The organism is Mesorhizobium sp. AA23 (assembly GCF_001672435.1).
Lineage (GTDB): Bacteria > Pseudomonadota > Alphaproteobacteria > Rhizobiales > Rhizobiaceae > Mesorhizobium.
Genome location: NZ_LYTP01000005.1, coordinates 1 through 54,664 on the forward strand (window position 1 = coordinate 1; position 54,664 = coordinate 54,664).

At 62.8% G+C, this 54,664-nt stretch carries 61 protein-coding genes and 1 tRNA gene (1 of these 62 cut by a window edge); 24 read left to right on the forward strand and 38 right to left on the reverse strand.

All coding sequences use genetic code 11. The annotated features are described in order from the left end of the window. Positions 1–110 precede the first annotated feature (110 nt). The 5 genes from A9K66_RS06335 to A9K66_RS31435 all read left to right on the forward strand — a co-directional run bounded on the left by A9K66_RS06335 (position 111) and on the right by A9K66_RS31435 (position 4,564). Positions 111–545 carry an HK97 family phage prohead protease gene (locus A9K66_RS06335; RefSeq protein ID WP_067321256.1) on the forward strand — a complete coding sequence of 145 codons (435 nt, stop codon included), beginning with the start codon at positions 111–113 and terminating at the stop codon, positions 543–545. Continuing rightward, a complete protein-coding gene (locus A9K66_RS06340; RefSeq protein ID WP_156751023.1) occupies positions 545–2,296 on the forward strand; it encodes a hypothetical protein in 1,752 nt (583 codons plus the stop codon). The genes A9K66_RS06335 and A9K66_RS06340 overlap by 1 nt, the downstream gene beginning before the upstream one ends. Before the next feature lie 7 nt (positions 2,297–2,303). After that, positions 2,304–3,257, forward strand: coding sequence for a hypothetical protein (locus A9K66_RS06345; protein WP_067321262.1), 954 nt, complete (start codon positions 2,304–2,306; stop codon positions 3,255–3,257). A gap of 57 nt (positions 3,258–3,314) precedes the next feature. Continuing rightward, complete coding sequence (locus A9K66_RS06350; protein ID WP_067321265.1) at positions 3,315–3,746, forward strand: hypothetical protein; 432 nt, start codon at positions 3,315–3,317, stop codon at positions 3,744–3,746. A 683-nt stretch (positions 3,747–4,429) separates the two neighbouring features. Next, on the forward strand, positions 4,430–4,564 hold the full coding sequence (locus A9K66_RS31435) for a hypothetical protein (protein ID WP_280944316.1): 135 nt from the start codon (positions 4,430–4,432) through the stop codon (positions 4,562–4,564). A gap of 159 nt (positions 4,565–4,723) precedes the next feature. Here A9K66_RS31435 and A9K66_RS06360 read toward each other — a convergent pair whose 3' ends face one another. Then, positions 4,724–4,906 (reverse strand): hypothetical protein, encoded by a 183-nt coding sequence (locus tag A9K66_RS06360; protein ID WP_067321271.1) that lies wholly within the window; start codon positions 4,904–4,906, stop codon positions 4,724–4,726. After that, positions 4,903–5,208 carry a hypothetical protein gene (locus tag A9K66_RS06365; protein WP_067321273.1) on the reverse strand — a complete coding sequence of 102 codons (306 nt, stop codon included), beginning with the start codon at positions 5,206–5,208 and terminating at the stop codon, positions 4,903–4,905. The genes A9K66_RS06360 and A9K66_RS06365 overlap by 4 nt, the downstream gene beginning before the upstream one ends. A 968-nt stretch (positions 5,209–6,176) precedes the next feature. Between A9K66_RS06365 and A9K66_RS06380 the strand changes: the two genes are divergently transcribed. Then, positions 6,177–6,407 carry a hypothetical protein gene (locus A9K66_RS06380; RefSeq protein ID WP_067321283.1) on the forward strand — a complete coding sequence of 77 codons (231 nt, stop codon included), beginning with the start codon at positions 6,177–6,179 and terminating at the stop codon, positions 6,405–6,407. Positions 6,408–6,574: 167 nt separating this feature from the next. On the opposite strand, the gene A9K66_RS30090 is transcribed toward A9K66_RS06380, so the two are convergent. Genes A9K66_RS30090 through A9K66_RS06390 form a run of 3 tightly spaced genes read right to left on the reverse strand, consistent with a single transcriptional unit; the run spans position 6,575 to position 7,278 of the window. Continuing rightward, complete coding sequence (locus tag A9K66_RS30090) at positions 6,575–6,730, reverse strand: hypothetical protein (protein WP_156751024.1); 156 nt, start codon at positions 6,728–6,730, stop codon at positions 6,575–6,577. Beyond that, positions 6,720–6,953: a hypothetical protein gene (locus A9K66_RS06385; protein WP_156751025.1), complete on the reverse strand. Its 234-nt coding sequence runs from the start codon at positions 6,951–6,953 to the stop codon at positions 6,720–6,722. Before A9K66_RS06385 ends, A9K66_RS30090 begins: the two co-directional genes overlap by 11 nt. 22 nt (positions 6,954–6,975) lie before the next feature. Then, positions 6,976–7,278 (reverse strand): zinc ribbon domain-containing protein, encoded by a 303-nt coding sequence (locus A9K66_RS06390; RefSeq protein ID WP_067321289.1) that lies wholly within the window; start codon positions 7,276–7,278, stop codon positions 6,976–6,978. A 435-nt stretch (positions 7,279–7,713) separates the two neighbouring features. On the opposite strand from A9K66_RS06390, the gene A9K66_RS06395 reads away from it, so the two are divergent. The 3 genes from A9K66_RS06395 to A9K66_RS30095 are packed head-to-tail and all read left to right on the forward strand — an operon-like array spanning position 7,714 to position 8,640. Next, the gene (locus tag A9K66_RS06395; protein ID WP_067321292.1) at positions 7,714–8,109 is read left to right on the forward strand and encodes a hypothetical protein; all 396 of its coding nucleotides are present in this window, start codon (positions 7,714–7,716) and stop codon (positions 8,107–8,109) included. Further along, positions 8,106–8,480 carry a hypothetical protein gene (locus A9K66_RS06400; protein ID WP_067321296.1) on the forward strand — a complete coding sequence of 125 codons (375 nt, stop codon included), beginning with the start codon at positions 8,106–8,108 and terminating at the stop codon, positions 8,478–8,480. The genes A9K66_RS06395 and A9K66_RS06400 overlap by 4 nt, the downstream gene beginning before the upstream one ends. 1 nt (position 8,481) lies before the next feature. Next, positions 8,482–8,640 (forward strand): hypothetical protein, encoded by a 159-nt coding sequence (locus A9K66_RS30095; protein ID WP_156751026.1) that lies wholly within the window; start codon positions 8,482–8,484, stop codon positions 8,638–8,640. Between the two features lie 186 nt (positions 8,641–8,826). Here the strand turns inward: A9K66_RS30095 and A9K66_RS06405 are convergent. After that, positions 8,827–8,916 (reverse strand) — tRNA-Ser (locus tag A9K66_RS06405). 793 nt (positions 8,917–9,709) lie between these two features. Here A9K66_RS06405 and A9K66_RS06410 point away from each other — a divergent pair. The 9 genes from A9K66_RS06410 to A9K66_RS06450 all read left to right on the forward strand — a co-directional run bounded on the left by A9K66_RS06410 (position 9,710) and on the right by A9K66_RS06450 (position 18,996). Then, entirely contained in the window at positions 9,710–10,978 is a 1,269-nt protein-coding gene (locus A9K66_RS06410) for a septal ring lytic transglycosylase RlpA family protein (RefSeq protein WP_067321299.1), read from the forward strand. 83 nt (positions 10,979–11,061) lie between these two features. Beyond that, positions 11,062–12,240, forward strand: a complete 1,179-nt coding sequence (locus tag A9K66_RS06415; RefSeq protein WP_067321302.1) for a D-alanyl-D-alanine carboxypeptidase family protein — start codon at positions 11,062–11,064, stop codon at positions 12,238–12,240. A 72-nt stretch (positions 12,241–12,312) separates the two neighbouring features. Further along, positions 12,313–12,987, forward strand: a complete 675-nt coding sequence (gene tmk, locus A9K66_RS06420; protein WP_067321305.1) for a dTMP kinase — start codon at positions 12,313–12,315, stop codon at positions 12,985–12,987. Continuing rightward, the gene (locus A9K66_RS06425; RefSeq protein WP_067321308.1) at positions 12,984–14,039 is read left to right on the forward strand and encodes a DNA polymerase III subunit delta'; all 1,056 of its coding nucleotides are present in this window, start codon (positions 12,984–12,986) and stop codon (positions 14,037–14,039) included. Before tmk ends, A9K66_RS06425 begins: the two co-directional genes overlap by 4 nt. Positions 14,040–14,173: 134 nt before the next feature. Continuing rightward, a complete protein-coding gene (metG, locus tag A9K66_RS06430) occupies positions 14,174–15,721 on the forward strand; it encodes a methionine--tRNA ligase (protein WP_067321310.1) in 1,548 nt (515 codons plus the stop codon). Next, positions 15,721–16,515 carry a TatD family hydrolase gene (locus A9K66_RS06435; protein ID WP_067321313.1) on the forward strand — a complete coding sequence of 265 codons (795 nt, stop codon included), beginning with the start codon at positions 15,721–15,723 and terminating at the stop codon, positions 16,513–16,515. The genes metG and A9K66_RS06435 overlap by 1 nt, the downstream gene beginning before the upstream one ends. Before the next feature lies 1 nt (position 16,516). Continuing rightward, positions 16,517–17,338, forward strand: a complete 822-nt coding sequence (locus tag A9K66_RS06440) for an MBL fold metallo-hydrolase (protein ID WP_067321316.1) — start codon at positions 16,517–16,519, stop codon at positions 17,336–17,338. A gap of 66 nt (positions 17,339–17,404) precedes the next feature. Further along, positions 17,405–17,983, forward strand: coding sequence for a chloramphenicol phosphotransferase (locus tag A9K66_RS06445; protein WP_067321320.1), 579 nt, complete (start codon positions 17,405–17,407; stop codon positions 17,981–17,983). Positions 17,984–18,084: 101 nt separating this feature from the next. Continuing rightward, positions 18,085–18,996 (forward strand): agmatinase, encoded by a 912-nt coding sequence (locus tag A9K66_RS06450; protein WP_067321323.1) that lies wholly within the window; start codon positions 18,085–18,087, stop codon positions 18,994–18,996. A 127-nt stretch (positions 18,997–19,123) separates the two neighbouring features. Here A9K66_RS06450 and A9K66_RS06455 read toward each other — a convergent pair whose 3' ends face one another. Next, the gene (locus A9K66_RS06455) at positions 19,124–19,360 is read right to left on the reverse strand and encodes a hypothetical protein (protein WP_067321326.1); all 237 of its coding nucleotides are present in this window, start codon (positions 19,358–19,360) and stop codon (positions 19,124–19,126) included. A 202-nt stretch (positions 19,361–19,562) separates the two neighbouring features. Between A9K66_RS06455 and A9K66_RS06460 the strand changes: the two genes are divergently transcribed. After that, a complete protein-coding gene (locus A9K66_RS06460; RefSeq protein WP_245307411.1) occupies positions 19,563–21,080 on the forward strand; it encodes a winged helix-turn-helix domain-containing protein in 1,518 nt (505 codons plus the stop codon). Positions 21,081–21,103: 23 nt separating this feature from the next. Here A9K66_RS06460 and A9K66_RS06465 read toward each other — a convergent pair whose 3' ends face one another. From A9K66_RS06465 to A9K66_RS06490, 6 genes are all read right to left on the reverse strand, one after another. Next, on the reverse strand, positions 21,104–21,496 hold the full coding sequence (locus A9K66_RS06465) for a GFA family protein (RefSeq protein ID WP_067321329.1): 393 nt from the start codon (positions 21,494–21,496) through the stop codon (positions 21,104–21,106). A 136-nt stretch (positions 21,497–21,632) separates the two neighbouring features. Then, complete coding sequence (locus tag A9K66_RS06470; protein ID WP_245307413.1) at positions 21,633–21,962, reverse strand: hypothetical protein; 330 nt, start codon at positions 21,960–21,962, stop codon at positions 21,633–21,635. Between the two features lie 79 nt (positions 21,963–22,041). Further along, a complete protein-coding gene (locus tag A9K66_RS06475) occupies positions 22,042–22,917 on the reverse strand; it encodes an aldose 1-epimerase family protein (RefSeq protein WP_067321332.1) in 876 nt (291 codons plus the stop codon). Positions 22,918–23,123: 206 nt separating this feature from the next. Beyond that, a complete protein-coding gene (locus tag A9K66_RS06480; protein ID WP_067321335.1) occupies positions 23,124–23,840 on the reverse strand; it encodes a Bax inhibitor-1/YccA family protein in 717 nt (238 codons plus the stop codon). Between the two features lie 38 nt (positions 23,841–23,878). Continuing rightward, complete coding sequence (locus A9K66_RS06485) at positions 23,879–24,652, reverse strand: anti-sigma factor (protein ID WP_067321338.1); 774 nt, start codon at positions 24,650–24,652, stop codon at positions 23,879–23,881. Continuing rightward, positions 24,649–25,170, reverse strand: a complete 522-nt coding sequence (locus A9K66_RS06490) for a sigma-70 family RNA polymerase sigma factor (RefSeq protein ID WP_245307415.1) — start codon at positions 25,168–25,170, stop codon at positions 24,649–24,651. Before A9K66_RS06490 ends, A9K66_RS06485 begins: the two co-directional genes overlap by 4 nt. Before the next feature lie 187 nt (positions 25,171–25,357). On the opposite strand from A9K66_RS06490, the gene A9K66_RS06495 reads away from it, so the two are divergent. Together A9K66_RS06495 and mazG are read left to right on the forward strand one after the other, a co-directional pair. After that, entirely contained in the window at positions 25,358–26,542 is a 1,185-nt protein-coding gene (locus A9K66_RS06495; RefSeq protein WP_067321343.1) for an amino acid aminotransferase, read from the forward strand. An 82-nt stretch (positions 26,543–26,624) separates the two neighbouring features. After that, positions 26,625–27,449: a nucleoside triphosphate pyrophosphohydrolase gene (gene mazG, locus A9K66_RS06500; protein WP_067321346.1), complete on the forward strand. Its 825-nt coding sequence runs from the start codon at positions 26,625–26,627 to the stop codon at positions 27,447–27,449. An 8-nt stretch (positions 27,450–27,457) separates the two neighbouring features. On the opposite strand, the gene hflX is transcribed toward mazG, so the two are convergent. The 8 genes from hflX to dusB form a co-directional block, all read right to left on the reverse strand. Next, positions 27,458–28,846 (reverse strand): GTPase HflX, encoded by a 1,389-nt coding sequence (hflX, locus tag A9K66_RS06505; RefSeq protein WP_067321349.1) that lies wholly within the window; start codon positions 28,844–28,846, stop codon positions 27,458–27,460. Then, positions 28,847–29,092 (reverse strand): RNA chaperone Hfq, encoded by a 246-nt coding sequence (hfq, locus tag A9K66_RS06510; RefSeq protein ID WP_066989720.1) that lies wholly within the window; start codon positions 29,090–29,092, stop codon positions 28,847–28,849. It lies immediately after the preceding gene. A 143-nt stretch (positions 29,093–29,235) separates the two neighbouring features. After that, positions 29,236–30,099, reverse strand: a complete 864-nt coding sequence (locus tag A9K66_RS06515; RefSeq protein ID WP_067321352.1) for a D-amino-acid transaminase — start codon at positions 30,097–30,099, stop codon at positions 29,236–29,238. Positions 30,100–30,255: 156 nt separating this feature from the next. Next, positions 30,256–31,617, reverse strand: a complete 1,362-nt coding sequence (locus A9K66_RS06520; RefSeq protein WP_066989715.1) for a sigma-54 dependent transcriptional regulator — start codon at positions 31,615–31,617, stop codon at positions 30,256–30,258. Next, positions 31,607–33,898, reverse strand: coding sequence for a PAS domain-containing sensor histidine kinase (locus tag A9K66_RS06525; RefSeq protein ID WP_067321355.1), 2,292 nt, complete (start codon positions 33,896–33,898; stop codon positions 31,607–31,609). Before A9K66_RS06525 ends, A9K66_RS06520 begins: the two co-directional genes overlap by 11 nt. Positions 33,899–34,017: 119 nt before the next feature. Beyond that, a complete protein-coding gene (gene ntrC / locus A9K66_RS06530) occupies positions 34,018–35,478 on the reverse strand; it encodes a nitrogen regulation protein NR(I) (protein ID WP_066989709.1) in 1,461 nt (486 codons plus the stop codon). Then, a complete protein-coding gene (locus tag A9K66_RS06535) occupies positions 35,475–36,617 on the reverse strand; it encodes a nitrogen regulation protein NR(II) (protein ID WP_066989706.1) in 1,143 nt (380 codons plus the stop codon). The genes ntrC and A9K66_RS06535 overlap by 4 nt, the downstream gene beginning before the upstream one ends. Continuing rightward, the gene (gene dusB, locus A9K66_RS06540) at positions 36,614–37,642 is read right to left on the reverse strand and encodes a tRNA dihydrouridine synthase DusB (RefSeq protein WP_067321358.1); all 1,029 of its coding nucleotides are present in this window, start codon (positions 37,640–37,642) and stop codon (positions 36,614–36,616) included. Before dusB ends, A9K66_RS06535 begins: the two co-directional genes overlap by 4 nt. 139 nt (positions 37,643–37,781) lie before the next feature. Between dusB and A9K66_RS06545 the strand changes: the two genes are divergently transcribed. Together A9K66_RS06545 and A9K66_RS06550 are read left to right on the forward strand one after the other, a co-directional pair. Beyond that, entirely contained in the window at positions 37,782–38,999 is a 1,218-nt protein-coding gene (locus tag A9K66_RS06545) for a bifunctional 2-C-methyl-D-erythritol 4-phosphate cytidylyltransferase/2-C-methyl-D-erythritol 2,4-cyclodiphosphate synthase (RefSeq protein ID WP_067321361.1), read from the forward strand. After that, a complete protein-coding gene (locus A9K66_RS06550; protein WP_067321364.1) occupies positions 38,996–39,478 on the forward strand; it encodes a CinA family protein in 483 nt (160 codons plus the stop codon). The genes A9K66_RS06545 and A9K66_RS06550 overlap by 4 nt, the downstream gene beginning before the upstream one ends. Here the strand turns inward: A9K66_RS06550 and A9K66_RS06555 are convergent. The 16 genes from A9K66_RS06555 to A9K66_RS31440 all read right to left on the reverse strand — a co-directional run bounded on the left by A9K66_RS06555 (position 39,475) and on the right by A9K66_RS31440 (position 52,880). Continuing rightward, positions 39,475–39,951: a type II toxin-antitoxin system RatA family toxin gene (locus tag A9K66_RS06555; protein ID WP_066989693.1), complete on the reverse strand. Its 477-nt coding sequence runs from the start codon at positions 39,949–39,951 to the stop codon at positions 39,475–39,477. The genes A9K66_RS06550 and A9K66_RS06555 overlap by 4 nt on opposite strands. Positions 39,952–39,958: 7 nt before the next feature. Further along, positions 39,959–40,924 carry a lipoyl synthase gene (gene lipA / locus A9K66_RS06560; protein WP_066989925.1) on the reverse strand — a complete coding sequence of 322 codons (966 nt, stop codon included), beginning with the start codon at positions 40,922–40,924 and terminating at the stop codon, positions 39,959–39,961. A gap of 130 nt (positions 40,925–41,054) precedes the next feature. Next, complete coding sequence (locus tag A9K66_RS06565) at positions 41,055–41,312, reverse strand: GlsB/YeaQ/YmgE family stress response membrane protein (RefSeq protein WP_067321367.1); 258 nt, start codon at positions 41,310–41,312, stop codon at positions 41,055–41,057. A gap of 102 nt (positions 41,313–41,414) precedes the next feature. Further along, a complete protein-coding gene (lpdA, locus tag A9K66_RS06570; protein ID WP_067321370.1) occupies positions 41,415–42,863 on the reverse strand; it encodes a dihydrolipoyl dehydrogenase in 1,449 nt (482 codons plus the stop codon). Positions 42,864–42,881: 18 nt separating this feature from the next. Next, on the reverse strand, positions 42,882–43,520 hold the full coding sequence (locus tag A9K66_RS06575) for an SGNH/GDSL hydrolase family protein (protein WP_067321373.1): 639 nt from the start codon (positions 43,518–43,520) through the stop codon (positions 42,882–42,884). Then, a complete protein-coding gene (locus tag A9K66_RS06580) occupies positions 43,517–43,933 on the reverse strand; it encodes a hypothetical protein (RefSeq protein ID WP_067321377.1) in 417 nt (138 codons plus the stop codon). Before A9K66_RS06580 ends, A9K66_RS06575 begins: the two co-directional genes overlap by 4 nt. A gap of 16 nt (positions 43,934–43,949) precedes the next feature. After that, complete coding sequence (locus A9K66_RS06585; RefSeq protein WP_067321380.1) at positions 43,950–45,314, reverse strand: pyruvate dehydrogenase complex dihydrolipoamide acetyltransferase; 1,365 nt, start codon at positions 45,312–45,314, stop codon at positions 43,950–43,952. A gap of 18 nt (positions 45,315–45,332) precedes the next feature. Beyond that, on the reverse strand, positions 45,333–46,724 hold the full coding sequence (locus tag A9K66_RS06590) for a pyruvate dehydrogenase complex E1 component subunit beta (RefSeq protein WP_067321383.1): 1,392 nt from the start codon (positions 46,722–46,724) through the stop codon (positions 45,333–45,335). Positions 46,725–46,737: 13 nt separating this feature from the next. Further along, a complete protein-coding gene (pdhA, locus tag A9K66_RS06595; RefSeq protein ID WP_067321386.1) occupies positions 46,738–47,784 on the reverse strand; it encodes a pyruvate dehydrogenase (acetyl-transferring) E1 component subunit alpha in 1,047 nt (348 codons plus the stop codon). 178 nt (positions 47,785–47,962) lie between these two features. Continuing rightward, on the reverse strand, positions 47,963–48,286 hold the full coding sequence (locus A9K66_RS06600) for a septum formation initiator family protein (protein WP_067321389.1): 324 nt from the start codon (positions 48,284–48,286) through the stop codon (positions 47,963–47,965). 167 nt (positions 48,287–48,453) lie between these two features. Continuing rightward, entirely contained in the window at positions 48,454–49,728 is a 1,275-nt protein-coding gene (eno, locus tag A9K66_RS06605; RefSeq protein WP_066989668.1) for a phosphopyruvate hydratase, read from the reverse strand. Positions 49,729–50,119: 391 nt separating this feature from the next. Continuing rightward, positions 50,120–50,485 (reverse strand): PRC-barrel domain-containing protein, encoded by a 366-nt coding sequence (locus A9K66_RS06610; RefSeq protein WP_066989666.1) that lies wholly within the window; start codon positions 50,483–50,485, stop codon positions 50,120–50,122. Between the two features lie 79 nt (positions 50,486–50,564). Further along, complete coding sequence (kdsA, locus tag A9K66_RS06615) at positions 50,565–51,407, reverse strand: 3-deoxy-8-phosphooctulonate synthase (RefSeq protein ID WP_067321392.1); 843 nt, start codon at positions 51,405–51,407, stop codon at positions 50,565–50,567. Continuing rightward, complete coding sequence (locus A9K66_RS06620; RefSeq protein WP_067321395.1) at positions 51,404–52,279, reverse strand: VOC family protein; 876 nt, start codon at positions 52,277–52,279, stop codon at positions 51,404–51,406. The genes kdsA and A9K66_RS06620 overlap by 4 nt, the downstream gene beginning before the upstream one ends. A gap of 70 nt (positions 52,280–52,349) precedes the next feature. Beyond that, positions 52,350–52,640 (reverse strand): Dabb family protein, encoded by a 291-nt coding sequence (locus A9K66_RS06625; RefSeq protein WP_066989660.1) that lies wholly within the window; start codon positions 52,638–52,640, stop codon positions 52,350–52,352. Positions 52,641–52,745: 105 nt separating this feature from the next. Further along, positions 52,746–52,880 carry a hypothetical protein gene (locus tag A9K66_RS31440; RefSeq protein WP_259979787.1) on the reverse strand — a complete coding sequence of 45 codons (135 nt, stop codon included), beginning with the start codon at positions 52,878–52,880 and terminating at the stop codon, positions 52,746–52,748. A gap of 259 nt (positions 52,881–53,139) precedes the next feature. Between A9K66_RS31440 and A9K66_RS06630 the strand changes: the two genes are divergently transcribed. Then, a complete protein-coding gene (locus A9K66_RS06630; protein ID WP_067321399.1) occupies positions 53,140–53,436 on the forward strand; it encodes a hypothetical protein in 297 nt (98 codons plus the stop codon). Positions 53,437–53,465: 29 nt separating this feature from the next. Here A9K66_RS06630 and A9K66_RS06635 read toward each other — a convergent pair whose 3' ends face one another. Beyond that, positions 53,466–54,664: the 3' portion of a bifunctional 2',3'-cyclic-nucleotide 2'-phosphodiesterase/3'-nucleotidase gene (locus A9K66_RS06635; RefSeq protein ID WP_067321402.1), read on the reverse strand. 775 nt of this gene lie beyond the right edge of the window; 1,199 of the gene's 1,974 nt are visible here — the last part of the coding sequence; its start codon lies off the right edge, out of view; it ends in the stop codon at positions 53,466–53,468.

Sequence of the window (54,664 nt, forward strand, 5' to 3'; positions counted from 1 at the left end):
TCGGACATCACGCTGAACTATTACGCCGCCCCCGGCGAAAGCACAGAAACCGCCAAGCAGCGGGCGCGCGAAATGTTCAATGAACTAACCCTTCAGGCGTCGAGGGCATAATGCTGGCACCCCTGATCGCAGGCCACGCAATCGCCTGGAACATCGCAGCCCATGACGGCGAAGATGATGTCATAGGGGCCGGTTCCTTTGCCGACCTGATCGCTGCAGGCGCCTTCGCTCCCAAGATGCTTTTCGAGCACGAGGGCGAGGTGATCGGGCGCTGGCTCCATTTCAGCGAGGACGACATTGGGTTGTTGGCCGTGGGCCGGCTGGATCTCGGTTCTGTGTGTGGCCGTCGCGCCTTTGAGATGGTCGAGGCCGGGGAGATCACCGGACTGTCGCGAGGCGCCAACATGGTGTGTCTCGCAAGGCCTATTCCGGGAACGAAAAGCCGCTTCTGCAAGCGAGTGTTTCATCTGGGCGAGATCAGCCTTGCGCGGCATCCGGCGAACCCGCTTGCAAAGCTCCTCCACTTCACTGCGGGGACTGCCTGATGGCCGGCTTTCACGATCTCAGGACTGGTGTTGGCGTCTGGAAAGGATGGGGTTCAACGACTCCTTCTCCTGTTGTAGCCGAGCCGTCGCCTGTCCAAACCACATTGCCGACATCGGCTTTCGGTCAAACCATTCCGGTGATTTGGGGGAAGGCTCGCTCGCCTGGAGCATACATCTGGGTCGCGCCGATCGTCACCGTGACAGAGACCCATATGGAATGGTGGGATCAGGTAACCACCACGACGACCACGATGTCCTGTCGGCTGCGCTTCGCGCGTCCGCTGGTGCCTGATTCAACCTGGGCCGTAAAACGGATCTGGGCTCAGGGGAAACTGGTCTACGACAACACGACGGGATACCGGGCCAGGGGCCTCAAGTTCCGTTTCTATGACGGGAGAAGCACGCAAGACCGCGACCCGACCATGGTCAAGCAAGAGGGCACCAGCAACGTATCCGCCCATCGCGGCTATATCGATATCGTTCTGACCGACTTCCCGATTCAGGACTTTGGCGCGCCGCCGACCGTCGAGGCGGAATTCATCCAAAGCACAGGATCATCGGTCCAGGCATCGAGCTTCCAGGCGTTCTATTCGGACGAGATCACCACCTGGGCATCGATCGACCCCGACAGTGACACCTTCTACGGCTATTCCGATGCAATCGGCACGATCCGGCGCTTCTCGATCTCAGCACTGCGGGAGATCTACGCCATCCAGATCAGCGGGCTCGGCCAGGCCTATTCCAGCGTTGGCTTCGGCTTATTCCGGTATTTCCATTACCTCGATCGCATCCTGACGGTCGGCTTCGTGCCTGGCTCAGGCGGCGGCACATATCCGCTAATCCTGAACCCGATCACGGGTGTCTCTGTGGCAGAGGCCGTTGACCCGATTGGCGATGCCGGCCAGACGGTTTGCTGCGCGGGTGCATGCGTGCTTCCAACCGGCACTGGCCTGGCGCTGATCGCTTCTTTCCATCTCGGGTATGTGTCGCTCTACCGTTTCACAGACTCCGCCATCAGCCGCCTATCGATCAGCGGTGTCTCGTGGGATGGCCGGGGCGTTCCCCAGTGCATCCTGGCCGGTGAAGTACGGGACAACGACTGTGACTTCTGGGTGTGTGCCGGCAGCTCTCTCTGGAAGCTGACGATCAACGCGGCTGGCCTCGTCACTACCACGGTCGAGTTTTCGACGTTCGCCGACGACCTGAATTACGCGGTCCTCTATGACAACGACATCGTGGTCTGGACCGACAACGGCACCGCCACGAGGATTGACGGCGCTACTGGCTCAACGGTCTGGACGGCATCGGTCCCCTATCAGATCCCGGTAGCCACCTCGCAGAATCTGGCACCGCCTGACATGCAGGTGCTCGATGATGAGCTTTATTACCAGGACCTCACGGCTTACCGCTTCACCAACCTCCAGACTGGCGTCACCACGTCCATTTCCAAGGGCAGTGCGGCAACCAATCTGTACAATTATTACGGCCCCTCAAACACGCTGATCACGACCAAAAACGTGGCGGCGGCGATCAGGACCCGGTTCAATGTTGCGACGGGAACCGACCTGTATTTCCTAGCCGATCTCCTTTCCGATTTGATGGTGCACGGCGGCGGCTTCGATCCCTCCGAGATTCAGACCGTCAACATCGACGATCAGATCCAGGGCGCCGTGTTCGACATCACCGCAGGTGTCAGGGATATCGCCCGCTCAATCTGCGAACCTTATTCCATCGCCATCTTCGAAAGGTAAAAGCAGGATGCTACTGGGCTACGGCAATTGGTACGGCACTGTCGGCGGCGGAGGCGGAGGTTCGCCCGTCCCCTCCTACTGGAACCCAGGCGGCATTGGCGACCGTACCTCCTCGATAACCGTCACGACCACGGCCACGCTAGGCGGCGGCTCCATCGATAACCTCGTTGATGGCGGCTATGGGGCCAACTCGACCGATGGATGCTGGTTCAACACCGGCCAAAGTACCCGCGAAGTCAAATTCGACTTCGGCTCGGGCGTTCAGAAGATCATCAATGGCTTCCGCTGGTCTCAGGGGACGACTGGCCATCATGGCACTTGGGTATTGGAAGGTTCGAATGACGATAGCACCTATACCGGCATCGGTAGCTCGTTCCTCCTAGGTTCGGCCGGGTCGCTGGCGACGTTCTACGAATTCACCAACACAACCGCCTATCGCTATTATAAGCTTCGCCAGATCTCCGGGGTCACCAACTCGGGGCCGTGGCTGCGAGAGATCGAGTTCAGGATTGCCGCGACAGGTGACCCGACATCGCGAGATGCGGCAGAGACCGGGAATCGAACGGCCTCGATCACCGTCAGCACGACTGCGACATTGGGTGGCGGAACGATCGATAATCTTATCGACGGCGTAATCGACCTCAACACGACTGACGCCTGCTTCTTCAGCAGCGGTCAATCATCGAAGGAGGTAAAATTTGACCTCGGGTCGGGCAAGATCATCACTGCATTTACCTGGCTGCAGGACACCGACAACTCGCATGGAACGTGGGTTCTCGAAGGCTCCAACGACGACTCCAGCTATACCGGTGTCGGCAGCAGCTTCACGCTCGGAGGCGTATGTGTCGAGACGGTAACCTTCAGCAATTCAACGAGCTATAGGTACTACAAGCTGCGCCAGACATCGGGAACGACGAGTTCTACGCCGTGGCTGTTGGAGATAGAGTTCAAGATCGGCTGAAACCGTTCTAACGGCTGCATTTGACAGAGGAACCTGGCTAATGAACTGTAGCGGCGCATGCAGCAGAGAGAGGCAGATACGGTCGACGGATGGGTGCAGCTTGCCGAGCAGGCGCGCGCAGTCGCCGAGATGGCTATGCAGAACGCTTTCACAAGGAATTTTGCATGGGCGCACGCCGGCTTTGCCTGCGAGTGCTTGATCAAGGCGGCAATTATGAAAAAGGAAAGGCTCAATAGCTGGCCCACTCGAAGTTCGAGGCGAGAGCTTTATAGCCACGACCTGAAGGAACTGGCATCTATCTTGGGCTTAAATATCAGCCCGGCGGATCTGGTGGCGCCTGCTTGGTCTGTTGTTCTGCAATGGCGTCGTGAACACATGTATATTTCCGATGAGATGCCGCTGCGGGTGGTAGCGGACCTTATGGACGCTGTCTTTTCCGATGAAGGAGTCGCGAAATGGATTTCCCAGAACTACCTCAGCATCACTTAGATGCTGGCCGGGAATATCTCGTGCAGTTGCACGGGCTGGGCCTTCGTCCAGAGGGATTGCTATGGCTACACGACGAGCAGGACAAATGTTTCGTGCTGTGGCTTCTATGGTCAGGAGTTGATCAGTTTGGTCCGTTTGCCCTGACGAAGCTCCTATTTCAGGCATATCGAGCGTCGGCCCTCACAACGGAGATCGATCCCTTCCTAGTACACGCTAGGAGCACCAGCGAAGCTCTTGCAGGGCAGATGCTCAACGTTTTCTCGAAGTCAGCGAAATCCCGAGGTTTGCACCAATATCTGCGGCTCGTCGCAGATAAGGGCACCGAACGAGAGAGGATTGTCTACCGATGGAAGAGAGATTGGGTCTATGAGATCCACGCTAGGCCATATCCTCTCACAAGGGTGCAGCGGGATTGGGAAAGGTTCTCGGCCAACGTTGGTGCGCTCGCAGCCTAAGCGGCAGGATCATGCGGCGTGGGGGCCAGTCAGGCGCGCCGTCCGTACCACGGGGTTGGCTGCTCTTTGGTGAAGGCGTTGGCTTTCGCCCGATAATCGTGGATGATCGCTACGCCTAGCGCGCCGACGATGGCGCCAACCAGAAGCATGAACAGTATTTCCCGGGTGTGGCTCATCGGCTGATGATGCCCGGGAACGGTAAAGTTTCTCCAAAGTCCGGGGAGCTAGATGTGCCAAGACACCCTGAAAAGCGCACGGCAGCCGATGAAAATTGTTGTTTTGGGGTCAGCCGGCGACAGCGTGGACGATCGCGAAGCCGATGCCGATAGCAATGCCGGTGAAGAACTTGCCGGCAGTATCTAGGGCGATAGCGCGGGCCCTGGCCCAAACATCGCTGTGGGGCTTCCTGAGGACGCTTGAGATGTCATCGAAGACCGTATCCATAAGCAGATTCTAGATCGGAACTTGTCGGATGTGAATCCCCCTTCGCATAGCGTGTTCGCGCCAGTCACGGGCACCCTTTTAAGAGTCTATCTCAAGCGGCTTGTGGCCCGGCTGTTCATGCCAGATCACTTGCCGTAGATCGCGCCAATCGACCGCTTGTCCGCAGACCGGGCACCTGTGGAAATGGTCGCGTTCGTTGACGTATTCCTTGCTGTGGCGCCGACCGATGATCGGCGGCCCGAGGTCGGACAGCTTGGTCATGTCGGCTTGTCGACAAGCGGCCTCTTCCTCGTCGGCGGCTTGTAGGGTGTGACCAGCCTGACGGTATCCGCATTCACCGTGACGGGCACGCCCAAGTTGATGGTCACCTTGCCTTCATCGACGCGCGTGACATCGCCTCGAAGCTCGATCTCCTGGCCCTGCTTCACCTTCGAGATCCGATCGACAATCGAATGAGGCTGGCCATAGGAGGGGATGGACACGCTTACCCGATCCTCGGTGACGCGCCTGCGCACCTTGGCGGTAATTGCGACCTCGTCGCCAATGTTGATGCCCCTTGCCATGCCGATACAACTCAAACGTGGCCAATAGGTTCTTCAAGCAGATGCTAATGTCCGGTCAAGACGATGCCCGTCACCCCAGGCAACGGGATGGCGGGCATCTATTCACTCTCTGCACTGCCGTCGAACGAAAGGGAGTTAAGCTCGCCGGCTCTATCAAATGATGCAGCGAGGCGAAGGTTTCGGCACAGGGACCAAAGCGTCAGACCATCCGACTTCGGTCGCATCGCGGAACATTCCTACCAGTGTCCCGGTTGAGTGTCGCGGCGTGTGTCCTCCGGCAAGGTTCACCGCGCCGCGTGGGGCATGTCCCCCGGAGCCCGTTCGACCCCCCTCAGGCGAGCGGGCTCTTGCCTTGAAAGCTCTTGCCTTGAAATTCTCGGCTGCCGGCCTCTTCAACACCGTTAGGCGGAACGCCTATATCCTTAGCAGGAGCCATATTGCGTTGAGACGCTGGAGAATGCCCGAAAGAGACGTGCTCGAATTGTTGCAACAGTCAAGGGCAGCCGTTCGGCGGTCCCGCGAGTTGCTGGAAAGAACCGCAAACCACAAGGGTGGCATGCGTGGCGAGGAAACTGACGACGCGGGGGATGAACGTAAGGACACCGCCGCCAAAGACGTTGGTTTGAATGGCTTAGATTCGGATTGATATCGCCGAGCATGGAGACCGGCTGGACCCTGCAACAACTGATCGACGCCGGCATGTCTGTCACGGGCGGCTGCCTCGATTGCCATCGACATCAAAAGCTCGATCTGCCAGCGCTCCGCAATCGGTTCGGGCCTAACGCTCCCGCTATGGAATGGGACCTTCGGCCGAGGATGAAATGCGGCGTGTGCGGCGGCAAGCGGATCACACTGACCTATTCTCCGGACACGCGCCCGAAAGACCTTCACCGCAAGAGGACGTAGCCGGGCTTGCCCTGACCCTCAAATTTAAATGCAGGCCGATCCGTCGGAATTACAATGCTGAAATGCCGCGTTATCTGTTCGAAGTCGTTTGGGATGGGCAAAGCCTCGGGGACGCCTGGGTGGAACTGGCCACCATCGGCGCCGCGCGGAAGGAAGCGCTAAGAGCGCTACACGACATCGCGGGTGAGGAAACGGCGGTCGTCGCGCAGGATCGCACACTGGTCGTGTCGGTGCAGGACGAAGCTGGCTTGGGTGTCTATTCCGCAACTCTGACGCTGTCGCAGTCGCCCTAATTGTCTGCCGAGTATCGGATGACGGCAATGGAAACGGAAAAAACACATCGCTTACTGAGCGAACTCCGCCAGCTGGACATGCGTAACCGAGATCTGATCGACCAGACTCGGGCAACAATTGCCGAGAGCGCCAGACTGGCCGAGCAATCTAGGGAGCTCCTGTCACGTCACCGCAGCGGCGCATACAACACCGAGCCAGCAATTCTCAGGCTTGCCGCCATGCCGACCATATCGCGCTGCCGGTAGCGCCGGACCGCGCTGGCGACCATCGCAAGGCCGATTGCGGCGATGTAGAGCGGGACCAGCGGCAACTCAGTCGGCAAGATGGTCTGTGTCGATCTTGGCGATCACACCTTCCAAGACCGCCGCAGCCTGCTTCGCCATCTCAATGTGTCCCGCAGTCGCGTCGACGCGTCCTTTGCCGGGATGCTCATGCCATATTCCCGTTCGGCCCGACTCGGCGTTCTCAATAAACCTTCGTTCCAGATCGAGCTGTCTGCGAAGTTCTGCTCGAAATGCTTTCCAGTCGTCTTTTGAAGCTGCCATGTCGTTCCCTTCTGTCAAACTTTCAAAACTCGTGCCGGCAGAACCGGCAAATGCGCGCGTCCGCCTTCACCATCTCCGCGCAGTCGGGACACTTCTTTTCGAGGATCGGGCCGAAGGTCTTCGAGCGCGGTTCGACTTCAACGACTTGCACAGCTTCGTATCTGCCAGATGGCTTGTTCTCTCCTAGAGCAAGCATGAAAAGACCTGCCAGCAAGGGCGAAAATATCAGCGAGAGAAAGAACCACCCGGCTCCGCTGCGATTTCTTTTACTCGCGGCCACGCCGACAATGAGCGAAAAGCCCAGCCAGAATATCAGGAATGTCATCCTGCATCCCCCCAATATTCAGCATCGCGCAAGTGTTGCGCGTAAGCAAGACCGGTCTCCCCCAAGGGGAGTGCTTGACGATTTCAGCAAATCAGCGCAGCGTGTCCGTGGGCTTGAGAACCCGGACCGTGATATCTCCGAACGGTCCCTTGGCGGGGACACAACTTTCCTTGGCGGGAAAGTCTCTCGGATGAACCAAGTCGCAAGCTTTTTGCGGCTTGAAATGGACGCGCTTGGCGGCGCGGCTCCAGACCCGACCGTTATGGCCGGGGGGCGCCGTGCTGTCCAGAGGGAAACCTTAAAAGCGTCGCGCCAGTCTCACGGCTGGTTCTCAACCCCCGGCTTCGGTGCCGTCCACCGAGAACAGGCACAATTCCCATTTGTGGGATTCTGCCGCCGGCCTTGAGAAGCCGGTCTTACCGTGGGGACTTCGCAATGAAATCTCAGGCAATGACACGTCGCGCCGCTCTCGGCGCTCTAGCATCGCTGCCGGCCATGGCAGGCGCCACGGCGCTTCCTGTGGCTCTGGCAGCTACAGCAACCATATCTGACCCGCTCGCCGAAACGATCAGGGCATACCGAGTGGGCGTGGCCGTGTTCCGCGTTATCCCAAGCGAGTTCATCACCACGGAAAACGAGGAGGACATCGTCCAGTCGACCTACGGGCCGGCGTCCGATCGTCTATGGAATGACACACCGCAACCGACAACGTTGCGGGGCGTGGCGGAAGCCATGCGCTATGCGATCGAAGAGGACGCATTCATAGACCACGGAGCCGAAAAAGTCATCAAGGCGGCGCTGGCCTTCCTCGATCGGGAGGCGGGGCTATGAACGCCATTGTCAGACTGACGCCATTCGGGTGCCCGGCTGGCGTCGATCCTCGCACATGGCGCCAAGCGATCGAGGCACAGCTTAACGACCTGCTCGACCGTGCCATGTCGCTGATCACCGCGCTCGACCTCATGGAAGCCGACCGCGAAGACCTGGAGGACGGTGCGGACGACGAGCCCTATCTCGGCGGCTGGTCCGGCTACAACGATGATAGGGAGGCCGACACCAGCGACCACGAGGACGACGGCACGGCAGAGCCCAGCCTTGGCGCTCTCAACCGTGTCTGTCAGGTTCCTTGGGCTGCCGGCTCTCGTAGCGACCGCGAGGAGGATGCTGGCGATACGGGGGAGGTATTGGCCTATGGCGACTGATATGTTCAAAAAGACCATCGCCGAGGCAAAGGCGAAAGGTGAGGAAATCGAAGTGCTGGCCCGCATCCTTGCCGAGAAGATGGAAGCCATCCACGGCGAGCCCTATCGCGTCATGATCGACCACGCCGTCGGATACTTGATGTTCATGAAAACAGGCTGACAGGGCAACCCCACGTTTGTGGCGCTCAACCGGATCCCAGGATACAGTTGAAATACGTCACACCTGAGCTTTCTTGGGGCTCTCTTGGCCCGGGCGGCTTCGGCTCCCGGGCCTTTTTCTTGGGTGGGTCAACGGTTATGGCAAGCCTACGAACCGGAACCTAACTTGTTGATTTTCCTTTGATTGTGGCGGAGGGAGTGGGATTCGAACCCACGGTGAGCTTGCGCCCACGCCGGTTTTCAAGACCGGTGCCTTAAACCGCTCGGCCATCCCTCCATCATGGTCTTTCAACCACCTACGATCGTCGCTATTGGTCAATTTTCAATGGTCGGCGCCAAATTGGCGCCGAGGCATTTCCAACCTTCGCGCTTCATTGCTGTAGTGCGGCGGTCAGGGCTGCGTCAACCACCGCGACGTACCTTCCTGCGGTCGGGACAGACGATGCATTGCCCAGCTGCCCGGTTGGCCGGGCACTTTTATGTCTGTGGCGAAAATGTCACGCAACCAGAATATGCGGCGGCTCAACCTTAGCGCGCTTATTCTCCAGCCAAACGAGGCGTACCGTCCTTAGCGGGCAAGGGGACGACCCAGACCGCAAGCGTCTCTCACTTCCTCCCGAACTAGCGCCCGCTACGGAAAACGTGGTGGGCGTCTTCTTGTCCAGTCCGACGGCAACGCCTCCGGCTAGGCGCGAAAGCGTCTCCCAACTGATCCGTGAAACCACTGCTCATATGGATGAACCGAGTTCATCCGTTCGATCTAGGCAGGCCTTGCGGACGCCCATGTTAAACTCCTGGTTGGCGCGGGCAATTCCAGCGCTGTGAGCGCCGGTTGGAAATGGAAGTCCCCCTCCAAAAAGCTGCCCCTCCATCCGGCGCTCATCCACGCAAGGCTCATCCTCGCCGGCAGTTTTTTCCCCGCCATAATCTCGCCCGGTTCCGGCCATAATCGATTAACATCGTAATAAACATTTCCTGTGCACAAAGAGATTGGGGATCAAGGTGTTGCTGCATTCGGGGGCGCTTGGCTCCGATTGATGGCGGCGAGACTGTAGGGGACAATCGAAAACATGCAGACTTCGGCGCGCCCGCGTCTTCGTCGCGCTCCTGCCTTCGTGCTGTGCGCCCTCTCGGCGGTGCTGCTTGCCGGCTGTACGTCGACGCCGCAACCGAAAGGCATGGTCGACAAGCGGCCGCGCTCCAAGGAGTATTTCGCCGAGTCCGAATATGGCGTGAAGGCGAGCCCGCGCGTTGCCTTCATGCGGCGCGGCGGCGGCCGCGACCAGCTCGGCAAGCCGTACCAGGTGCGCGGCAAGTGGTACTATCCCAAGGAAGATAAGAAGTACGCCAAGGTGGGCCTGGCTTCCTGGTATGGCGATGCCTTCCACGGCCGGCTGACCGCCAACGGCGAAGTCTATGACACGATGCAACTGACGGCGGCGCACCCGACAATGCCGCTGCCGAGCTATGCCCGCGTCACCAATCTCGAGACCGGCAGTTCGATCATCGTGCGCGTCAACGACCGCGGCCCATACCATGAGGGCCGCATCATCGACGTCTCGGAACGTGCCGCGCAAATGCTTGACTATGGCAAGGTCGGCACGGCAAGGGTGAAGGTCGAATATGTCGGTCGGGCGCCTCTCGACGGCAATGATGACCAGTATCTGATGGCTTCCTACCGTCCCGGCAGCAGCCGGCCCGATCCGTCCGACGGCTTGCCGACGGGCGTGATGGTGGCCATGAACGGCCCGTCGCCCAGCCTGTCGATGAGCGATGCACCTCCAGCGGCCGTGCCGTTCCCCGGCCAGCTGACCAGTTCTGGGCAGGCTTTTGGCACGCAGCCCGGTCTGTCGGAGCAGCCCGCCGCGCAACCGGCGATGTCGGGGCAAGCGCAGGGCGCCAGCGATGTCGTGCTGCCGGATTTCGGGCCGATCGTGCCGGAGCGGCCGCAGTTCAGGCTGCCGCCGAACTCGCCTTTTGCCATGGCGTCGCTGTCCTACGCGGATGAGCGCGTCAATCACGCCGACGTCTTTGCCGCCCTCGACGGCAGCGGTATGTCGCCGGCCGACATCCTCCAGTCGTGGAAGAAGTCGAACGGCCAGGAACAGGCGCCGGCCTCCGATTATGTGGCCGCCGGCTCTTTTGACAATGCGGCGCAGGCAAGCCGCGTGGCGGCGGCGCTCGAGCCGTTTGGCAGGACTGAAATCCAGCGCACCGAGCTCGACGGCAACGACTGGTACGCGGTCAACGTCTATCCGGATGGCCATGGCAGCATCGACGACCTGCTGCAGGCGGCCTGGTCGCACGGCGCGCCGGACGCATTGGTTGTGCGAAACTGATCAATTTCGCCCCCGCCGTTGATCCAGCGGAAAGAACCCTGATAGCTTGTCGACGCCAGCACGGCTAAGTGGGTCGATATTTCATGCAGTTCCGCATCTTTCAGCCTTTCGCCGGATTACTAGGCCTGGCGCTGATACTGCATTGGGCATCCCCGGCCGGCGCGCAGCTTTTCGAGACCAAGGCGGCCCAGGCCTTCATGATCGACGCCGATACCGGCACGGTGCTTTTCGCCAAGGATGCCGACAAGCCGATCCCGCCGGCTTCGATGGCCAAGCTGATGACTATGGAGGTGGTCTTCAACGCCATCAAATCGAAGCGGATCACGCTCGACGATACTTTCGTGGTCAGCGAAAACGCCTGGCGCACCGGCGGCGCGCCGTCGGGCACCTCGACGATGTTTGCCAAGCTCAAATCGGCGGTCCGTGTCGAGGATCTGATCCAGGGCGTGACCGTGCAGGCCGCCAATGACGGCTGCATTGTGCTTGCCGAAGGCATGGCGGGCTCGGAGGCGAATTTCGCCGCGCAGATGACGGAGCGTGCCCGCGAGCTTGGTCTCTCGAAATCGACCTTCGTCAATTCGACCGGGTTGCCGGCAGATGGCCAGCAGACGACAGTACGGGAACTCACGATGCTGGCGCTGCACATCTGGCGCGACTATCCCGAGTTCTTCCACTATTACGGCCAGCCCGACTTCACCTGGAACAAGATCTCCCAGCGGAACCGCAATCCGCTTTTGGCCATGGGGATCGATGCCGACGGCTTCGTGGCCGGGGCGAGCGAGTCCGCCGGCTTCGGCATTGTCGGCACGGTCAGCCACAACGGCATTCGGGTGATCGCGGCGCTGAGCGGTCTGGCGAGCGACCGGGAACGCTCCGAGGAGGCGCGCAAGCTGCTAGACTGGGGGTCGCGCTCCTTCCAGAAGACGGAGATCTTCGCCAAGGATGAGGTCGTCGGCGAAGCCGAAGTCTTCGGCGGCGCCAAATCCGGCGTGGCCTTGAAAGCCAAGGGCCCGGTGGACATCCTTCTGCCGATAACCAACCGCGACAAGCTGACCGCCAGAATTGTCTATGACGGTCCGGTGGCGGCGCCGGTGGAGGAGGGGCAACCGGTCGGGGAGCTGCGCGTTTGGATAGGCGACACGCTCAGCCAGCGAACGCCGCTTTTCGCCGCCGAGGCGGTGAAGGTCGGGACGTTGCCGCAGCGTGCGCTTGACGCCGCCAAGGAACTGGCTGTCGGCTGGCTGCGTCAGAAACATTTGTGATCGGGCAGGCTCGTGGACCTTTTGCCGGACGGGAGCTATGACAGCGGCCAGCACGGGCGAAGGCATTCACGATTGGCGAGCGGATTTTTCATCACCTTCGAAGGCGGCGAAGGAGCCGGCAAGTCGACGCAGATCGAGCGGCTGGCACGGCGCATGCGCGCCAAGAAATACGAGGTTCTGGTGACACGCGAGCCAGGCGGCTCGCCGGGCGCCGAGGCGGTGAGACATGTGCTTCTGTCCGGGGCCGCCGAGCCCTTCGGCCCGAAGATGGAGGCGATCCTCTTCGCCGCCGCACGCTCCGACCATGTCGAGCAGGTGATCCGGCCGGCGGTCGAGCGCGGCACGATCGTGCTTTGCGACCGTTTCATCGATTCCTCGCGCGTCTATCAGGGGGTTACCGGCGGGCTCGATCCGGATTTCATGGAAGCGCTGGAGGCGGTCGCCATCAACGGCATGGTCCCCGACATGACGCTGATCTTCGACATTGATCCGGCCGAAGGTCTGAAGCGCGCGGCGGCACGCCGTCGCGCCGGCGACAGCGCCGATCGCTTCGAGAAGGAGACTGTGGCCATCCACCAGCGCCGGCGGGAGGCTTTCCTGGCGATCGCCGAGGCGGAGCCGGATCGCTGCATAGTGATCGATGCGTCGGCCGATCCCGAAACGGTGGAAAACGTCGTCACCGCGGCCGTGTTCGCGGTGCTGGAAAAGCGGATGCCGGTGCAAAGGAAGCAGACGGCGCCTGCATGATCTTCGAACGCATCGCCCCCGAACAGCACGACACGTTGGACGGCGTTCCCGAGCCATCGGAAACTTCGCGGCTGATCGGCCACGCGCAGACGGCGGGCATGCTTGCCACCGCTTACCGCGCCGGCAAGCTGCCGCATGCGCTGATCCTCGCCGGGCCGCACGGCATCGGCAAGGCCACGCTTGCCTTCCACCTGGCGCATCACCTTCTCAGACATCCCGATTTTGCGGCCGCGCCCGAAGCGCTTGCCGTTCCAGATCCGGCCTCGTCGCTGTTTCGCCAGATCGCTACCGGCGCGCATCCTTCGGTGCTGCATCTCACCCGTCCGGCCAACGACAAGACCAAAAGCTTCAAGACTGTGCTAACCGTCGACGAGATACGCAAGGTCAGCCGCTTCCTGTCTATGACCTCGCATGACGGCAGCTACCGCGTCGTCATCGTCGATCCGGCCGACGACATGAACCCTAATGCCGCCAATGCCTTGCTCAAGAATCTTGAGGAGCCTCCGGCGCGCACCCTGTTCATCCTCATCGTCCATGCGCCGGGCAGCCTGTTGCCGACGATCCGGTCGCGGTGTCAAATGGTGCGGCTGACGCCGCTTGCGCCGGACGAATTGATGGGTGTGCTGGAAGGCATCGAGCCGCCGCCGCCGGTCGATCCGGCGGCGCGCGCGGCTTTGGCCGAGCGGGCAGGGGGCAGCGCGCGCAACGCGATCCTGCTTACCCAGTATGGCGGGCTGGAAATCGCCGGCGCGCTCGACGCGCTGGTGGCGGCGCAAAAGCCGGACATTGCCGCTGCCCATCGGCTTGCCGAAGCCGTTGCCGGCCGCGACCAGGCGATCCAATTCGATATCTTCAACCGCCGCGCGCTCGATCTGCTGTCGGCCGCCGCCAGCGAAGCGGCCTTAGCCGGCGACCTCGCCAGGGCCAAAACGCTGTCCGACGCTTGGCACGAGGCCTTGAACACGATATCTGAGGCAGAGACCTACAATCTCGACAAGAAGCAGCACGCCCTGACCATGATCGACCGCCTGAATTCTGTGATGCGAATGTGACGGTTTTCTTAGTGCATGCCGCTGCCCCAAAACCGGGCACCACTTTTGGGCGGCATGCATCGGGATAGCAATCGCCATGCCGATAGTTTATCCACCGCCACAACTCACATTCAGACCTTCATGACGGTTCATTCATGTCACGCGAAAAATCCTACCTGACCACGCCGATTTTCTATCCGAATGGCAAGCCACATATCGGCCACGCCTATACGGTCATCGCCAGCGACGCGCTGGCCCGCTTCCAGCGTCTCGACGGCAAGGAAGTGTTCTTCCTCACGGGCACCGACGAGCATGGCCTCAAGATGCAGCAGACAGCCGAGAAGGAAGGCATCGCGCCGATAACGCTCGCCGACCGCAATTCGGCAATCTTCCGCTCGATGACCGAGACAGTCGGGGGCTCAAACGACGAATTCATCCGCACGACCGAACAACGTCACTACGCATCCTGCCAAGCGATCTGGAAGGCGATGGCCGCCAATGGCGACATCTATCTTGATCGCTACAGCGGCTGGTATTCGGTCCGACAGGAAGCCTATTTCGACGAAAGCGAAACCACGCTCGGCGACGACGGCGTGCGCCGCGAGCCGCTTGGCTCGCCGGTTGAATGGAACGAGGAGGAAAGCTACTTCTTCCGGCTTTCCGCCTATCAGGACAAATTGCTGGCACTTTATGAGAGCCGGCCCGACTTCATCGGTCCAGCGGAGCGCCGCAACGAAGTGATCAGCTTCGTCAAGTCCGGCTTGAAGGACCTGTCGATCTCGCGCACCACGTTTAAATGGGGCGTGCCTGTACCCGGCAACGACAAGCATGTGATGTATGTCTGGGTCGACGCGCTGACCAACTACATCACGGCCGCTGGCTATCCCGACACCAAATCCGAGCGATGGCACTACTGGCCGGCGACGCATATCATCGGCAAGGACATCGTGCGCTTCCACGCGGTCTACTGGCCGGCTTTCCTGATGTCGGCCGGCATAGAATTGCCGAAGCGCGTGTTCGCCCACGGCTTCCTGTTCAACCGCGGCGAGAAGATGTCCAAATCGGTCGGCAATGTCGTCGATCCGTTCGCCATGATCGAGCATTACGGGCTCGACCAGGTACGCTATTTCTTCCTGCGCGAGGTGCCGTTCGGGCAGGACGGCAGCTACAGTCACGAAGCGATCGTCAACCGCACCAATGCGGATCTCGCCAACGGCCTCGGCAATCTGGCGCAGCGTTCGCTGTCGATGATCGCAAAGAACTGCGGCGGGGCGGTGCCGAAGCGCGGCGAGCTCACCGAAGCCGACGCGGCGATCCTCGACCAGGCGGTGGAGGCGCTTGCGGTGGCACGCAGAGCGATGGCGGAGCAGGGCATCCATCTGGCGCTGGCGGCGATCTTCGGCGTGGTGGCCGACGCCGACCGCTACTTCGCGTCGCAGGAGCCCTGGGCGCTGCGCAAAACCGATCCGGAGCGCATGGAGACGGTGCTGTGGACGACGGCCGAGCTTGTCCGGCGCGTGACGGTGCTTTGCCAGCCCTTCATTCCCGGATCGGCGGCGAGGCTGCTCGACCTGCTGGCTGTGCCGGCGGACAAGCGCAATTTCGCGCATGTCCACGCAGACCATGCGCTGGTGCCCGGCACGGCGCTGCCGGTGCCTGAGGGCGTGTTTCCCCGCTACGTCGAGCAGGACACGAAAGCCTGATGCTTGTCGACAGTCACTGCCATCTCGATTTTCCGGATTTTGCCGAGGAGCGGGCGGCTATCGTCGCCCGCGCTCTCGCAGCCGGGATCGGCCGCATGGTGACCATCTCAACGCGCGTGAAGCGTTTTCAGCAAATTATTGAAATTGCTGAAGATTTTAGTGATGTCTATTGCTCAGTTGGTACTCATCCGCACAATGCGGCGGAAGAGCTCGATGTGACCGCAGAGGAGCTGGTGCGGCTTTCCGACCATCCCAAGGTGGTGGCGATCGGCGAAGCCGGCCTGGACTATTTCTATGACCGCGCGCCGCGCGAGGCACAGGCGCAAGGCTTCCGCACTCACATCGCCGCCGCGCGCCGGACCGGCCTGCCGCTGGTCATCCATTCGCGCGACGCCGACGGCGACATGGCGGCGATTCTCGAGGAGGAGACAGGGAAGGGCGCTTTCCCCTTCATCCTGCATTGTTTTTCGTCCGGGCGTCGGCTGGCGGAAGTCGGCGTGGCGCTGGGCGGCTATGTCTCCTTCTCAGGCATCCTGACCTTCAAGAACTCGACCGAGTTGCGCGCGATTGCCGCAGATGTGCCGCGCGAACGGCTGCTGGTCGAGACCGACGCGCCTTATCTTGCGCCAATCCCGCATCGGGGAAAACGCAATGAGCCCGCCTATGTCGCGAATACGGCGAAGGTGCTGGCCGAGACCATCGGCGTCAGCGAGGCGGAGATCGCCGACATCACCACCGACAATGTCTTCCGGCTGTTTACCAAGATGCCGCGACCGGACGTGACGGCGGCCTGACATGGGCGACCAGCTGCGCCTCACCATTCTCGGCTGCGGCTCGTCGCCCGGTACGCCGCGCATCACCGGCGACTGGGGCAATTGCGATCCGGCCAATCCGAAGAACCGCCGCATGCGCACGGCTGCTCTTGTCGAGCGGATCGCAGGGAATGGCGGCCGCACCACCGTCGTCATCGACACCGGACCGGATTTCCGTGCCCAGATGCTGCTCGCCTCGGTCAAGCACATCAACGCGGTGGTTTATACCCATCCGCATGCCGACCACATTCACGGCATCGATGATCTGCGCGGCTTCGTGCTCGAGCAACGCCGTCGTATCGATATCCATGCCGACCAGCCGACCATGCTGCGGCTGCGCCAGGCGTTCGGCTACTGCTTCGAGACGCCCCCGGGCAGTTCCTATCCACCGATCGTAAGGCCGCATCTCATAGACCATGCCAGGCCGGTGGTGATCGAAGGCGAGGGGGGTCCCCTCACCCTTGAGCCGCTGCCGCAGATCCATGGCGACATCATTTCGCTCGGTTTCCGCATTGGCGGGATCGCCTATTGCCCCGATATCAGCGACTTTCCAGCTGCCACCGCGGGACGCCTTGAAGACCTTGACGTGCTGGTTATCGACGCGCTGCAGTACAACAGCCATCCGAGCCATCTGTCGCTTGCCGAGGCACTGGGCTGGATCGAGAAGCTCTCGCCGAAAAACGCGGTGCTGACGCATATGCATGTGCCGCTGGACTATGCCGCCGTGATGGCCGAGACGCCGGACCACGTGGTGCCGGCCTATGACGGCATGACGATCGAAATTCCTTGTGAATCAGAGCGATAAAGACGCCTGTTCACTTTGGCGCTTAGTCGTCAATCCGATTCTCTTTGGTGCTTCGGAAACTGATCGATGGTTCAGAATGTGTTTGTTCTGCTGCTCGGTTTCCCTGGCGTCGGCAAGCTGACGATCGCACGGGAACTCGTAACGGCACTTTCCGGCCAGGTCATCGACAATCACTGGATCAACAATCCTATATTGGCACTGCTTGCCGATGACGGTCGCCGCACATTGCCTGATGCCGTCTGGGAGCAGACCGCCAAGGTCCGTCAGGCTGTGTTGGACACCGTGGCAACACTTTGTCCTCCCGCCGCCAACTTCATCTTCACGAACTCCGGCATCCAAGGAGACGCGAGAAGCCTGGCGTCCTACCAGCAGATGAAAGATGCGTCGGATCGACGAGGCGCTCACTTCGTGCCTGTGCGCTTGCTTTGCGAAGAGGCCGAACTGGTACGTCGCGTGATGTCGCCAACGCGACGTGACCGTCTCAAGTCGATCGATCCGGAAGTCGCGCGGCACCGCAGCCGAACAGTCGCTGTCCTTGACCCGAAGCACCCGAACAGCCTGACGATCGACGTAACAGCGATCAGCGCGGCGGAGGCGGCTACAAGGATTCACGAACACATCAAGGACCTCGTTGACGTTCCATAATCTATCTTATGCGACTTTCTGATATGGATCACGTAGAGGCGATAAAGCGATCCTATCGACGTGCCCCTCGCCGCGAGCGCTCACATTCGGACTATTGAACAATGACCTCTTCATCTTCCTTTCTTGGCTTTCCCGACTGCCTCGCCGGAGGCTGCGCGCCTCGCATGGTGATCTACGGTGCCGGTCATGGCAGCACCTATCCGGGAAAGGACAGCAGCGGCTATGTTCTGGCCGCCGACGCCATCCGCGCTGCGAGCCAGGACGATGCGCCGCTGGTCGAGCATTGGGATTTCGATCTCGGCGGTCCATTGTTCGACGGCAAGGCGGTCTGCTGCGTCGATGCCGGCAACATCTCGACGGTCATGCATGACAATGAGGGAAACCGGGCGCGGATCGAGGCGAAGACGCGCGAGGTCCTGGCCGCGTCGGCCGTGCCGATCCTGCTCGGCGGTGACGATTCCGTGGTAATTCCCTTTCTCGCCGGCTTTGCCGGTCTCGGGCCGGTCTGGATCCTGCAGATCGACGCGCATATCGACTGGCGCGACGAGGTCGATGGCGAACGCTACGGCTATTCGAGCCCGATGCGCCGGGCGAGCGAGATGCCGCATATCGCCGGCCTCGTGCAAGTCGGCCTGCGCAGCGTCGGCAGCGCACGCCTGGCTGAAATCGAAGCGGCGCGACGCTATGGCAGCCGCTTTGTGACTGCCCGCGAGCTTCATGCCCAGGGCGTCGACGCAGCTCTCAGGCACATTCCGGACGGCGCGCGCGTCGTCGTGAGCTTCGACTGCGACGGCCTCGATCCCAGCATCATGCCGGGCGTGGCGGCGCGCACGCCAGGCGGCCTCACCTACACCCAGGCGATCGACCTGATCGCCGGCCTCGGCAAGCGGGCCAGGATCGCAGGATTTGATCTGGTCGAATTCTATCCGCCTGCCGATATTGACGGCCTGTCGGCGCTGACCGCAGCCCGGCTTCTCGTCAATGTCATCGGCACTGTCGTCCGGCAGGTTTAACTCAGATGGCCTGATGCCCCGACGAGATTCCCCGTTATGACCGACCGATGTCGCTTCGAGCTCATGCCGGACCACCCTACCCGGTGGGACTGCGCTGCCGGCATCAGCGTTGACGCCACATCCGCGTTTATCTTTGCCAGAAGGGCAGCTTGGCGATCTCTTCCTCGGCCTGCTCTTTCGTCAGTCCGATATCGTCGATCAGATGCGGGTTGGCCTCTGATATCCGCTTCAGATCCCAGCGAAACCGTATCTGCTCGCGCCGGGCTGCGATCATGCCTCGCAGGGTCTGCAGGCTGTAGCGCCGGCGCGATGCCTGCCCGACCAGCGTTGCCAGCTGCGGGATCGATGCAAACGTGTCGTTCATGGCAACCTCCTATGGTTTGCGGCCCCATGCTTTTCGAGTTGGGGCCTTCCACCTGAATGAGGTTGGATTCTGCAGGATGCGGGCTGCGCCGTAATTAAGCGCATCCAAATAGTTCTCAAAACTTCCAAATCGGCCTGAGCGGTTCATCGGACATGACGAACTGCTCTACCCGTCTCACACTTTTCCTGGAATTGCTCTATAGATGCGCCGCATGCAGGGATCGCGCTTTGCCTTCGGCCCGTACGTGCTTGATTCAGCTGCGGGAACGTTGCTTCGGAACGATGTCCCCGTGGCCGCCGGCTATCGGGGGCTGAAGCTGCTTGCCGCGCTCGTGGAACGTCCCGGCGAAATCCTGGCCAAGGCCGAGCTGATGGACGCGGCATGGCCGGGCACGGCCGTCGAGGAAGGCAACCTTACCGTCCAGATCGCGCAGCTCAGAAAGCTGCTCGGCCCCGCCGCCGACGGCGGTGAATGGATCGCTACGGTGCCGCGCGTCGGCTATCGCTTCACGGGGGTCATCGAACAGCTTGGCGAGACGACACGAAAACCTTTACCACTGCCCGGCAAGCCTTCGATAGCCGTGCTGCCCTTCGTCAATTTCGGCAATGATCCCGAGCAGGAATCCTTCGCGGACGGGTTGACCGAAGACCTGATCACTGACCTGTCCAGGAACGCGGGACTGTTCGTCATCGCGCGCAACTCGGTCTTCGTCTACAAGGGAAAGCCGATGGATGTGCGCGCGATCGCCGAGGACCTTGGCGTGCGCTACCTGCTTGAGGGGAGCGCAAGGCGCGCCGCGGGGCGTGTACGTATCAACGCGCAGCTTGTCGACGCGGTGAGCGGTGAGCATCTGTGGGCGGAACGCTTCGATCGCAGTCTGGAAGATATTTTTGCGGTCCAGGACGAGGTAACGGCCAAGATCGTGGAGGCGCTGCTCGGCCGGCTGCGCACGCAGCCGCCGCGCAATCGGCCCAAGAATCTCGAGGCCTACGATTTGTGCGTGCGGGCGCGAAAACTGATCGACGACTCGCCTCAGACGGCGCGGGAGGCGCATCTGATGCTGACGCGCGCGGTCTCGCTCGATCCGGAATATGCCGAGGCCTATCGCTGGCTCGCCATGAACCATTGGATGGGATGGGTGCATTGGGGCGAGCCCGTCGACCCCAACCGGAGCATTGCCTTGGAGCTGGCCCGCAAAGCCGTGACGATCGACCCCAACGACGCCGGCTGCCGCTGGGTGCTTGCCAACCTGCTTGCCTATGAGCATCGCTTCGGCGAGGCGGATGCCGAATTCGCCAGAGCGTTCGAGCTCGATCCGAACGAGGCCGACGCCTGGGCGACATTGTCCGATATCGAGGTCCTAGCCGGGCGGATCGAGGAAGGCCTTGAGCACATTCGCAAGGCGTTCCGGCTGAACCCGTTTCCGCCGAGTTGGTACTATCTCACGCTCGGCGCCGCGCAATATGCGGCCCGCGACTATGAAGCCGCCATCGAGACGCTGCGCCGGGACGAGACCTATCGGACCAGCTCACGCCGTTTCCTGGCGGCAAGCCTTGCGCAGCTCGGCCGGTTCGAAGAGGCGCGCGCGGAGGTCGAGATGTTCCTTATCGCCAACCCGCATTTCACGACCAGCCACTGGGTCTGGACCGAGCCGTTCCGCGACGACGCGATGCTCGAGCATTTCGTTGACGGGTTCCGCAAGGCCGGGCTTCCGGACTGACGGCCAGAAAGGAATGGCGCGACCTATTCTTCGAAGCGGCTCGTCGCCTCGCGATCGCGCTCGTATCGCTTGCTGACTGGAAACGGCGGCAGCCACGACTCGCGACGGATGATCCAGCTTTCGTAGGTCGGGGCTAGCTGGTCTGGGGCGTCCAGGGTCCCGAGATGCACTTCGATCTCGTCCGCGGTGCGTGCGAAAACGGACGAACCGCAGCGCGGACAGAAAAACCGCCCGGCATACTCGCGCGTCTCACCGTCGATCGTAACCGCGTCCTGAGGGAATACCGCCGAGGCATAGAAAAGCGCGCCATGATGTTTGCGGCAATCGAGACAATGGCAGATGCAGACCCTGTATGGGCGGCCCGACGCCACAAGCCGGACATTGCGACACAGGCAGCCGCCGGTGAATTGGTCCATGTTGCGTCTCCTTCAAAGCCGTGCGGTGGAACGTTAGCAGCGAACTCGCCCAGGCGTCCAAGGCTGAGACGTCTCGCTTGCGTGGCTCTCAAAAGCCGGATTCCATAGAGATCGATTTGATCCGTGGCTTGCCGTCTTAGAAAAACCCATCGAGAAAAGCCGCCGTCCCATGCGAGAGGCTGACGATCTTGTTCGTCGCCTGGCGATTGAATTTGAAGTTGAGCTCGGTCTCGGGCCTGCCATCGCTCCAGTCCTTGAACCGCTTGAGCTCGTCCCGACCCAATCGCCGCGTTGCCAATGCGGTGCGGCGGATGGCAACACTGACGCGCGGCGTCTGCCGTTCGCGGTCGGATCTTTTGGGAATGGCCTCGGATGACGTGACAACGCCCCGTGCGACCAGCCCCTGTCCGGCTTTGTTTTCGCTGGCGAACACAAAGATCGTGTCGCCTTCGGCGATAGCCGCCATACATGGTTTTCTGCGCCGCGAATGAGAATGTCTCGGCCAGCGGATCCTTGACCTCGGCCTTGATCGCGAACGCCATGCCTTACGCATCCCGGCTGATGGTGATCCGGTAGGTCAGCCTGCGCTTGGCGCCTGGCGGGATCAGCATCACGCCCGGCTTGTCGGCGAATTCGCCGTCGAAATCGACCGGGCTTGCAACGCCATGCCAGGGCTCGATGCAGAGGAACGGCGCGCCGCCGGGCTTGGACCAGATGCCCAATTCGTTGAATCCCTGCCACGACATTTCGATCGCCGGCCCCCGCCCGGCCGCATAGCGCACGCTGGTGCTGGCGGGCCGGTCCAGAATGACGGCGTCGTCATCGAACAGCCGCTCGGAGAGGGCAAGCGTCTTGCCCTCGACGGGCGTTGGCTGCGGCGTCGGCAGCATCAGCCCGTCCTTCAGGCGTCGTATCGGCGCAGGTTCATCGTCGGCAAAGGTCAGCCGGTAGGCTTCCTTGGGCAATTCCGGCAGCAAAGGCCAGTTGAAGGCCGGATGGGCGCCGATCGAGGCCGGCAGCACCTCGTCGCCTGTGTTGGCGACCTCGAAGGTCACGCCAAGCTGGCGGGGGCCGAGGCTGTAGCTTATGGCCAGCCGAAAGGCGAATGGGTAGCGGGTGCGGGTCTCGGTGTCATCGGTCAGGACCAGCGTGCAATAGGAAGGCCCCTGCTCCGCCCAGGCAAAGCGCCTGTCGCGGGCGAAGCCATGCTGCGTCATTGGATAGGCTTTGCCGCGATGGCGCAACTGGTCGCCTTTCAGCCGGCCGACTATCGGAAACAGCACCGGCGAATGACGCCGCCATTCAGGCCCCGCCTGCCACAGAAGTTGCGTGCCTTCGGCATCGCGCAAGGAGACCACCTCGGCCCCCTGCCCGACGATGGTCGCCGAGATGCCGTCACCGTCAAGCGTCAGCTGTTCCATGCGTCCTCGCGACTGGCTGGTCGGGCCGGCAGGCTAGCAAAAGGCCTCGCCTGATCTCAAGGGCAGCAGGCAGTGCGGCACCCCCTCAAGCAGCCGCCGCAAACGACCGACAGCGTTGCCACGCCGACACGATGCCAAAAGACAAACCGTGGCCAGCGGTTTACCCGTCGGCCACGGTTCGAAGCTGTTGCCTGCTACGGTCCGGACTATTCGCGTTCGCCGGTGAAATTCAGCAACAGCTGGAAGATGTTGATGAAGTTCAGATACAGCGAGAAGGCGCCGAAGACGGCGAGCTTCTGTTGCGATTCCGCGTCGAAATTCTCGGCATACTGCTCCTTGATCGTCTGCGTGTCCCAGGCGGTCAGGCCGATGAAGACCGCAATGCCGATCACGGAGATGGCGAACTGCAGCGCGGTCGAGCCGAGGAACAGGTTGACGAGGCTCGCGATCACCACGCCGATCAGGCCCATGATCAGGAAGGACGAGAACTGCGTCAGGTCGCGCTTGGTCGTGTAGCCGTAGAGGCTGGTGGCGCCGAACATGGTGGCGGCTATGAAGAAGGTGCGCGCGATGCTGGTGCCGGTGAACACCAGGAACACGGAAGCCAGCGACAGGCCCATGACCGCGCAAAAGGCCCAGAACATCGCCTGAGCGCTCGCCGCCGACATCGTCTGCATCTTGAAGGAGAAGAACATGACGAAGGCGAGCGGCGCCAGCATCACCACCCATTTCAGCGGCGTGGAGAAGATCGGGACGTAGAGCGCCGGCGTCGAGGCCACAACAAGGGCGACGAGGCCGGTCACGACGAGCCCGAGGCCCATATAGTTGTAGACGCGCAGCATGTGCCGGCGCAGGCCCTCGTCATAGACGGCACCGGCCCGAACGCCGGTGCCCATTCGGTATCCAAGATTAGGGCTGTTCATTTCGTTTCTCCTTGGTTTGGTCGGTTCGATTGGCTGTTTCAATAGAGAGTGCGGGCGAGCTTTTCGGCGGCCCGGTCGAGATCGCCGGCATCGCCTTGTCCGACGACGGCGTAAGCGACCTCGCCGATCTGGAAATAGGCGGACGAAATATCGCCCAAGGGCGCGACGGTGGGCTTCACGACGTCGAACGTGCCTGGCCTGATCGCAAACAGCGACACCAGCCCGAGGTCCTTCGTTTCGAGTGCCATCTCGACGCTCGGCCCGAACCGCGACGGATAGATCTGAACATCGCGGATCCGCCAGTCGTCGGGCAATGACGGCATGACGATCGCGGTCGCGGCGCGGATCTCGTCGGCATTGTAATTCGGCGCCTCGGCCTGGGACGGCATCGTCTCACGCACCAGCGTCGTCCGGTGGGCGCTCACCGCTTCCTCGACATAGGCGGGCGGCTGCGTCGAGGCGACCACCTTGCTGACGGCGATCGGCCCGAAGACGCCGTTCGCAAGCCACCCTGCCGCCACCAGCACGGCGGCGGCCGCGGCGCGCTGCAGCACGGAAAAGGCTCGGTCCCTGGCAAGCACCCTTTCCAGCCGACGCGCCGCGTCGGTCGTCGCCGGGCGCGCCATTGCGCCTGGCCCGGCCAGCGCCACGCGCAACTCGTCGCGCGTTCTGAGATCCGACATCACACGCGCGGCCACTTCGGGACGAGCGGACAGGAACGCCTCGACCTCGATGCGGCGGGCGACGTCGAGCTGATCATCGACATAGGCGTCGAGATCGGCATCGGTCACCGGATCGACGATAGCGGTCATGATTCACCTCCCACGATCCTCAGGTGATTTTTGCCGCGCGCCGGAGCGCCCTCCTCCATCTCGCGCAGCGCCGCACGAGCGCGGCCGATGCGCGACATCAGGGTTCCGAGCGGGACGCCACTGACCTCGGCGGCCTCTGCGTAGCTCAACCCTTCGATGGCGACGAGATGCAGCGCGGCGCGCTGCTCTTCCGGCAGCGACAGGAAGGCTTCGCGCACCTGCGAAAGGCGCACCGAATGGTCCTGGGACGCCGGCATGTTTTGCTCGGCGAGACGGCCTGCCTGCTCGATGCGCGCTGTCTCGGACCGCCGCGAGCGCATGCGGTCGATGAAGATGTTGTGCAGGATCGCCAGCAGCCAGGCGCGCGGGTTGCCGCCCGAGCGAAAGGTGCCGCGCCGCTCATAGGCGCGCACCAGCGCGTCATGGACCAGATCCTCGGCATCGGCGCTGTCGCGCGTCAGCGAGCGCGCGTAGCGCCGCAGCGATCCCAACTGCCCGACGATATCGAAGCGTGCCATCGACCGTTTCATGCCCTGTTTACGGAGCATGTGGGGATTTTAATCCCTGGCTGCCGTTTCTTTTTGCGATTCCCGCGAGGAGTTGCGCCGGCCTCGGGTGAGCGAGCGCCCGAGCGGCATATGGAGGAAACCGCTGGCGAAGCGCGGCCGATTTGCGTATCACTCCGCCGCCACTGGAGCCCTATCGATGTTCGAGACCCTGCAGCCCGCGCCCGCCGACAAGATCCTTGCGTTGATCGGCCTTTACCACGCCGACACGCGCCCCGGCAAAGTCGACCTGGGCGTCGGCGTCTACAAGGATCGTAACGGCAGGACGCCGGTGATGCGGGCCGTGCGCGAGGCTGAGAAGCGGCTGCTCGCGGGCCAGGAGACCAAGACCTATCTCGGCCTCGCCGGCGACATCGGCTTCAACGCCGCCATGATCAGGCTTGCCTTCGGCGATAACGCCGATCATTCGCGCATCCGCGCAGCGCAGGCGCCGGGCGGATCGGGCGCCCTCAGGCTGGTGGCCGAGCTTCTGCAGCGCACGCGGCCGGGCGCGACGGTGTGGCTCTCCGATCCGACCTGGCCGAACCACCTGCCGGTGATGCGCGCCGCCGGCCTACAGGTGCGCGACTATCCTTATTTCGACGCTGTTTCCGGCGCTGTCCGTTTCGACGACATGCTGGCGGCGCTCAAGACCGCCACTAGCGGGGATGTCGTGCTGCTGCATGGCTGCTGCCATAACCCGACCGGCGCCAATCTGGATGCTGCGCAATGGGCGAAGGTTGCCGACGTTCTGCTTGAGCGCGGCCTGCTGCCTTTCGTCGACATCGCCTATCAGGGCTTTGGCGAAGGGCTCGACGCCGATGCCGCCGGCCTGCGGCTGCTCGCCGGCAAGGTGCCCGAGATGGTCGTCGCCTCGAGCTGCTCGAAAAATTTCGCCGTCTATCGCGACCGCGTCGGTTCCGCCATGATCATGGCCAAGGACGGCGCACAGGCCGACGTGGCTATGAGCCAGATGCTGGCAGCGGCGCGAGCGCTCTATTCGATGCCGCCGGACCATGGCGCTGCGGCCGTACGCATGGTGCTGGAAGACGCCGATCTGAAGAAGGTCTGGGAGACGGAACTCGAGGAGATGCGGCTGCGCATGCTCAGGCTGCGTGTCGCCTTCGCCGAGGCGTTGCGCCGGCAATCCAACTCCGATCGCTTCGATTTCGTCGCCAGCCATCGCGGCATGTTCTCCCGCCTGGGGCTCACCGAAGCGCAGGTTGAGCGTCTGCGCACCGAGCGCGCCGTCTATATGGTAGGTGACAGCCGCATCAATGTGGCAGGTCTGCCTGAGGACGGCATGGACGAGCTCGCCAAGGCGATCGTTTCGGTGCTCGACTAAGTGCCGGCGCAACTGTGGACAATCGGCTTTTGCCAGCCGGCGGGATTGGTCGCCCGCCGCGGCGCGCGCTAGGGTTTGTTGCATGAAACCCTCCAAAGACATCTCCCGTCTGATCGAGACCATGGCGGCACTCAGAGCGCCGAAGACCGGCTGCCCCTGGGACATCGAGCAGAACTTTTCCACCATCGCCCCCTACACGATCGAGGAAGCCTATGAAGTGGCGGATGCGATCGCGCGCGGCGACTTCGACGATCTGCGAGAGGAACTGGGCGACCTTCTGCTGCAGGTCGTCTACCACGCGCAGATGGCGCAGGAGATTGGCGAGTTCGCGTTCGGCGACGTTGTCGAGGCGATCACCACCAAGATGATCCGCCGTCACCCGCATGTCTTCGGCGACGAGAAGGCGCGCAGCGCCGGCATGGCCAAGGGCATGTGGGAGAAGATCAAGGCGGTGGAGAAGGCCGACAAGCGCAACGCCCGCATCGCGCGCGGCCTCGACCCGGAAGATCACGGCAAGGGCTATCTCGATAGCGTGCCGGTTGCGCTCCCTGCGCTGACCCGCGCGTTGAAGCTGCAGGAGAAGGCTGCGCGCGTCGGCTTCGACTGGAGCGAGGCAGCACCCATCCTCGACAAGATAGAGGAAGAGATCGGCGAGCTGCGCGAGGCGCTGGTCACGGGCGACGCGGCACCCATCAAGGATGAGTTCGGCGACATGCTGTTTGCCGTCGTCAATCTCGGCCGCCATTTGAGACTTGATGCCGAAGCCGCGCTGAGCGGCACCAACGAGAAGTTCCGCTCGCGCTTCCATTATGTCGAGCGGGAGTTGGAGGCTTCCGGGAGGTCGTTGGAACAGGCGACTTTGGACGAGATGGAAACCCTCTGGCAGCAGGCCAAAAACGCAAGATAAGCAGCGGCCTAGCCGTGGTTCCTGCGGTTCAGCCGGGTCTCGATCTCCTGGCGGGCGCTGTGCGTGGCCGTCAGTGAGATGGTGACGCTGCCGTCCTCATTGTCGCTCCGCGAGACGACATCGCCATTGCGATAGAGCCAGTCGACCTGGCCGAGCTCAGCGGGGCTCAACGTCACCGTCATCGTTTCCAACTCGCCCGACACTCTGGCCTCGATGAGCGCCTTGAGCGCATCGATCCCCTCGCCGGTCGCTGCCGATATCGCGATCGGCGGCGCCTTGCCACCGGCGCTCTCGGCAAGCAGGCGCTCGCGATTGCCTTCGTCGAGCAGGTCGATCTTGTTCCACACCTCGATCACGCGGCTGGTGTCCGCGGCATCGACGCCGAGATCGCCAAGGATGCGCTCGACATCCTCGGCCTGCGCTGCAGTGTCCGGATCAGAGATATCGCGCAGATGCAGCACGAGATCGGCCTCGACGACCTCTTCCAGCGTCGCCCGGAAGGCCGCGACCAGATGAGTCGGCAAGTCCGAGATGAAGCCGACCGTGTCCGACAGGATGATCGGCGTGCCGTGCGGCAGGCGCACGCGGCGCAGCGTCGGATCGAGCGTGGCGAACAGCATGTCCTCCGCCAGCACCCCTGCCCCGGTCAGCCGGTTGAACAGCGTCGACTTTCCGGCATTGGTGTAGCCGACGATCGCAACTACCGGAAATGGCACCTTCTTGCGTTTTGCGCGGTGCAGGTCGCGGGTGCGGCGAACCGTTTCCAGCTCATGTTTGAGCTTGGTGATCTTGTCCTGCAGGATCCGCCGGTCGGATTCGATCTGCGTTTCGCCGGGACCGCCCAGGAAACCCGCGCCGCCGCGCTGCCGTTCGAGGTGGGTCCAACTGCGCACCAGCCGACCCTTCTGATAGTTGAGATGCGCCAGCTCGACCTGCAGGGTGCCTTCCTTGGTCCTGGCGCGCTCGCCGAAGATCTCAAGGATAAGCCCGGTGCGGTCGAGCACCTTGGCGTTCAGTTCCTTCTCGAGATTGCGCTGCTGTACCGGCGTGAGCGGATGGTCGACGATGACCAATTCCGCCTTGCGTTCCTTCACGATGTCGGCGAATTCCGCCACCTTGCCGCTGCCGAGCAGCGTTGCCGGGCGGGGATCGGTGACCGTCACCACCGCGGTGTGGACCGGGTCCAGGTCGATGGCGCTGGCAAGCCCGACCGCCTCGTCGTGGCGGGCATCCGCCGAGCGGCTCAGGCGCGGGCGGCTCGAATCGTCATCGCCCCGCGGCTGGCGCGCAAGCACCGGCACAATGACAACGGCCCGGGTCGGATCCTTGGCTTCCGGCCCAAGTTGATGTCCTTGTTTCCCGCGAACTCTGCGGTCCGCGTCCTGCTCACGTGCCAATCAGGCGCCCTGGCCTTCCTCGCCATCAAACATCTGAACCGGCTGGCTCGGCATGATCGTGGAAATGGCGTGCTTGTAGACGAGCTGGGAATGCCCGTCGCGCCGCAACAACACACAGAAATTGTCGAACGAAGTGACCACGCCGGTCAGCTTCACACCGTTGATGAGAAAGATGGTAAGTGGATTTTTGCTCTTGCGAACTGAATTCAGGAACAGGTCCTGAAGGTTTTGCGATCGTTCCGCCATTGTTTTTGTCTTTCGCCGATCCCCTTCGGTCTGCAGGCCAATGCGCCAAATTACGCGGCGCCTGTCAAGCGCGCAAACCCCCTCTTGCCGCCTAAACGACAAGCAGAACGAGATAGTTGAGGTTCATTCCACCTTTGCGGTTATCAGGCTGGACTTTTTTCCGCAATGTCAAAAAATGCCTGCCGCAACGAAAGTGTCATGGAGCCGGGGTGGCCGTTTGCGATCGGCGCGCCGTCGATTTCGACTACCGGCATGGCGATCGTGGTCGCGGAACTGATGAAAGCCTCCCGCGCTGCCTTGGCTTCGGCGATCGAAAACCCACGCTCCTCGATCGTCAGACCGAGCTTTTCGGCGACGTCGAACAGTGTCGTGCGGGTGATGCCGCGCAGGATGCCGTGTTCGGCCGGCCGCGTCACCAGAACGCCGTCGCGGGTGACGATCCAGGCATTGGACGAGCCGCCCTCCTTGACCGTGCCGTCGGAGTCGACGAACCAGGCCTCCTGGGCGCCGGCTTCCTTGGCCTTCTGCTTGGCGAGCACATTGGCAAGCAGGCCGGTGCTCTTGATGTCGACGCGGTCCCAGCGATTCTCCGGGACGGTGATGACCTTGATGCCGGTCTCAACCCGCTTGGCGGCAGCAGAGGGGTCGGCCTTCCGGGCGGTTATAACCAAGGACGGACGGGTGCCGGCTGCCGGAAAGACGAATTCACGGCTGGCGACGCCGCGCGTGACCTGGAGATAGACGAGGCCGTTGACGACGTTGTTGCGGCGCACCACCTCGCGCAGCAGCATCGGCAGGACGCCTTCCGAGACGGGCCATGCGATCGACAATTCCTTGAGCGAGCGCTTAAGCCGGGCCAGATGGCGCGGCATGTCGACGATAAAGCCGCGCGCCACCTCGCAGACCTCATAGACGCCGTCAGCGAACTGATAGCCGCGATCCTCGATATGGACCCGGGCTTCGGCATGGGCGACGTAGCGCCCGTTCACATAGGCAATGCGCGGCATGGGCTACCTCAGGGAAATGTCCGGCTCTCTTAAGCGATTCCGCCGCTGCCGTAATGAACAATCGCGTGGGCCAGCCGGCTTTGGGCAATTCCGGACGGAATGGTACGGCGAAGCCGCCGACCCCAACCGGCGCTGCACACTTTTCCTGGATTGCCTTTACACGCCCAGCGACTTCAGCTTGCGGTGCAAGGCTGATCGCTCCATGCCGATGAACTCGGCCGTCTTCGAGATGTTGCCGCCGAAGCGGTTGATCTGTGCGATCAGATAGTCCTTCTCGAATTGCTCGCGCGCCTCGCGCAGCGGCAGCGCCATGATGTGCTGGTCCGACTGGTTGGGTGTGCGCGGCATGACGTCGCCGATCTCGGAGGGCAGAAGGTCAGCGGTGATCGGGGCGTCGACGTCTCCGCCTCGCGCCAGGATCATCAGCCGCTCGACATTGTTGCGCAGCTGGCGCACGTTCCCCGGCCAGTTGTGCGCCTGCAGCACGGCCAGCGCGTCGTCACCGATGCGGCGCGGCTTGATACCGGCCTGCCGCGCGATCTGCTTCATGAAATTGTCGACGAGATACGGAATATCCTCTCGCCGTTCGGCGAGACCCGGCACAGTGACGGGGACCACCGCCAAGCGATGATAGAGGTCCTCGCGGAAGCGGCCATCGGCAATCATGGCCTCCAGGTTTTGCGCTGTGGAGGAGATGATGCGGACGTCGACCTTGACCCGCTTTGTGCCCCCTACCCGCTCGAACTGCTGCTCGACCAGCACGCGCAGAATCTTGTTCTGCGTCTCGCGCGGCATGTCGGCGACCTCGTCGATGTAGAGGATGCCGCGATGCGCCTCCTCCAGCGCGCCGACCTTGCGTTCGGTGCCGTTCGATTCGGTGCCGAACAGCTCGATCTCCATGCGTTCCGGCGTGATGGTGGCGGCGCTCAGCGTCACGAACGGCCCGTTCTTGCGCGCCGACAGCGCGTGGATGGCGCGCGCCGTCAGTTCCTTGCCGGAACCCGACGGACCGATGATCATGATGCGGCTGTTGGTGGGCGCGACACGCTCGATGGTCTGCCGCAGTTGGCTCATCGCTGACGACATGCCGATCAGGTCGAAGGTCTCGCCGCTGCGCAGCTTGAGGTCGGAGACCTCGCGACGCAACTTCGAAGTTTCCAGCGCGCGCTCGGCGATCAGGATGAGACGGTCGGCCTTGAACGGCTTCTCGATGAAATCATAGGCGCCGCGCCGGATGGCCGACACCGCCGTTTCGATGTTGCCGTGACCGGAGATCATCACCACCGGCATGTTCGGATGCATGGTCTTGATCTCGTCGAGCAGCGCCAGACCGTCGAGGCGCGAGCCCTGCAGCCAGATATCGAGGAAAATCAGCCGTGGCGCGCGATCGGCAATCGCCGCCAGCGCACTGTCGGCATCGTGTGCCGTGCGGGTTTCGTGACCTTCGTCGCTCAGGATACCGGCGACCAGTTCGCGGATGTCTTCCTCGTCATCGACGATGAGAATGTCAGACGCCATTACCGACCTTTTCAGTTTCTCGTTCGTGTTCGTCGCGGCCTTCGCCGGGTGGCGGCGCGGGGACGACCGCCGCCGGCGGCAGGATGATCGAGATCATCGCGCCCCGGCCGCCGTGGAAATCGGGCGGCGCGTCGTGCAATTCGAGCCGGCCGCCATGGTCCTCCACGATCTTCTTGACGATAGCGAGGCCAAGGCCAGTGCCTTTTTCGCGCGTCGTCATGTAGGGCTCGAGCAGTCGCTGCCGATTCTCGCGCGGCAGCCCTTTGCCGTTGTCAATAACATCGATTCTTATGGCGCCATCTTGGCGCCCGGCTTGAATCCGGATTGTGCCGTCGGAACGGTCTTGCGCATCAAGCCCGTCGATGGCCTCGGCGGCGTTTTTGATGACGTTGCCGAAGGCCTGCGCCATCAGGCGGCTGTCGAACGTTCCCTTGAGCGGCTCGTTGCCGAAATCACGCTGGAAAGCAATGTCGGAGCGGCTGACTTCCACCAGGAACGAAGCTTCGCGCAGCGACTCGCGCAGGTCTATCACCTTCATCTCCGGCTTCGGCATGCGGGCGAAGGCCGAGAATTCGTCGACCATGCGGCCGATGTCCTCGACCTGACGGATGATGGTGTCGGTGCACTGGTCGAAGACTTCACGGTCCTCGGTGATGACCTTGCCGTAACGGCGCCTGATGCGCTCGGCCGAGAGCTGGATGGGCGTCAGTGGATTCTTGATCTCATGGGCAATGCGCCGCGCCACATCGGCCCAGGCCGAGGACCGCTGCGCCTGCACGAGATCGGTAATGTCGTCGATGGTGACGACATAGGATTTTTCCTCCGAGCCGTCGTCTCCGGCCTCGACGGTGACCTGGACATTGAAAGTCCGTTCCATGCCGGCGCGGAAGAAGGTCACCTGCTCGCGATAGACCGGCTTGCCGGATTGGCGCCCGATCTCGAAGACGCGACCGACATGAGGCAGGATGGCGGACAGGTTCTGTCCGAGCGCGGCACTCGCCGAGATCGCCAGCATCGTTTCGGCCGAGCGATTGGCGATGGTAATGACGCCGTACGGATCGACGCCGATGACCCCTGCGGTCACGCCAGCCAGCACCGCCTCCGAGAACCGCCGCCGCTCGTCGATCAGGTCTTTGGCCGACAGCAGCTCGTTGCGCTGCGATTTGAGCTCGAGGATCATGTTGTTGAAGGTCTCGCCGAGCGAAGCGACGTCGCCGTCCGATTGACGCACGGGGACGGCGACGTCGAGATTGCCCGTCGCCACCTCGTCGGCCGCGCCGATCAGCTGGCGGATCGGCCGGACAATTCGATCCGCCACGGCGATGCCGGTCCAGATCGCCGACAGGATGACGATCAGGGTCAGCGACAGATAGGGCAGCGCGAACGCGACTTGCGAAGTGCGACGGTTCTCTTCCAGTCCGCGATACTCGTCGGTGTTCGACCGAACGATCTGCCGCGCCTTGATAACGTCCGGGTCGACGAGCCGGATCGTGTAGAGATAAAGACCTTCGATCTCGCGCAACTTGACAATGGCGCCCATGATGTTGCGGGTGCGCGGCTCGATCAGCACCGGCTTGCCGTCGGCGGCCGTGTTGACCGCGCCAGGGGGCGGCTCCGGCATGGCGAAGTCGGCGTCGGTTTTGGCGCTCATGACGAAGGAGCCGTCAGGCTTGATCAGCGCCGCATGCGCCAGTCCGCGGCCGACGGCCTCCTTGTTCATGAGGTCGAGGAAGCCGGTGCGGTCGAGCCCGTAGAGCGTGCGCGAGGCATCGAGGTCGTAGGCCATCGACAGGGTCGTGCCCTGCAGGTTGCGGGCATTTTCCTGGACATAGGCATCGGCGATCGACAGCGACGAATTGACGATCGTTTTGGTGCGGATCTCGAACCAGCGGTCGAGGCCGATATCGAGCGTGATCGAGGCGATGATCGCGACCATGATCGCCGGGATCGCGGCGACCAGCGCGAACATGGCGACGATGCGCACATGCAGCCGCGATGCTGCACGGCCGTTCCTGCGGGCCATGACGATGCGGCGGATCTCGCGGCTGATCAGAGCGATCAGGAAGAGGACGAAGACGGCGTTGAGCGCGATCAACGCCCAGGTGGCGTTTGCATTCGGCGCGATCGGGGTCGCACCGACAAGGATTGCAAACGAGATCGCTGCGGTGATCATGGCGCCGACGATCGCGACCACGCCGGGCAACGCCAGCAGCCGGCGGCCGTCGCGAACGCCGGCCCGGCTGAAAAGCGGTTGGTTCAGTGTCGGAGCCTCAGCAGCCATATCGCCGTCTAGAGTCGGTCATTGCGTCGGATGTATGCAACGCATTGTGGCGATTATGCAACAAGTGTGGCCGGGACGGAAATCTTTCCCCGACTTAATCCCCAAAAGTGAAGGCAAAGTCAGGGCTGCCTGGCGGCCTTGTAGACGTTGACGCCAAGCTCGCGGATCTTCTTGCGCAGCGTGTTGCGGTTGAGGCCCAGAAGCTCGGCCGCCTTGATCTGGTTGCCGCGCGTCGCGGTCATCGAAGCCAGCACCAGCGGATATTCGACCTCGGCGAGGATGCGTTGGTACAGCCCGGAGGGCGGCAGGTCGCCGGCGAAGGACGCGAAATAGCGCTGCAGGAAATGCTCGACCGCCTGGCCGATCGACAGGTCGTCGGGGATCAGCGCGCCGCCGTCCGGCACGACAGATCGCTCGCCGGTCTTCAGTTCGGCCTCGATGATCTCGGCCGAAATCTCGTCCTGCGAATAGAGCGCGGCGAGCCTGCGCACCAGATTTTCCAGCTCGCGCACATTGCCGGGCCAGGGATAGCGCTTCATCAGCTCGATGCCACCGGCGGAAATGCGCTTGGTCTGCAGGCCTTCGCTGGCGCCCTGCTTGAAGAAATGCCGGACAAGGTCAGGCACGTCTTCAGAACGCTCTCGCAACGCCGGAAGTCGCAGCGGCACGACGTTCAGGCGGTAGAACAGGTCCTCGCGGAACAGGCCCTGGTTGATCAAGGTCCGCAAATCCTTGTTGGTGGCGGCGACGATGCGCACGTCGGTCTTGATCGGCGTGCGGCCGCCGACGGTCGTGTATTCGCCCTGCTGTAGCACGCGCAGCAGGCGCGTCTGCGCCTCCATCGGCATGTCGCCGATCTCGTCGAGGAACAGCGTGCCGCCTTCGGCCTGCTCGAAGCGGCCGGTGGAGCGGTTCTGCGCGCCGGTGAAGGCGCCCTTCTCATGGCCGAACAGTTCCGATTCGATCAGGTCGCGCGGGATCGCGGCCATGTTGATGGCCACGAAAGGCCCGCCGCGGCGGCGGCCGTATTCGTGCAGCGCGCGCGCTACCAGCTCCTTGCCGGTGCCGGATTCGCCGCTGATCATCACCGTCAGGTCGGTCTGCATCATGCGGGCCAGCATGCGGTAGATGTCCTGCATGGCGGCCGAGCGGCCGACCAGCGGCATCGTCTCCGGCTGATCGTCGGCGCGGGAATCCAGCTTCGGCCGCTTCGGCTCGGCAAGCGCGCGGTTGACGATGTTGAGCAGCTCGGTCAGATCGAAGGGCTTCGGCAGATACTCGTAGGCGCCGGTCTCGGAGGCGCGGATGGCAGTCATGAAAGTGTTCTGCGCGCTCATGACGATGACCGGCAGCTCGGGTCGCGCCTTCTTGATGCGCGGCAGCATGTCGAAGGCGTTCTCGTCCGGCATCACCACATCGGTGATGACGAGGTCGCCCTCGCCGGCAGCCACCCAGCGCCACAGCGTCGAGGCGTTCGAAGTCACGCGCACTTCATGGCCCACGCGCGACAGCGCCTGGTTGAGCACGGTTCGGATCGCCGCATCGTCGTCGGCGACGAGGATATTGCCGCGAACGGTCATTTGCGGTCTCCTTCAGCTTCGTCGCCGGCGTTGGGCAAAGTGTCCTTCCAGGCCGGCATCAAGACGCGGAAAGTGGTTCCACGCTGCGTCGAATCGCATTCGATGATGCCGCCGTGCTCGCCGACAATCTTGGCGACCAGTGCCAGCCCGAGGCCCGAGCCGTTCGGTTTGGTGGTGATGAACGGATCGAAGAGGATCGGCAGGATGTCCTCGGAAACACCGGGGCCGTTGTCGTGCACGCAGAATTCCAGCGGCAGCGAGACGCGGTCTTGCGTTCCCGGCACGGAAACGCGGATGCCGGGCCGGAAAGCCGTCGACAGCACGATCTCGCCCTGCGGGTCGGCGCCGATCGCCTCCGCGGCGTTCTTGACCAGGTTGAGGAACACCTGGATCAGCTGGTCACGGTTCGCATAGACTGGAGGAAGCGATGGATCATATTCCTCCAAGATCTTGATTTTTTTTGCAAAGCCGTTCTTGGCGATCGCTTTCACATGATCCAGAACGACATGGATGTTGACGGGAAAGCGCTCGATCGGCCGCTCGTCGGAAAACACTTCCATGCGGTCGACCAGCGACACGATGCGGTCGGTCTCGTCGGTTATCAACCGGGTGAGGGCACGGTCCTCGTCGGAGGCCGAGAGCTCGAGCAGTTGCGCCGCGCCGCGGATGCCGGAGAGCGGGTTCTTTATCTCATGCGCCAGCATGGCCGCCAGGCCGGTGACAGAACGGGCGGCACCCCGATGTGTCATCTGCCGGTCGATCTTGTCGGCCATCGACCGTTCCTGGAACATCACCACGACCGAGCCGGGAAACTCCGGCACCGGGGCGACGTAGAGGTCGACCATCTTCTCGATGCCGAGGCGCGGCGAAGAGACGTCGACGCGGTATTCGTTGACCGGCGCGCGGCGCTCGCGCACCTGGTCGACCAAGGTGAGCAGCGGACTGCCGAACGGGACCAGCTTGGACAACGTGTTGCGCGCCAGCATGGTCGCGCTGGAGCGGAAGAAATCCTCTGCATCCGCGTTGGCGAAGGTGATGAAGCCGTCGGCATCGACCATGATCACCGGGCGGCGAATGGTGTTCAGCACGATATTGGCGGCATCCGCGGTGTCGGCCGGCTGTGGGAGGTTCGTATTCATGCCGCGCTCCGCAATTCTGGCGATGCCGCGCTTTCGGTAAAGGCTTGGCGCAGCCCGGCGATCACTTCAGCCGGCTCGAAGGAAGTGAGGATGTGCTTGCGCCGTTCCGCCGAAGCACGAGTCGCGTGCCTGTCCAGATACCAGCCGAGATGCTTGCGCGCCTGGCGGAGCCCGCTTTCGACGCCGTAGAGCGAGAGCATGTCCTCGTAATGCGCAACCACGTAGTCAGCGAGCCTCTTGGGCGTTTCGGGAATATCGGTTGCAGACATGCCAGCGGCGGCTGCCGCGATGCTGCCGGCGGTCCACGGCGCGCCGTAATGGGCACGGCCGATCATCACCGCGTCGGCGCCTGATTGATCCAGGATCGTCGCAGCCTCTTCCGGCGAGCCGACATCGCCATTGGCCACCACCGGGATCGAGACCGCTTCCTTGACGCGCGCAATGGCGCGCCAATCGGCCTTACGCTGATAGAACTGGCAGCGCGTGCGGCCGTGGACGGTCACCATGCGCACGCCGGCCAGCTCGGCGCGGCGCGCCAACATCGGCGCGTTGAGCGCGCTTTCGTCCCAGCCGAGCCGCATCTTGACCGTCACCGGCACCGAAACGGCATCGACCACCGCCTCGATCAGCGAGAGCGCGTGATCGAGATCGCGCATCAGCGCCGAGCCGGCATAGCCGCCCGTCACCTTCTTTGCCGGGCAGCCCATGTTGATGTCGATGATGTCGGCGCCCTCGCCCGCCGCGATTCGCGCGCCCTCGGCCATGTGCGCTGCCTCGCGGCCAGCAAGCTGCACCATATGGACGGGCAGCCCGGAATGGCGGATGCGCAGATCGCAGCCGGCCCTTCCCTTGGCCAGTTCGCCGCTCGCCACCATTTCCGACACGACCAGCCCGGCACCATGCGCATGCGCACGCTGACGGAACGGCTCGTCGGTTATGCCGGACATCGGCGCCAGGAACACGCGGTTGCGTATCCTTACGCCGCCGACGTCGAGCGGCGAAGCCAATGTGGTCAATTCAGGCATGCACAAAAACCAAGCATGTTCGATTGCTGCACATTGTGTAGCCAGATGCAAGCCATTGTGCAACGCGCAATGACGTCACATTAAGGCGCATTTTGGAAAATGCTGGCCTTCCCTGCCAGCCGCGACTAAGCCTCTCGCCATGACTGACACAAGTGAAAAACCGGACGGCAAGGTCGGCGTGGTCATTGTCGCCGCCGGCCGCGGCGCCCGTGCCGGACAGGCCGAGGGGCCGAAGCAGTATCAGCGCATCGGCGGACGCGCCGTCATTGCGCATACGCTGGAAAGATTCCTGTCACATCCAGCCGTCGGGCCAGTGGTGGTGGCGATCCACGCCGACGACCGCGAGCTGTTCGAGCGCGCGGCGGGAGCTAATGCTACGCACACGCTCATCGTCATGGGCGGTCCGTCCCGCCAGGCTTCCGTCCGGCTGGGACTTTTGGCGCTGAGGGAGCAGGCGCCGGCAAAGGTGCTGGTGCATGACGCGGTGCGCCCGTTTGTCGATCATGGGCTCATCGACCGAACCATCGAGGCCATCGGCGAGCGCCAGGGCGCCCTGCCGGCGCTGCCCGTCGCCGACACGCTCAAGCGGGAATCGGCCGAGGGCATGATCGAGGAGACGGTGTCGAGGGCCGGCCTGCACGCGGCGCAGACACCGCAAGGCTTCCCGTTCTGGCCGTTGCTGGCGGCGCACGAGAAGGCGCATCATCTCGGCAAAAGCGAGTTCACCGACGACGCGGCGATCGCCGAATGGGCGCATATTCCGGTCAAGATCGTCCAGGGCTCGCCGGACAACATCAAGCTCACCTGGGCAAGGGATATCGCGATGGCCGACCAGCGGCTCTCAAATGCGCTGCCGCGCTTTCCGGACATCCGCACCGGCAATGGCTACGATGTGCACGCGTTCGAAGCGGGCGACCATGTCACTCTGTGCGGGGTCACTATCCCCTATGACCGGAAACTCTCCGGCCATTCGGACGCCGATGTCGGGCTTCATGCGCTCACCGATGCGTTGCTCGCCACCTGCGGCGCCGGCGACATCGGCACGCATTTCCCGCCGTCGGACCCGCAATGGAAGGGCGTTGCCTCGAAAATCTTCGTCGAGCATGCGGCGACGCTGGTGCGCGAGCGCGGCGGGCGCATCGCCAATGCCGATATCACGCTGATCTGCGAGGCGCCGCGGGTGGGGCCGCATCGCGAGGCGATGACGGCGGCGCTGGCGGCGATGCTCGGCATTGCGCCGGAACGCGTTTCCATCAAAGCGACGACCAACGAGAAGCTCGGCTTTGTCGGGCGCGGCGAAGGCATTGCGGCGATCGCGACCGCCAGCGTCGTCTATCCGGGAGACGTGCCGGCATGAGCAACGCGGAATTAGCCAACGCCCTGCTCCAGGCTTGTCAGCAGCGCGGCATCATGCTGGCCACGGCCGAGAGCTGCACCGGCGGTCTGATCATTGCAGCACTGACCGACATTGCCGGCTCTTCCGCGGTGGTCGATCGCGGCTTCATCACCTATTCCAACGAAGCCAAGATGGAGATGCTCGGCGTCTCCGCGGCGACGCTTGAGGCGCATGGCGCGGTCTCGGGTGAGACGGTCAGGGAGATGGCTGCGGGCGCGCTGACGCATTCGCGCGCGAGCCTCTCCCTTGCCGTCACCGGAATTGCCGGCCCGAGCGGCGGCTCGTCGGAAAAGCCGGTGGGTCTCGTCTGGTTCGGGATGGCATTTGCCGGCCAGCCGGTCGTCGTCGAGCGCCAGCTGTTTGGTCATAAGGGGCGCGAATTCATCCGCCACGAGACGGTCCGGCACGCGCTGCAGCTTGGCCTGCGAGCGCTGGACTAGGCTATCCGCGGATCAGGCGTGCCTTGCGCTGCGCCGTAGATCACGTTCGCTCGCTTCTCGAATGCTTCGGAAAACATGCGGAAGGCGCGATCGAACATCGTGCCCATCAGCGCGCCGAGAATGCGGCTCTTGAATTCGTAGTCGATGAAGAAATGCACTTCGCAGCCGCCATCGGCCGGATCGAAGCGCCAGATGTTGCTGAGATATTTGAACGGGCCGTCGATGTATTTGACGTCGATGGCGTTCTCGTCGGGCTTCAGCAGCACCTGCGTCGTAAAGGTCTCGCGGATCGCCTTGTAGCCGATGCTCATGTCGGCGACGAGGATGGTGCGGCCGTCGCGCTCCTTGCGCGAGCGCACCGTCAGCGCCTCGCAGAGCGGCAGGAATTGCGGATAGGTCTCGATATCCGCCACCAGCGCGAACATCTGTTCCGGCGTGTAGGCGACGCGGCGGGTGGCTTCGAATTTCGGCATGAAAGCGTCAGCTGGCCTTCTTGAGCTGCGCCTCGCGCGCCGCGCGCAGCCTGGCGAAATCCTCGCCGGCATGATGCGAGGAGCGCGTCAGCGGGCTCGAAGCCACCAACAGGAAGCCCTTCGTCTTGCCGATCGTCTCAAAGGACTTGAACTCGTCCGGCGTGATGAAGCGGATCACCGGATGGTGCTTCTTCGAAGGCTGCAGGTATTGGCCGATGGTCATGAAGTCGACATTTGCCGAACGCAGGTCATCCATGAGCTGCAGCACTTCGTTCCGCTCCTCGCCGAGGCCAACCATGATGCCGGACTTGGTGAAGATCGACGGATCGAGTTCTTTCACGCGCTGCAGCAGCCGGATCGAGTGGAAGTAGCGGGCGCCGGGCCGCACCGTCAGGTAATTCGACGGCACGGTTTCCAGATTGTGGTTGAAGACGTCGGGCTTGGCGGCAACGACGATCTCAAGCGCGCCGTCCTTGCGCAGGAAGTCGGGCGTCAGGATCTCGATCGTCGTTGAAGGCGCGGCGGCGCGGATGGCGTGGATGACATCGGCGAAATGCTGCGCGCCGCCGTCGTCGAGGTCGTCGCGGTCGACCGATGTGATGACGACGTGGCTGAGGCCCATCTGCTTGACCGCATGGGCGACACGCGCCGGCTCGTCCGCGTCGAGGGCGGTCGGGATGCCGGTGGCGACATTGCAGAAGGCGCAGGCGCGCGTGCAGATCTCGCCCATGATCATGAAGGTGGCGTGCTTCTTGTCCCAGCATTCACCGATGTTCGGACATCCGGCCTCCTCGCACACCGTTACCAGCTTGTGCGACTTCACGATCTCGCGTGTCTCGGCGTAACCCTTCGAAACCGGCGCCTTGACGCGGATCCAGTCCGGCTTGCGCAGCACTTCCTGGTCCGGCCTGTGCGCCTTTTCGGGATGCCGCGGGCGCGGCGCATTGGCGATCGTGTCGAGAACAGTGACCATTTCGAACCCTTCGCGGCCGCCCGCGTCGCGGCCGCCTGTCTGCGTCATCTAGGACTTTTCGGAATAAAGAAAAAGGCCACGCCGGCGCATGCCGCCACGGCCATTTTCGCATAACGGACTTCGCTGGGGCTCAGCGCCGTACCAGCCGGCCGACAAAGATCAGCAGGCAGGCGCCGATGAAACCGGTGATGAGATAGGCGAACCAGCCGGCGCCGAAGGACTGGATGTTGAGAGCCTGTAAGATCGCATTCAGAACGATCGCGCCGACGATACCCAAAATGATGTTCATGAAGATGCCGGTGTTGCTCTTCATGACCATTTCGGCGAGCCATCCGGCCAAGCCTCCGATGATGATGGCTGCTATCCAGCCCACGCCATTCACGTCCATATGCCAATTCCTCCTTGATCAGGTGAAAATGCATCCGGATACGAACTGCTTTGCCCTCAGAATCCTCCGGCTGCCGCGTCTGAGTCTCGCGCGAGCAGTCTATCATGCGTTCAAAGCGCGGCCATAGGCGTCGAGCACGCTTTCCTTCATCATCTCCGACAGGGTCGGATGCGGGAAGATCGTGTGCATCAGCTCTTCCTCTGTGGTCTCCAGGTTCATCGCCACGACGAAACCCTGGATGAGCTCGGTCACCTCGGCGCCGATCATATGCGCGCCCAGCAGCTGCCCGGTCTTCTTGTCGAAGATGGTCTTGATGAAGCCCTGGTCCTCGCCGAGCGCGATGGCTTTGCCGTTGGCGCCGAACTGGAAGCGGCCGACGCGGATGTCCTTGCCCTCGGCCTTGGCCTTGGCTTCGGTCAGGCCGACCGAGGCGACCTGCGGGCTGCAATAGGTACAGCCCGGGATCTTCAGCTTGTCGATGGCGTGCACGCCCGGGATATTGGCGATCTTCTCGACGCAGATCACGCCCTCGTGCTCGGCCTTGTGGGCGAGCATCGGCGGCCCGGCCACATCGCCGATGGCGTAGATGCCGGGCACGTTCGTCCTGCCGTAGCCGTCGACCACGACGCAGCCGCGATCCGTCTTGACGCCGAGCGCCTCGAGGCCGAGGCCCTCGATATTGCCTTGCACGCCGACGGCCGAGATCATGCGGCCGGCCGTGATCTTCTCGACTTTGCCGTCCTTCATCTCGACATGCGCGGTGATCGAATTGGCTGATTTCTCGACCTTGGTCACCTTGGCTTCCAGGATGATCTTCATGCCCTGCTTCTCGAACTGTTTCTGCGCGAATTTCGAGACCTCGGCATCCTCGACCGGCATCACCGCCGGCAAAAGCTCGACCACGGTCACATCGGCGCCCATGGTGCGGTAGAAGGAGGCGAACTCGATGCCGATGGCGCCCGAGCCCATCACCAGCAGCGACTTCGGCATCTCCTTCGGAACCATGGCCTCGAAATAGGTCCAGATCAGCTTGCCGTCCGGCTCGATGCCAGGCAGCGCGCGCGGCCGCGCGCCGGTTGCGAGGATGATGTGCTTGGCGGTGTAGGTGCCCTCGCCCTTGACGCCTTTCGGCGCCGGCGGCTGCGGCTCCATGGCCTTCTTGGCCGTCTTGGAGACTACGATCTCACCCGGCTTCGAAAGCTTGGCCTCGCCCCAGATGACGTCGACCTTGTTTTTCTTCATCAGGAAGGCGACGCCGCCATTCAGCCGCAGCGAGACCTTGCGCGAGCGGTCGACGACCGCGGCGGTGTCGGCGCTGACCTTGCCGCCTTCGAGCTTCAGCCCGTAATCCTTGAGGTGATCGGAATAGTGCATGATCTCGGCCGAACGCAGCAGCGCCTTGGTCGGGATGCAGCCCCAGTTCAGGCAGATGCCGCCGAGATGCTCGCGCTCGACGATCGCCGTCTTGAAGCCGAGTTGGGCGGAGCGCACCGCCGTGACATAGCCGCCGGGACCGGAACCGATGATGATGACGTCGTAGGATTCAGCCACGGGTTTCTCCCTGATTTTCTAGAGTTCCAGCATGACGCGCACCAGCGGTGCCAGCGCCTTGCCGATCTTGCGTGTGTTTTCGGCATCGAGATGGACGCCGTCGAGCGGCGTGGTGACGGCGACGGAGCCGGCGTCGAAGAAGCCGCAGCCGGCCTCGTCGGCAAGCGAGGAATATTGCGGCGCCAGCCGCTTCGAGGCGTCATCGCCGCCGGCGAACATTTCCTTGAATTCGGCATTCTCGGTGCGCGTCACCGCGGGCGGCGCGACAATGAGGATCTGCGGAGCCGGCCAGTCGAACGGATAGTCGTGGCCGCGCACGATATCGATCAGGCGCTGCATGCCCTGCTTGGCGGCAACGGGATTGCCGTGGATCCACGGCTTCATGTCGTTGGCGCCCAACATGATGATGATCAGGTCGAGCGGCGCGTGCGTCGTGAGGATCGTCGGCAGCATTCTCGCGCCGTTGCGGTCGGCACCGGCGAGGTGATCGTCAAAGGCAGTGGTGCGGCCGTTCAGCCCTTCGGCGATGACCTCGATGCCGTCGCCCAGCGCCGTCTTGAGAACGCTCGGCCAGCGGTCCCCCAGCGCATGGCGGCCGAGGCTGCCGGCGTCGTAGCCCCAGGTCAGCGAGTCGCCATAGCAGAGAATTGTCTTCATGCGGTTGTCCCCCAGCCGAATGCCGCCGCCGAGCGCTTGAGTTGCCAGCGCGGCCATTGCACGATGATCGCCGCTACGCCCGGCAGGATCAGCCCGGAAACGATCGAAAGGTCATTTGCGGTCGCCCGGCTCTCGGCCGGCACCGAAAACGTCCAGCCCACCAGCGCCAGCAGCCCGAGACAGAAAAGCGCAAGCAGCAGCCACAGCATCCCATCGAGCGCCCGCACCGGCTTGCCTCGGAATTGAACGAGGAAGAAGCCGACCGTGACCACAACGACGATCATCACCGTGGCCGCGAAGACCAGAATGCATTCCTCTGTCGCGCCGGTGATGACCGCCAGCTCTTGAACGACCAGTCCGCCGGCCAGACCGGAAAGAATGAAGGCTAAAAGGCTGGTGAAGAATTTCCGCACCGCCTTTGTCCCTTCCTTACACCAGCATGCCCATCGGATTTTCGATCATGCGCTTGAAGGCGCCGAGCAGCTCCGCACCGAGCGCGCCGTCGACGGCGCGGTGATCGGTCGACAGCGTCACCGACATCATGGTCGCGATCTTGATCTCGCCTTTCTTCACGATGGCGCGCTCCTCGCCGGCGCCGACCGCAAGGATCGTGGCGTGCGGCGGGTTGATAACGGCGGCAAAATCCTTGACGCCGAACATGCCGAGATTGGACACGGCCGTGGTGCCGCCCTGGTATTCCTCGGGCTTCAGCTTGCGGCTGCGGGCACGGCTTGCCAGATCCTTCATCTCATTGGAGATGACGGACAGCGTCTTTTCGTCTGCGTGGCGGATGATCGGCGTGATCAGGCCGCCGGGTATCGACACGGCGACGCCGACATCGGCGTGCTTGTGCTTGACCATGGCGTTTTCGGTCCAGGAGGCGTTGGCGTCCGGCACCGCCATCAGCGCCATCGCCATCGCCTTGATCACCATGTCATTGACCGAGAGCTTGTAGGCCGGGACCTCGCCCTTCTCGGTTTTCCGCATCGGGGCCGCGGCGTTGAGCTGCGTGCGCAGCGCGAGCAGCGCATCGAGCTCGCAATCGAGCGTCAGATAGAAATGCGGAATGGTGCTCTTGGCTTCGACCAGGCGGCGCGCGATGGTCTTGCGCATATTGTCGTGCGGGACGAGCTCGTAGGAGCCTTCGGCGAAGAGTTTCAGCACCTGATCGTCCGACATCGGCTTCGGCGCGGGGGCAGGAGCGCCTGCAGGCGCACCGGCAGGAGCCTTGCCGGCAGGCGCAGCCTTGGCGCCGCCGGAAGCGATCGCCGCCTCGACATCGGCCTTCACCACGCGGCCATGCGGACCGGAGCCACTAAGCCCCTTCACGTCGACACCGGCATCCTTGGCGATGCGGCGGGCGAGCGGGGAGGCGAACACGCGCTCGCCGCCGGCGTGGCCGTTGGCGACCGGTGCAGGCTCGGCCTTCGCCGGCGCGGCCGCCGGCTTCGGCGCTTCCTTGGGGGCCTCGGCCTTCGCAGGGTCCGCTTTCGGAGCCTCCGCCTTGGGCGCCGCACCGCCATCGCTCTTTGCGGCAGCACCGGCGTCCTCGCCTTCGCCTGCCAGAATGGCGATCACCGCATTGACCTTGACGCCTTCGGTGCCTGCCGGAACGACCAGCTTAGCGACTGTGCCCTCATCGACGGCTTCGACTTCCATCGTCGCCTTGTCGGTCTCGATCTCCGCGATCACGTCACCGGGCGCAACATGATCGCCTTCCTTGACCAGCCACTTGGCGAGATTGCCCTCTTCCATGGTGGGCGAGAGAGCCGGCATGGTGATGTTGATTGGCATGTTGTCCTCCCGACCGGCTCAGCGATAGGTGACGGCTTTGACCGCCTCGACGACCTCGCCGACATTGGGCAACGCCAGCTTTTCGAGGTTCGCCGCGTAAGGCATCGGCACATCCTTGCCGGCGATGGTGATGACCGGCGCATCGAGGAAGTCGAAGGCGCGCTGCGAGACCTGGCTGGCGATGTGGTCGCCGACCGAGCTCTGCGGGAAGCCTTCCTCCACCACGACCAGCCGGTTGGTCTTCTTGACCGAGGCGATGATGGTATCGAAGTCGAGCGGACGGACGGTTCTCAAATCGATGATCTCGGCGTCAAGGCCCATGCCGCGCAGTTCGGCCTCGGCCTTGACCGCATAGGTCATGCCGATGCCGAAGGAGACGAGGGTGACGTCCCTGCCCTGCTTGTGCACACGCGCCTTGCCGATCGGCAGCACGAAATCGTCGAGCTTCGGCACGTCGAAGGACTGGCCGTAGAGAATCTCGTTCTCGAGGAAGATGACCGGGTTCGGATCGCGGATCGCGGCCTTGAGCAGGCCCTTGGCGTCGGCGGCCGTGTAAGGCATCACCACTTTCAGGCCGGGGATGTGGCTGTACCAGGCGGCGTAGCACTGCGAGTGCTGGGCGGCGACACGGGCCGCGGCGCCGTTCGGGCCGCGGAAGACGATCGGCGCGCCCATCTGGCCGCCGGACATATAGAGTGTCTTGGCGGCCGAATTGATGATCTGATCGATCGCCTGCATGGCGAAGTTGAAGGTCATGAACTCGACGATCGGCTTCAGGCCTGCCATCGCCGCGCCCACACCGACGCCGGCAAAGCCATGCTCGGTGATCGGGGTATCGACGACGCGGCGCGGCCCGAACTCCTGCAGCAGGCCTTGCGTGATCTTGTAGGCGCCCTGGTATTCGGCAACTTCCTCGCCCATGACGAAGACATCGCCGTCGCGGCGCATTTCCTCGGCCATCGCGTCACGCAGCGCCTCGCGCACCGTGGTCGAGACCATTTCGGTGCCGGCAGGGATGTCCGGATCGGCCGCGACTTCCGCCTTCGGCGCGGCGGCGACAGGCGCAGCCGCCTCGCTTTTGGCCGCGGCGGGCGCCGGTGCCGGCGCGGCCGCTTCAGCCTTGGGCTCTTCTTCGCCGATGCCTTCGCCGGCCTTGTCGACGTCTTCGCCGTCGACCGCAAGCACGGCGATCAACGCGTTGACCTTGACGCCTTCGGTGCCGGCCGGAACCACGATCTTGGCGAGCGTGCCTTCATCGACGGCTTCGACCTCCATCGTCGCCTTGTCGGTCTCGATCTCGGCGATGACGTCGCCAGCGACGACCTTGTCGCCTTCGTTCTTCAACCACTTGGAAAGATTGCCCTCTTCCATCGTCGGCGAGAGAGCGGGCATGAGAATTTCGATCGGCATGTCCGTGCCCTCCTTAGAGTACGATGTCGGTCCAGAGCTCGGACGGATCCGGCTCGGCGTCGTGCTGGGCAAATTCGGCGGCGTCGGCGACGATGTCGCGGACCTCCTTGTCGATGGCCTTGAGATCGTCTTCGCTCGCCCACCTCTTATCGATCAGGCGCGCCTTGACCTGTTCGATCGGGTCGTGCTCCGAGCGCATCTTCTGCACTTCTTCCTTGGAGCGATACTTCGCCGGGTCGGACATCGAATGCCCGCGATAGCGATAGGTCTGCATCTCGAGGATCAGCGGGCCGTTGCCGGCGCGGCACCATTCGGCGGCGACGTCGCCGGCTGCCTTGACCGCGCGAACGTCCATGCCGTCGACCTGCATGCCGGGAATCTTGAAGGAAGCGCCGCGGTTGGAGAAGTCGGTCTCGGCGGATGAGCGCGACACCGATGTGCCCATGGCGTAGCGATTGTTCTCGATGATGTAGATTACCGGCAGCTTCCACAGCGAGGCCATGTTGAAGCTTTCATAGACCTGGCCCTGGTTGGCGGCGCCGTCGCCGAAATAGGTCAGCGAGACATTCTTGTTGTCGCGGTAGCGGTTGGCGAAGGCCAGGCCTGTGCCCAGCGACACCTGCGCGCCCACGATGCCGTGGCCGCCATAGAAATGCTTCTCCTTGGAGAACATGTGCATGGAGCCGCCCTTGCCTTTCGACAGGCCGCCACGGCGCCCGGTGAGCTCGGCCATGACGCCGCGCGGCGACAGATCCATAGCCAGCATGTGGCCATGGTCGCGATAGGCGGTGATCATCTGGTCGCCCTCGATCAGCGCCATCTTCATGCCGGTAACGACGGCCTCCTGGCCGATATAGAGGTGGCAGAAGCCGCCGATAAAGCCCATGCCGTAAAGCTGGCCCGCCTTCTCCTCGAAGCGGCGAATGAGCAGCATGTGCCGGTAGGCGGAGAGCTCTTCTTCTTTGGTGAAGTCGGCTGGCTTGGGGGTGGAAAGGGCCGACGATTTGCCGTCGGATCTGGATTTGGACTTGGCAGGCGCTTTTCTGGCGGCGGTGGCCATACATCACTCCCTGTTGGCGTCTCTTCGCGGACATTCAAGGGAGAGCGACCCGTCTCCCCACCGATTTGAGCGAGGCTAACACGCAAGAATGCAATGCGCCATGCTGAAAAATGCATGGCTGACATGCATCCTAAGCGATTAGAATCATTGCAAATAAGTTTGATTAACCGAAATTCGGTTATTTTGCCGAAGCCGGCAGCATGATGGTGATTTCGCCCGGATGGGACAGATTGAGCGCCTTTCGGGCCTGCTCGTCAAGCATGTCCTTTTCCAGCGTGCCTTCATGCATGAGCTGGACACGACGTTCGAAGTCGATCCGGCGCGCCTTGACCGCGTCGAGCTGAGTCTGGAGTTCGGCCGCCTGGGCCTGCAGCCGATATTTGGAGTAGATGCCGAACTCACCGTGATAGGCATGGAAGCCGAAATAGGCGAGAAACAGCACGCAGAGCGACGGAACGATCAGCTTGCCGGTGTTTCTCTGCTTGTGCTGACGTGTCCACATGACCCGACCCCTTTCGGCCGCGAGCGCAAGCGGCTGTTCGAGTCTTTTTTCGCCCGATTGTGCTTAATGGACGGTTACGGCTGGCTGGACTGAGACCTGCCGAAACAAAAAGAGGCGGGGAAACCCGCCTCTCCGCCTCTTTCAACAACCAAGACAGTTTGTCCGGATCAGCCCTTGACCACCGACTTGCCGGCGTAGCGCGCCTGCCGGCCGAGCTCTTCCTCGATCCGGATGAGCTGGTTGTACTTGGCCATGCGGTCTGAGCGCGACAGCGAGCCGGTCTTGATCTGCCCGCAGTTGGTGGCGACGGCGAGGTCGGCAATGGTCGAATCCTCGGTCTCGCCCGAGCGGTGCGACATGACGGCGGTGTAGCCGGCCTTGTGCGCGGTCTCGACCGCGTCGAGCGTTTCGGTGAGCGAGCCGATCTGGTTGACCTTGACCAGGATCGAGTTGGCGACGCCCATGCGGATACCGTCGCGCAGTCGCGCCGTGTTGGTGACGAACAGATCGTCGCCGACCAATTGGGTCTTCTTGCCGATCAGATCGGTCAGGTATTTCCAGCCCTCCCAATCGTCCTCGGCAAGGCCGTCCTCGATGGTGACGATCGGATAATCGGAAGCGAGCTTGGCGAGGTATTTGGCCTGCGCCTTCGGATCGCGGGTCTTCTTCTCGCCCTCATAGACGTAGTTGCCGTCCTTGAAGAACTCGGTCGCCGCGCAGTCGAGGCCGAGCGCCACGTCCTCGCCCGGCTTGAAGCCGGCCTTCTCGATCGATTCCATGATGAAATCGAGGGCCGACGGCGCGCTCTTCAGGTTGGGGGCGAAACCGCCCTCGTCGCCGACATTGGTGTTGTGGCCGGCATCCTTCAGCTTCTTCCTCAGCGTATGGAAGATTTCAGAGCCCCAACGCACGCCGTCGCGCAGCGTCGGCGCGCCGACCGGCAGGATCATGAATTCCTGAAAGTCGATCGGGTTGTCGGCATGAGCGCCGCCATTGATGATGTTCATCATCGGCACCGGCAGGATGTGCGCCTTGGCGCCGCCGACATAGCGGTAGAGCGGCAGCCCGGCGGCCTCGGCGGCGGCCTTGGCCACCGCCAGCGACACGCCGAGGATGGCGTTGGCGCCGAGCCGGCTCTTGTTCGGAGTGCCGTCGAGCTCGATCATCGTCTGGTCGATATGGATCTGGTTCTCGGCTTCCATGCCGCCGATCGCCTCGAACAACTCGCCGTTCACGGCCTCGACGGCGCCCTGGACTCCCTTGCCGAGATAGCGCGGCCCGCCGTCGCGCAGCTCGACCGCCTCATGCGCGCCGGTCGAGGCGCCCGACGGAACGGCGGCGCGGCCCATCGAGCCGTCTTCCAGCACCACGTCGACCTCGACGGTCGGATTTCCACGGCTGTCCAGGATTTCACGCCCGACAATGTCGATGATGGCGGTCATTGCGATGTCCCCGATTGATCGATTGAAGCGTCGCGCCCCTCTTAGCCAAAGCCCGGCAAAAGGCAATTGGGCGGTCCGCAATAATTGCAGGCGACAAGATTCACGAAGCGCAAATCTTTGTCATCATTAGTCATGCGCGCGACTCGCCCTTCTGATTTATGGTCGTGTTTGCGCGGGGCGAAACACGAGGAGTTTCGCCATGTCTCAGTTGAGCGGTATCGTGAGTTTGTTCCTGATCGCGGCGGCGTTCCTAACGTCCTGCGACACCCAGAAGCCTCAGCAGAACTCCACGGAGCTATCCACCCTTCGGACCGCTGAATAGGTTCCTCAACGCTCGAAGGCCCCCGGACCCGGGGGCCTTCTCGATTCTGGAAGCAGCCGCTCAGGCCGATCAGTGCCAGTAAGGCTTCACGTGGTAGTATTCGAAGGATGCGTCGCGGGCCGCTTCACCATCGGCGCCGGTCAATTCCTCGATCGAGTAGGCCGGTGCCGCCTTGAGCTGTTCCTTCGTGAAAGGCACGACGTAGCCGCCCATGTTTTCATCATAGTCGAGGCTTGCCCACGGAATGGCGTGATACTTCTCGCCCATGCCGAGGAAGCCGCCGAAGCCGATAACCGCGAACATGATCCCGTTCGACATCTTGTCGAGCATCACGTCCTCAATGCTGCCGATGCTGTCGCCGGCGGTGTTGTAGACCGAGGTGCCGATGACGCGTGAGGCGGCGATGGCTTCGGTGTGGCCAGACGGAGTGGTCATTGTTGTGCTCCTCTCATTTGATTGTCCGTTGTGGACAATGAGGGGAGCGGGCGAAGGTTCCAGATTTTCGGCTGCCCTGCTACGGCCTCTTGGCGATCCGATCGAACGCCATCAGCCTTTCCAGCAATGCGGGAAGATTCTTCAAGGGCACCATGTTGGGGCCGTCCGAGGGGGCGTTGTCCGGATCCTGGTGGGTTTCGATGAACACGCCGGCAACGCCGATCGCCACGGCGGCGCGCGCGAGGGTCTCGACAAAGCGTCGTTCGCCACCGGTCGAGCCGCCCTGCCCGCCCGGCTGCTGCACGGAATGGGTGGCGTCGAAGATCACCGGCGCGCCGATCTCGGCCATGATCGGCAGCGCTCGCATGTCCGACACCAGTGTGTTGTAGCCGAAGGAGGCGCCGCGCTCGGTGACCAGCACGTTGGCGTTGCCGGAACCGGTGACCTTGGCGACGACATTCTTCATGTCCCATGGCGCCAGGAACTGACCCTTCTTGACGTTCACCACCTTGCCGGTGCGCGCCGCCGCAATCAGCAGATCCGTCTGCCGGCTGAGAAAGGCCGGTATCTGCAGCACATCCACATGCGGCGCGACCAATGCGCATTGCTCCTCGGTGTGGACGTCGGTCAGCACCGGCAGTCCGAACTCCTTGCGCAGGTCGTCGAAGATCGGCATCGCCGCCTCGATCCCGGCACCGCGCGCGCCGCCGAGCGAGGTGCGGTTGGCCTTATCGTAGCTCGTCTTGTACACCAGCCCGATACCGAGCCTTGTGGTTAGTTCCTTCAGTGCGCCGGCCATGTCGAAGGCGTGCTGGCGCGACTCGAGTTGACAGGGGCCTGCGATCAGCGACAAGGGCGCATTGTTGGCGAAAACCACCTTGCCGACGCTTACCGCGGCATTGGGCGCAAGGGGCTCGCTCATGGGATCTCCCGAAAGATGAAGGCCGCGCCCTGACCGGGTGCCGGCGGCACGACGACATCGTCGTCGCTCATGTTGTGCTCTATCGCGTTTGCCGCAAGTAGCTGGGTAGCTGCGGCGACGCTGCGAACCGCAAAGATGACGGCCGCAAATCGCAGGTCCGAAGGCTGCCTTGCCGAAGCACCGAACCGTGCGGCAAAAGCGTCGGGCGTCAGAACGGCCAGGGTCGCGTTTGGCAGGTCAGTCCTGTCGCCGTCGCTCGCGTCCTGGCCGGCAGCGATCGATATCAGTCCCCTCTGGCTCGAAGGCTCGTCGCTCACCGCCACGATCTCAACGATGCCGGTCACGCCATTGGCATGTGCCTGCAGTGCGGTGCGGTCGATCTGCGGCGCGTTGATGCGCTGGCAGGCGAACAGGAAGGCGTCCGGTGCTTTTCTATCGGCCGCGAATGCCAGTTTGAACGATGCCGTGTCGCTTTTGCCCGTGGTGTCGGTGAAGGCGCGCGAAAAGCTCAACATGTTGCCAGCCGACAGCCCCGCTTCGACATAGCGCGCGTGGTCGGCATCTGCATCGGCGGTCCCGAAGACGACCGCGGAGAAGCCCTCGTCGTCAAGCCTGCTGCGGTAAAGGCGGTCGCGCGCGACGAAGACGTTGCCTTCGCCCATCGCCCGATCGGCCGTTTTGTCATCGCCGACGGCCAGCGGTTCCAGATAGGTGCCGTCGGTGAAGAAGACACAAGCGTTCTCGGTCCCGAAAGGATGGACGCCGGTCGGGGCGACGACGAAGCCGAGCGACGAGAGGCGCTGCCTTGCAATGTGGAGGCTCCGCGTGGGCAGAACGAGATGGTCGAGCGGATGGGGCGGAGTTTTCGTCATGCCGGCGCGGTGTGCACCATTGCGGAAATCGGTTCAAGGCCTGGCGTCCAAGGCGAGCGGACGGCGCGGCTCAGGCGGCGGCCACGACGTCGGCCGAATAACGCAGCTCGCGCAACGGTTTAACCCTGCCTGTCGTCTCCGCATAGATCGGATGCGCCCTGTATGCTGCGAGCGCTGCCTCGTCCTCGAATTCGGCATAGACGACCACGTCGATCGCGTTTGAGAACAGATCGACCTTGGTATTGAGCGTCACCTCGAAGTGTTTCGAATGGGGAATCTTGCCCAGTTCCTGCAGCCCTGACCGGACGGCCTCCACATCCTCCTTGCGCCGCACGCTGAAGAAAACGATGTGCCGGATCAAACCCAGCCTCCTTGATCGACGGATGAACGCGTTTTGTGGGAGCAAGGCCGTCGCGTCAACCGGCAACGATGTCGCGCCCGCTATTTGAGCGGCAGCGTCGGGGCCTCAGGCAGCGCCGGTGACGTAACGCACGATGCGCGACATCTCCCTGACGGTCGCGTCGAGATATTGGCCCTGGTTGTAGAGGCCGTCCCAGATCAGGAAGAACGTGATGGCGACGATAACGATCACATAACGCATGGCTAAAGCTAGCGTATGTCCCCAAACCGAACCAGAGCGCCTTCACGGCAATCGTTCCAATTCACTGCTTTGTAATCGACGCACCTTTCCGGCGTCATGGGACCCAGCGCCGGCTACCTGGAGAGCTGCGGTGCGAGCACAAATGTCTCATGCGAACATGATGCAACCGCGATCGGACATCCGGCATTTTTCCGGCTGTCCGGCGCCGTCACTGCATCCTCGGGCGAGCGCCGAGCGTCGTTCGCAACAGGAGGCTTCCTTGAACCGCACCGTAGCCGTCGCCGTGCTGCTGCTTGCCGTGATCTCGGCAAGTGCCGCTGAAGCAAAAGTATCCTTGCCCACACTCACCAATGACCCGCTGGGCGCGCTGACTGCCCCGACGCTGACACCGGGGGCCAGCGACCTTGTCAACAACACGCCGACATCGACCATCCAGGAGATTCGCCACCCGAGAGGAATGGCGCCGCTGACCGTGCCCAGCGATCCGCTCGGCACGTCGATCCAGCCGGCCTTCCCCGGGCCGCTCACCACGCCCGCGACCACCCCTTCGCCTTAGCCAAATCAGGCCGGCCCGGCCGCGCAACATCAAAGGGTAATGCGGTATTTGGCAAACCCCGCCTCACCCTCGCCCGCCGGCTCGATCTTCAGCGACTTCACCTGACCGATGAAATCCTTGGCCCTGGGTCCGGTCTCGAAGACAACGCTGGTTCCAGGCAGCGGCGCGAACGACCAGTTGTCGTCCGCCGACGGATTGATCGTGCCCTCGCTGATGACGTAGCGCACGATCACGTCGCGGTTGGTGTCCGGCGCCTCATAGATGATCTTCGAAGCATTGATATCAGGGAAATTGCCGCCGCCGCCAGCGCGGTAGTTGTTGGTGGCAACCACGAATTTCGCTGCCGGATCGAGCGGCTTGCCGCCGAACTTAAGATCGACGATGCGGCTGGAGCCGGCATTGGCGACGGCGCCCTTCGTATCGTATTTCGGTGGCTGCGACAGGTCGATCTTGTAGGTGATGCCATCGATGACGTCGAAATTGTAGGAGGGGAACTCGGTGTTGATCAGCGGCTGATCCGCCTTCCCGGGCTCGATCCTGTTGAAGATGCCGGCCGACATCTCCAGCCATTCCTTGACTTGCGAGCCGGTGATTTCGACCGCGCGCACGGTGTTCGGATAAAGATAGAGATCGGCGACGTTCTTGATGGCGATATCGCCGACAGGGACGTCGGTAAAGTAGTCGGCGCCGTTGCGGCCGCCTGCCTTGAACGGTGCCGCCGCAGAGAGGAGTGGCACGTCCTTCCACTCTGTGCTCTTCAGAATATCCTTGAGATACCAGCTCTGCGCCTGATTGACGATCTGCACCGAGGGATCGTCGGCGACCAAAGCGAAATAGGAATAGAGCGGCGCGGACGTCTTGCCGACGGGGCGGCGGACATAGGCGAGCGTCGCCTCGTGATCCTGCTCGAGCGCCGCGATGATGCGTTTGTCGTCGCCGACCGTAGCCTTGTTCTTGCTGTCGACCCGCTCATAGATCGGCCGCGCCTCGGAGGTGGCCGAGACGACGCGCCATTTCGAGCCATCGCGCTCAAGAAGCAGGTCGATCAGGCCCATATGCGAGCCCCAGAAGCCGCCCATCACCGCCGGCTTGCCCTGCAGAGTGCCTTTTTCGGTGTCGACGCCTTCCAGCGCCTGGAAATCCTTCTTGCCGGGGAAGACGAGATGCTGGTGCCCGGTGAAGACCGCGTCGATGCCTTCGACGCCGGCGACGAAGAAGGAGGCGTTCT

Excerpts from the sequence above, each read along its gene's own strand:
- A9K66_RS06335 (WP_067321256.1), top strand. The coding sequence starts at position 111 with ATGCTGGCACCCCTGATCGCAGGCCACGCAATCGCCTGGAACATCGCA.
- A9K66_RS06340 (WP_156751023.1), top strand. The coding sequence starts at position 545 with ATGGCCGGCTTTCACGATCTCAGGACTGGTGTTGGCGTCTGGAAAGGA.
- A9K66_RS06345 (WP_067321262.1), top strand. The coding sequence starts at position 2,304 with ATGCTACTGGGCTACGGCAATTGGTACGGCACTGTCGGCGGCGGAGGC.
- A9K66_RS06350 (WP_067321265.1), top strand. The coding sequence starts at position 3,315 with ATGCAGCAGAGAGAGGCAGATACGGTCGACGGATGGGTGCAGCTTGCC.
- A9K66_RS31435 (WP_280944316.1), top strand. The coding sequence starts at position 4,430 with ATGTGCCAAGACACCCTGAAAAGCGCACGGCAGCCGATGAAAATTGTT.
- A9K66_RS06360 (WP_067321271.1), bottom strand. The coding sequence starts at position 4,906 with ATGACCAAGCTGTCCGACCTCGGGCCGCCGATCATCGGTCGGCGCCAC.
- A9K66_RS06365 (WP_067321273.1), bottom strand. The coding sequence starts at position 5,208 with ATGGCAAGGGGCATCAACATTGGCGACGAGGTCGCAATTACCGCCAAG.
- A9K66_RS06380 (WP_067321283.1), top strand. The coding sequence starts at position 6,177 with ATGCCGCGTTATCTGTTCGAAGTCGTTTGGGATGGGCAAAGCCTCGGG.
- A9K66_RS06385 (WP_156751025.1), bottom strand. The coding sequence starts at position 6,953 with ATGGCAGCTTCAAAAGACGACTGGAAAGCATTTCGAGCAGAACTTCGC.
- A9K66_RS06390 (WP_067321289.1), bottom strand. The coding sequence starts at position 7,278 with ATGACATTCCTGATATTCTGGCTGGGCTTTTCGCTCATTGTCGGCGTG.
- A9K66_RS06395 (WP_067321292.1), top strand. The coding sequence starts at position 7,714 with ATGAAATCTCAGGCAATGACACGTCGCGCCGCTCTCGGCGCTCTAGCA.
- A9K66_RS06400 (WP_067321296.1), top strand. The coding sequence starts at position 8,106 with ATGAACGCCATTGTCAGACTGACGCCATTCGGGTGCCCGGCTGGCGTC.
- A9K66_RS30095 (WP_156751026.1), top strand. The coding sequence starts at position 8,482 with ATGTTCAAAAAGACCATCGCCGAGGCAAAGGCGAAAGGTGAGGAAATC.
- A9K66_RS06410 (WP_067321299.1), top strand. The coding sequence starts at position 9,710 with ATGCAGACTTCGGCGCGCCCGCGTCTTCGTCGCGCTCCTGCCTTCGTG.
- A9K66_RS06415 (WP_067321302.1), top strand. The coding sequence starts at position 11,062 with ATGCAGTTCCGCATCTTTCAGCCTTTCGCCGGATTACTAGGCCTGGCG.
- A9K66_RS06425 (WP_067321308.1), top strand. The coding sequence starts at position 12,984 with ATGATCTTCGAACGCATCGCCCCCGAACAGCACGACACGTTGGACGGC.
- metG (WP_067321310.1), top strand. The coding sequence starts at position 14,174 with ATGTCACGCGAAAAATCCTACCTGACCACGCCGATTTTCTATCCGAAT.
- A9K66_RS06435 (WP_067321313.1), top strand. The coding sequence starts at position 15,721 with ATGCTTGTCGACAGTCACTGCCATCTCGATTTTCCGGATTTTGCCGAG.
- A9K66_RS06440 (WP_067321316.1), top strand. The coding sequence starts at position 16,517 with ATGGGCGACCAGCTGCGCCTCACCATTCTCGGCTGCGGCTCGTCGCCC.
- A9K66_RS06445 (WP_067321320.1), top strand. The coding sequence starts at position 17,405 with ATGGTTCAGAATGTGTTTGTTCTGCTGCTCGGTTTCCCTGGCGTCGGC.
- A9K66_RS06450 (WP_067321323.1), top strand. The coding sequence starts at position 18,085 with ATGACCTCTTCATCTTCCTTTCTTGGCTTTCCCGACTGCCTCGCCGGA.
- A9K66_RS06455 (WP_067321326.1), bottom strand. The coding sequence starts at position 19,360 with ATGAACGACACGTTTGCATCGATCCCGCAGCTGGCAACGCTGGTCGGG.
- A9K66_RS06460 (WP_245307411.1), top strand. The coding sequence starts at position 19,563 with ATGCGCCGCATGCAGGGATCGCGCTTTGCCTTCGGCCCGTACGTGCTT.
- A9K66_RS06465 (WP_067321329.1), bottom strand. The coding sequence starts at position 21,496 with ATGGACCAATTCACCGGCGGCTGCCTGTGTCGCAATGTCCGGCTTGTG.
- A9K66_RS06470 (WP_245307413.1), bottom strand. The coding sequence starts at position 21,962 with ATGGCGGCTATCGCCGAAGGCGACACGATCTTTGTGTTCGCCAGCGAA.
- A9K66_RS06475 (WP_067321332.1), bottom strand. The coding sequence starts at position 22,917 with ATGGAACAGCTGACGCTTGACGGTGACGGCATCTCGGCGACCATCGTC.
- A9K66_RS06480 (WP_067321335.1), bottom strand. The coding sequence starts at position 23,840 with ATGAACAGCCCTAATCTTGGATACCGAATGGGCACCGGCGTTCGGGCC.
- A9K66_RS06485 (WP_067321338.1), bottom strand. The coding sequence starts at position 24,652 with ATGACCGCTATCGTCGATCCGGTGACCGATGCCGATCTCGACGCCTAT.
- A9K66_RS06490 (WP_245307415.1), bottom strand. The coding sequence starts at position 25,170 with ATGGCACGCTTCGATATCGTCGGGCAGTTGGGATCGCTGCGGCGCTAC.
- A9K66_RS06495 (WP_067321343.1), top strand. The coding sequence starts at position 25,358 with ATGTTCGAGACCCTGCAGCCCGCGCCCGCCGACAAGATCCTTGCGTTG.
- mazG (WP_067321346.1), top strand. The coding sequence starts at position 26,625 with ATGAAACCCTCCAAAGACATCTCCCGTCTGATCGAGACCATGGCGGCA.
- hfq (WP_066989720.1), bottom strand. The coding sequence starts at position 29,092 with ATGGCGGAACGATCGCAAAACCTTCAGGACCTGTTCCTGAATTCAGTT.
- A9K66_RS06515 (WP_067321352.1), bottom strand. The coding sequence starts at position 30,099 with ATGCCGCGCATTGCCTATGTGAACGGGCGCTACGTCGCCCATGCCGAA.
- A9K66_RS06520 (WP_066989715.1), bottom strand. The coding sequence starts at position 31,617 with ATGGCGTCTGACATTCTCATCGTCGATGACGAGGAAGACATCCGCGAA.
- A9K66_RS06525 (WP_067321355.1), bottom strand. The coding sequence starts at position 33,898 with ATGGCTGCTGAGGCTCCGACACTGAACCAACCGCTTTTCAGCCGGGCC.
- ntrC (WP_066989709.1), bottom strand. The coding sequence starts at position 35,478 with ATGACCGTTCGCGGCAATATCCTCGTCGCCGACGACGATGCGGCGATC.
- A9K66_RS06535 (WP_066989706.1), bottom strand. The coding sequence starts at position 36,617 with ATGAATACGAACCTCCCACAGCCGGCCGACACCGCGGATGCCGCCAAT.
- dusB (WP_067321358.1), bottom strand. The coding sequence starts at position 37,642 with ATGCCTGAATTGACCACATTGGCTTCGCCGCTCGACGTCGGCGGCGTA.
- A9K66_RS06545 (WP_067321361.1), top strand. The coding sequence starts at position 37,782 with ATGACTGACACAAGTGAAAAACCGGACGGCAAGGTCGGCGTGGTCATT.
- A9K66_RS06550 (WP_067321364.1), top strand. The coding sequence starts at position 38,996 with ATGAGCAACGCGGAATTAGCCAACGCCCTGCTCCAGGCTTGTCAGCAG.
- A9K66_RS06555 (WP_066989693.1), bottom strand. The coding sequence starts at position 39,951 with ATGCCGAAATTCGAAGCCACCCGCCGCGTCGCCTACACGCCGGAACAG.
- lipA (WP_066989925.1), bottom strand. The coding sequence starts at position 40,924 with ATGGTCACTGTTCTCGACACGATCGCCAATGCGCCGCGCCCGCGGCAT.
- A9K66_RS06565 (WP_067321367.1), bottom strand. The coding sequence starts at position 41,312 with ATGGACGTGAATGGCGTGGGCTGGATAGCAGCCATCATCATCGGAGGC.
- A9K66_RS06575 (WP_067321373.1), bottom strand. The coding sequence starts at position 43,520 with ATGAAGACAATTCTCTGCTATGGCGACTCGCTGACCTGGGGCTACGAC.
- A9K66_RS06585 (WP_067321380.1), bottom strand. The coding sequence starts at position 45,314 with ATGCCAATCAACATCACCATGCCGGCTCTCTCGCCCACCATGGAAGAG.
- A9K66_RS06590 (WP_067321383.1), bottom strand. The coding sequence starts at position 46,724 with ATGCCGATCGAAATTCTCATGCCCGCTCTCTCGCCGACGATGGAAGAG.
- pdhA (WP_067321386.1), bottom strand. The coding sequence starts at position 47,784 with ATGGCCACCGCCGCCAGAAAAGCGCCTGCCAAGTCCAAATCCAGATCC.
- A9K66_RS06600 (WP_067321389.1), bottom strand. The coding sequence starts at position 48,286 with ATGTGGACACGTCAGCACAAGCAGAGAAACACCGGCAAGCTGATCGTT.
- eno (WP_066989668.1), bottom strand. The coding sequence starts at position 49,728 with ATGACCGCCATCATCGACATTGTCGGGCGTGAAATCCTGGACAGCCGT.
- A9K66_RS06610 (WP_066989666.1), bottom strand. The coding sequence starts at position 50,485 with ATGACCACTCCGTCTGGCCACACCGAAGCCATCGCCGCCTCACGCGTC.
- kdsA (WP_067321392.1), bottom strand. The coding sequence starts at position 51,407 with ATGAGCGAGCCCCTTGCGCCCAATGCCGCGGTAAGCGTCGGCAAGGTG.
- A9K66_RS06620 (WP_067321395.1), bottom strand. The coding sequence starts at position 52,279 with ATGACGAAAACTCCGCCCCATCCGCTCGACCATCTCGTTCTGCCCACG.
- A9K66_RS31440 (WP_259979787.1), bottom strand. The coding sequence starts at position 52,880 with ATGCGTTATGTGATCGTTATCGTCGCCATCACGTTCTTCCTGATCTGG.